This is a genomic window from Pseudanabaena sp. UWO311 (assembly GCF_006937785.1).
Lineage (GTDB): Bacteria > Cyanobacteriota > Cyanobacteriia > Pseudanabaenales > Pseudanabaenaceae > Pseudanabaena.
In genome coordinates this window covers 170,406-228,076 of the sequence record NZ_SJEE01000003.1, presented here as the reverse complement: position 1 = coordinate 228,076, position 57,671 = coordinate 170,406, and the positions used below count along the sequence as shown (strand labels likewise).

The 57,671-nt window shown below is 42.2% G+C and carries 50 protein-coding genes and 1 tRNA gene (2 of these 51 cut by a window edge); 15 read left to right on the top strand and 36 right to left on the bottom strand.

Features of this window, described 5'->3' with window-relative positions:
* Both PseudUWO311_RS04420 and PseudUWO311_RS04415 read left to right on the top strand, forming a co-directional pair.
* Window positions 1-556: the 3' end of a diflavin flavoprotein gene (locus PseudUWO311_RS04420; protein ID WP_142654022.1), read on the top strand. It extends 1,166 nt beyond the left edge of the window; only the last 556 of its 1,722 coding nucleotides appear in the window; the start codon falls outside the window, past its left edge; it ends in the stop codon at window positions 554-556.
* A gap of 157 nt (window positions 557-713) precedes the next feature.
* Window positions 714-1,271 (top strand): HPP family protein, encoded by a 558-nt coding sequence (locus tag PseudUWO311_RS04415; protein WP_142653924.1) that lies wholly within the window; start codon window positions 714-716, stop codon window positions 1,269-1,271.
* Window positions 1,272-1,314: 43 nt separating this feature from the next.
* On the opposite strand, the gene uppS is transcribed toward PseudUWO311_RS04415, so the two are convergent.
* The 4 genes from uppS to PseudUWO311_RS04395 all read right to left on the bottom strand — a co-directional run bounded on the left by uppS (window position 1,315) and on the right by PseudUWO311_RS04395 (window position 5,229).
* Window positions 1,315-2,058 (bottom strand): polyprenyl diphosphate synthase, encoded by a 744-nt coding sequence (gene uppS, locus PseudUWO311_RS04410; RefSeq protein ID WP_142653922.1) that lies wholly within the window; start codon window positions 2,056-2,058, stop codon window positions 1,315-1,317.
* Complete coding sequence (cdaA, locus tag PseudUWO311_RS04405; RefSeq protein ID WP_142653920.1) at window positions 2,055-2,942, bottom strand: diadenylate cyclase CdaA; 888 nt, start codon at window positions 2,940-2,942, stop codon at window positions 2,055-2,057. Before cdaA ends, uppS begins: the two co-directional genes overlap by 4 nt.
* A gap of 223 nt (window positions 2,943-3,165) precedes the next feature.
* The gene (gene lysA, locus PseudUWO311_RS04400) at window positions 3,166-4,593 is read right to left on the bottom strand and encodes a diaminopimelate decarboxylase (RefSeq protein WP_142653918.1); all 1,428 of its coding nucleotides are present in this window, start codon (window positions 4,591-4,593) and stop codon (window positions 3,166-3,168) included.
* A 114-nt stretch (window positions 4,594-4,707) separates the two neighbouring features.
* Window positions 4,708-5,229: a cofactor assembly of complex C subunit B gene (locus tag PseudUWO311_RS04395; protein ID WP_142653916.1), complete on the bottom strand. Its 522-nt coding sequence runs from the start codon at window positions 5,227-5,229 to the stop codon at window positions 4,708-4,710.
* Between the two features lie 274 nt (window positions 5,230-5,503).
* Between PseudUWO311_RS04395 and PseudUWO311_RS04390 the strand changes: the two genes are divergently transcribed.
* From PseudUWO311_RS04390 to crtR, 3 genes are all read left to right on the top strand, one after another.
* Entirely contained in the window at window positions 5,504-7,729 is a 2,226-nt protein-coding gene (locus PseudUWO311_RS04390) for a GumC family protein (RefSeq protein WP_142653914.1), read from the top strand.
* Window positions 7,730-8,475: 746 nt separating this feature from the next.
* Entirely contained in the window at window positions 8,476-10,188 is a 1,713-nt protein-coding gene (locus PseudUWO311_RS04385) for a response regulator (protein WP_223807440.1), read from the top strand.
* 369 nt (window positions 10,189-10,557) lie between these two features.
* Window positions 10,558-11,439, top strand: a complete 882-nt coding sequence (gene crtR, locus PseudUWO311_RS04380) for a beta-carotene hydroxylase (RefSeq protein WP_142653912.1) — start codon at window positions 10,558-10,560, stop codon at window positions 11,437-11,439.
* A 90-nt stretch (window positions 11,440-11,529) separates the two neighbouring features.
* Here crtR and PseudUWO311_RS04375 read toward each other — a convergent pair whose 3' ends face one another.
* The 7 genes from PseudUWO311_RS04375 to PseudUWO311_RS04345 form a co-directional block, all read right to left on the bottom strand.
* A complete protein-coding gene (locus tag PseudUWO311_RS04375; RefSeq protein WP_103667680.1) occupies window positions 11,530-11,829 on the bottom strand; it encodes a DUF760 domain-containing protein in 300 nt (99 codons plus the stop codon).
* A gap of 140 nt (window positions 11,830-11,969) precedes the next feature.
* Complete coding sequence (locus PseudUWO311_RS04370) at window positions 11,970-12,341, bottom strand: single-stranded DNA-binding protein (RefSeq protein WP_142653910.1); 372 nt, start codon at window positions 12,339-12,341, stop codon at window positions 11,970-11,972.
* 90 nt (window positions 12,342-12,431) lie between these two features.
* Complete coding sequence (locus PseudUWO311_RS04365; RefSeq protein ID WP_142653908.1) at window positions 12,432-14,087, bottom strand: DUF1565 domain-containing protein; 1,656 nt, start codon at window positions 14,085-14,087, stop codon at window positions 12,432-12,434.
* Window positions 14,088-14,268: 181 nt separating this feature from the next.
* Window positions 14,269-15,117, bottom strand: a complete 849-nt coding sequence (locus PseudUWO311_RS04360) for a carbohydrate ABC transporter permease (protein WP_142653906.1) — start codon at window positions 15,115-15,117, stop codon at window positions 14,269-14,271.
* Between the two features lie 63 nt (window positions 15,118-15,180).
* Window positions 15,181-16,026: a class D beta-lactamase gene (blaOXA, locus tag PseudUWO311_RS04355; protein WP_142653904.1), complete on the bottom strand. Its 846-nt coding sequence runs from the start codon at window positions 16,024-16,026 to the stop codon at window positions 15,181-15,183.
* A 5-nt stretch (window positions 16,027-16,031) separates the two neighbouring features.
* The gene (locus tag PseudUWO311_RS04350; RefSeq protein ID WP_142653902.1) at window positions 16,032-16,943 is read right to left on the bottom strand and encodes a carbohydrate ABC transporter permease; all 912 of its coding nucleotides are present in this window, start codon (window positions 16,941-16,943) and stop codon (window positions 16,032-16,034) included.
* Window positions 16,944-17,075: 132 nt separating this feature from the next.
* Entirely contained in the window at window positions 17,076-17,414 is a 339-nt protein-coding gene (locus tag PseudUWO311_RS04345) for a hypothetical protein (protein ID WP_142653900.1), read from the bottom strand.
* 145 nt (window positions 17,415-17,559) lie between these two features.
* Between PseudUWO311_RS04345 and gcvP the strand changes: the two genes are divergently transcribed.
* Window positions 17,560-20,547, top strand: coding sequence for an aminomethyl-transferring glycine dehydrogenase (gene gcvP / locus PseudUWO311_RS04340; RefSeq protein WP_142653898.1), 2,988 nt, complete (start codon window positions 17,560-17,562; stop codon window positions 20,545-20,547).
* Between the two features lie 223 nt (window positions 20,548-20,770).
* Here gcvP and PseudUWO311_RS04335 read toward each other — a convergent pair whose 3' ends face one another.
* The 10 genes from PseudUWO311_RS04335 to cbiE form a co-directional block, all read right to left on the bottom strand.
* Complete coding sequence (locus PseudUWO311_RS04335; protein WP_142653897.1) at window positions 20,771-21,136, bottom strand: CpeR family transcriptional regulator; 366 nt, start codon at window positions 21,134-21,136, stop codon at window positions 20,771-20,773.
* The gene (locus tag PseudUWO311_RS04330; protein ID WP_142653895.1) at window positions 21,105-21,719 is read right to left on the bottom strand and encodes a chromophore lyase CpcT/CpeT; all 615 of its coding nucleotides are present in this window, start codon (window positions 21,717-21,719) and stop codon (window positions 21,105-21,107) included. Before PseudUWO311_RS04330 ends, PseudUWO311_RS04335 begins: the two co-directional genes overlap by 32 nt.
* A gap of 152 nt (window positions 21,720-21,871) precedes the next feature.
* A complete protein-coding gene (locus PseudUWO311_RS04325) occupies window positions 21,872-22,405 on the bottom strand; it encodes a phycobiliprotein lyase (protein WP_142653893.1) in 534 nt (177 codons plus the stop codon).
* Window positions 22,405-23,274 carry a phycobilisome linker polypeptide gene (locus PseudUWO311_RS04320; protein ID WP_142653891.1) on the bottom strand — a complete coding sequence of 290 codons (870 nt, stop codon included), beginning with the start codon at window positions 23,272-23,274 and terminating at the stop codon, window positions 22,405-22,407. The genes PseudUWO311_RS04325 and PseudUWO311_RS04320 overlap by 1 nt, the downstream gene beginning before the upstream one ends.
* A gap of 238 nt (window positions 23,275-23,512) precedes the next feature.
* Window positions 23,513-24,271 (bottom strand): phycobilisome rod-core linker polypeptide, encoded by a 759-nt coding sequence (locus PseudUWO311_RS04315; RefSeq protein ID WP_142653890.1) that lies wholly within the window; start codon window positions 24,269-24,271, stop codon window positions 23,513-23,515.
* A gap of 134 nt (window positions 24,272-24,405) precedes the next feature.
* A complete protein-coding gene (locus tag PseudUWO311_RS04310) occupies window positions 24,406-25,155 on the bottom strand; it encodes a phycobilisome rod-core linker polypeptide (RefSeq protein WP_142653888.1) in 750 nt (249 codons plus the stop codon).
* A gap of 138 nt (window positions 25,156-25,293) precedes the next feature.
* Entirely contained in the window at window positions 25,294-26,154 is an 861-nt protein-coding gene (locus PseudUWO311_RS04305; RefSeq protein WP_142653886.1) for a phycobilisome linker polypeptide, read from the bottom strand.
* Window positions 26,155-26,601: 447 nt separating this feature from the next.
* The gene (locus PseudUWO311_RS04300; protein WP_142653884.1) at window positions 26,602-27,273 is read right to left on the bottom strand and encodes a HEAT repeat domain-containing protein; all 672 of its coding nucleotides are present in this window, start codon (window positions 27,271-27,273) and stop codon (window positions 26,602-26,604) included.
* Window positions 27,266-27,727 (bottom strand): DUF2656 domain-containing protein, encoded by a 462-nt coding sequence (locus tag PseudUWO311_RS04295; protein ID WP_142654018.1) that lies wholly within the window; start codon window positions 27,725-27,727, stop codon window positions 27,266-27,268. Before PseudUWO311_RS04295 ends, PseudUWO311_RS04300 begins: the two co-directional genes overlap by 8 nt.
* A 232-nt stretch (window positions 27,728-27,959) precedes the next feature.
* Window positions 27,960-29,171 (bottom strand): precorrin-6y C5,15-methyltransferase (decarboxylating) subunit CbiE, encoded by a 1,212-nt coding sequence (gene cbiE, locus PseudUWO311_RS04290; RefSeq protein ID WP_142653882.1) that lies wholly within the window; start codon window positions 29,169-29,171, stop codon window positions 27,960-27,962.
* A gap of 234 nt (window positions 29,172-29,405) precedes the next feature.
* Here cbiE and PseudUWO311_RS04285 point away from each other — a divergent pair, with 234 nt between their 5' ends.
* On the top strand, window positions 29,406-34,307 hold the full coding sequence (locus PseudUWO311_RS04285; RefSeq protein WP_190303392.1) for a PAS domain S-box protein: 4,902 nt from the start codon (window positions 29,406-29,408) through the stop codon (window positions 34,305-34,307).
* Window positions 34,308-34,533: 226 nt separating this feature from the next.
* Here PseudUWO311_RS04285 and PseudUWO311_RS04280 read toward each other — a convergent pair whose 3' ends face one another.
* The 6 genes from PseudUWO311_RS04280 to PseudUWO311_RS04255 form a co-directional block, all read right to left on the bottom strand.
* Window positions 34,534-35,295 (bottom strand): molybdopterin-dependent oxidoreductase, encoded by a 762-nt coding sequence (locus PseudUWO311_RS04280; protein WP_142653877.1) that lies wholly within the window; start codon window positions 35,293-35,295, stop codon window positions 34,534-34,536.
* A 56-nt stretch (window positions 35,296-35,351) separates the two neighbouring features.
* Window positions 35,352-35,936 carry a cytochrome b/b6 domain-containing protein gene (locus tag PseudUWO311_RS04275; protein ID WP_142653875.1) on the bottom strand — a complete coding sequence of 195 codons (585 nt, stop codon included), beginning with the start codon at window positions 35,934-35,936 and terminating at the stop codon, window positions 35,352-35,354.
* 79 nt (window positions 35,937-36,015) lie between these two features.
* The gene (locus PseudUWO311_RS04270) at window positions 36,016-36,723 is read right to left on the bottom strand and encodes a cytochrome c biogenesis CcdA family protein (protein WP_142653873.1); all 708 of its coding nucleotides are present in this window, start codon (window positions 36,721-36,723) and stop codon (window positions 36,016-36,018) included.
* 11 nt (window positions 36,724-36,734) lie between these two features.
* Window positions 36,735-37,361, bottom strand: a complete 627-nt coding sequence (locus tag PseudUWO311_RS04265) for a thioredoxin family protein (RefSeq protein WP_142653871.1) — start codon at window positions 37,359-37,361, stop codon at window positions 36,735-36,737.
* A gap of 126 nt (window positions 37,362-37,487) precedes the next feature.
* Complete coding sequence (locus tag PseudUWO311_RS04260; RefSeq protein WP_142653869.1) at window positions 37,488-38,027, bottom strand: DM13 domain-containing protein; 540 nt, start codon at window positions 38,025-38,027, stop codon at window positions 37,488-37,490.
* Window positions 38,028-38,186: 159 nt separating this feature from the next.
* Window positions 38,187-38,639: a pentapeptide MXKDX repeat protein gene (locus tag PseudUWO311_RS04255; protein WP_142653866.1), complete on the bottom strand. Its 453-nt coding sequence runs from the start codon at window positions 38,637-38,639 to the stop codon at window positions 38,187-38,189.
* Window positions 38,640-38,847: 208 nt separating this feature from the next.
* Here PseudUWO311_RS04255 and PseudUWO311_RS04250 point away from each other — a divergent pair, with 208 nt between their 5' ends.
* Window positions 38,848-39,867, top strand: coding sequence for a J domain-containing protein (locus tag PseudUWO311_RS04250; protein WP_142653864.1), 1,020 nt, complete (start codon window positions 38,848-38,850; stop codon window positions 39,865-39,867).
* A gap of 42 nt (window positions 39,868-39,909) precedes the next feature.
* Here the strand turns inward: PseudUWO311_RS04250 and PseudUWO311_RS04245 are convergent, their stop codons facing one another.
* Complete coding sequence (locus PseudUWO311_RS04245; protein WP_190303391.1) at window positions 39,910-40,932, bottom strand: hypothetical protein; 1,023 nt, start codon at window positions 40,930-40,932, stop codon at window positions 39,910-39,912.
* A gap of 214 nt (window positions 40,933-41,146) precedes the next feature.
* Between PseudUWO311_RS04245 and PseudUWO311_RS04240 the strand changes: the two genes are divergently transcribed.
* From PseudUWO311_RS04240 to PseudUWO311_RS04225, 4 genes are all read left to right on the top strand, one after another.
* Window positions 41,147-41,785, top strand: coding sequence for a CDP-alcohol phosphatidyltransferase family protein (locus PseudUWO311_RS04240; protein WP_142653861.1), 639 nt, complete (start codon window positions 41,147-41,149; stop codon window positions 41,783-41,785).
* Window positions 41,776-42,729, top strand: coding sequence for a phosphatidate cytidylyltransferase (locus PseudUWO311_RS04235; RefSeq protein WP_142653859.1), 954 nt, complete (start codon window positions 41,776-41,778; stop codon window positions 42,727-42,729). The genes PseudUWO311_RS04240 and PseudUWO311_RS04235 overlap by 10 nt, the downstream gene beginning before the upstream one ends.
* Entirely contained in the window at window positions 42,726-43,367 is a 642-nt protein-coding gene (locus tag PseudUWO311_RS04230; protein WP_142653857.1) for a lysophospholipid acyltransferase family protein, read from the top strand. The genes PseudUWO311_RS04235 and PseudUWO311_RS04230 overlap by 4 nt, the downstream gene beginning before the upstream one ends.
* Before the next feature lie 181 nt (window positions 43,368-43,548).
* Complete coding sequence (locus PseudUWO311_RS04225; RefSeq protein WP_142653855.1) at window positions 43,549-44,421, top strand: class I SAM-dependent methyltransferase family protein; 873 nt, start codon at window positions 43,549-43,551, stop codon at window positions 44,419-44,421.
* Between the two features lie 235 nt (window positions 44,422-44,656).
* Here the strand turns inward: PseudUWO311_RS04225 and PseudUWO311_RS04220 are convergent, their stop codons facing one another.
* The 6 genes from PseudUWO311_RS04220 to glyA form a co-directional block, all read right to left on the bottom strand.
* Window positions 44,657-45,817: a leucine-rich repeat domain-containing protein gene (locus PseudUWO311_RS04220; protein WP_142653853.1), complete on the bottom strand. Its 1,161-nt coding sequence runs from the start codon at window positions 45,815-45,817 to the stop codon at window positions 44,657-44,659.
* Window positions 45,818-45,938: 121 nt separating this feature from the next.
* A complete protein-coding gene (locus PseudUWO311_RS04215) occupies window positions 45,939-46,898 on the bottom strand; it encodes a leucine-rich repeat domain-containing protein (RefSeq protein WP_142653851.1) in 960 nt (319 codons plus the stop codon).
* A 206-nt stretch (window positions 46,899-47,104) separates the two neighbouring features.
* A complete protein-coding gene (locus PseudUWO311_RS04210) occupies window positions 47,105-48,832 on the bottom strand; it encodes a leucine-rich repeat domain-containing protein (RefSeq protein WP_223807439.1) in 1,728 nt (575 codons plus the stop codon).
* Window positions 48,786-49,679: a leucine-rich repeat domain-containing protein gene (locus PseudUWO311_RS04205; protein WP_142653849.1), complete on the bottom strand. Its 894-nt coding sequence runs from the start codon at window positions 49,677-49,679 to the stop codon at window positions 48,786-48,788. The genes PseudUWO311_RS04210 and PseudUWO311_RS04205 overlap by 47 nt, the downstream gene beginning before the upstream one ends.
* A 157-nt stretch (window positions 49,680-49,836) precedes the next feature.
* Window positions 49,837-51,060: a leucine-rich repeat domain-containing protein gene (locus PseudUWO311_RS04200; RefSeq protein WP_142653847.1), complete on the bottom strand. Its 1,224-nt coding sequence runs from the start codon at window positions 51,058-51,060 to the stop codon at window positions 49,837-49,839.
* 147 nt (window positions 51,061-51,207) lie between these two features.
* A complete protein-coding gene (glyA, locus tag PseudUWO311_RS04195) occupies window positions 51,208-52,506 on the bottom strand; it encodes a serine hydroxymethyltransferase (protein ID WP_223807438.1) in 1,299 nt (432 codons plus the stop codon).
* Between the two features lie 385 nt (window positions 52,507-52,891).
* On the opposite strand from glyA, the gene PseudUWO311_RS04190 reads away from it, so the two are divergent.
* Window positions 52,892-53,989 (top strand): WD40 repeat domain-containing protein, encoded by a 1,098-nt coding sequence (locus PseudUWO311_RS04190; RefSeq protein WP_142653845.1) that lies wholly within the window; start codon window positions 52,892-52,894, stop codon window positions 53,987-53,989.
* Window positions 53,990-54,130: 141 nt separating this feature from the next.
* On the opposite strand, the gene PseudUWO311_RS04185 is transcribed toward PseudUWO311_RS04190, so the two are convergent.
* Window positions 54,131-55,453 (bottom strand): alpha-amylase family protein, encoded by a 1,323-nt coding sequence (locus tag PseudUWO311_RS04185; protein WP_142653843.1) that lies wholly within the window; start codon window positions 55,451-55,453, stop codon window positions 54,131-54,133.
* A 274-nt stretch (window positions 55,454-55,727) separates the two neighbouring features.
* On the opposite strand from PseudUWO311_RS04185, the gene PseudUWO311_RS04180 reads away from it, so the two are divergent.
* Window positions 55,728-55,814 (top strand) — tRNA-Ser (locus tag PseudUWO311_RS04180).
* A gap of 48 nt (window positions 55,815-55,862) precedes the next feature.
* Here PseudUWO311_RS04180 and PseudUWO311_RS04175 read toward each other — a convergent pair.
* A complete protein-coding gene (locus tag PseudUWO311_RS04175; RefSeq protein ID WP_142653841.1) occupies window positions 55,863-56,699 on the bottom strand; it encodes a DODA-type extradiol aromatic ring-opening family dioxygenase in 837 nt (278 codons plus the stop codon).
* 397 nt (window positions 56,700-57,096) lie between these two features.
* Between PseudUWO311_RS04175 and PseudUWO311_RS04170 the strand changes: the two genes are divergently transcribed.
* Window positions 57,097-57,671, top strand: the 5' portion of a protein-coding gene (locus PseudUWO311_RS04170) for a VIT domain-containing protein (protein ID WP_142653839.1). 1,957 nt of this gene lie beyond the right edge of the window; only the first 575 of its 2,532 coding nucleotides appear in the window; it begins with the start codon at window positions 57,097-57,099; its stop codon lies off the right edge, out of view.

Genomic DNA, 57,671 nt, shown 5'->3' with positions numbered 1-57,671 from the left:
CTACCAAACCTGTGATGAAGCAGGTACTGACTTGGGACAATTGCTCACTCGCAAACAAAATATCAAACAGCTAAAGGCAATCGATGCCGATCTAGACAAAGCTTTAGGACGCTTAGCTGGCGGTTTGTACATCATCTCCGCCGCAAAGGGTGGCGCTCGCAGTGCAATGCTAGCATCTTGGGTTGCCCAAGCTAGTTTCAAACCTCTTGGCTTTACCGTTGCCGTTGCAAAGGATCGGGCGATCGAGTCGTTTATGCAAGTAGGCGATCGCTTTGTCCTAAACGTCCTTGAGGATGGTAATTATTCAAAACTGATGCAGCATTTCTTAAAAAGATTTACTCCTGGTGCCGATCGTTTTGAGGGTGTCAAAACCCAGTTATCGTCATTTGGCGCACCGATCCTCACCGATGCTCTAGCATTTATGGAATGTGAGGTAACAAGTCGGATGGAATGCAGCGATCACTGGATCATCTATGCGATCGCGGAGGAAGGCAGAGTTTCTAAACCTGAATCTCTCACCGCCGCACACCATCGCAAAATTGGTAATCATTACTAAAAAACAGGGTGCGAAGCGCCCTATTTTTTAGTAATTTAAGAAGCAGTCAAGGTTGAAATATCTGTAAATTTGGCTACATTTTAAAAGCCAAACTCTCATCATTGGGGGTAGAATGTCATAGATTCTTGACATTCTACCCCCAATTTTTTATTTGTTCATGTTGAATTTCCGAAAAGCGCGATCAAAATGGCAAACTTACTGGTTTAAACTCTTTGGCAGATGGCGATCGTGTCCCCTCACCTGTCCAATTGAAAGACCGCATCGCAAACATGTTTTTTGGAGTTGGTTAGGTAGCTGTTTAGCGATCGCTGCCACCGCTTATCTATCGACAATCGCTAATACACCTTTGATCATGGCTCCCTTTGGAGCGACTAGCGTTTTAATCTTTGGTATACCTGAAAGCCCTTTTGCCCAGCCACGCAATGTCATCGGGGGGAATCTCTTAGCAGCACTCATTGCTTTGACAATTTTAAGTATTTTTGGTTCTTCGCCTTTGTCTATGGGAATAGCTGTTGCCACGGTGATCGGTATGATGCAGCTTACGAGCACATTACACCCTCCATCAGGAGCAGTCGCTCTAGTAGTCATGATGACTAAACCTAACTGGCAATTTCTAGTGACACCGACATTAGAAGGCTCAATAATTTTAGTAATGTGTGCAGTGATTTTTAATAATCTTTCTGAAGATCGTACTTATCCGAAACATTGGTTGTAAGAATAAAATCTCACTACGTGAGATTTTATTCTTTAGATATTTTTTAGACTTTCCCAAAGCGGCGATCGCGTTCTTGATAATCAATCAGCGCTCGGTGAAACTCACTACGATTAAAATCTGGCCAAAGTGTATTTGTAAAATACATTTCCGTATACGCCATTTGCCAGAGCAGAAAATTACTCAAGCGCATTTCGCCACTAGTGCGAATCAATAGATCAGGGTTATGATTTCCTGCCGTATAGAGATGTTGCTCAAAGAGATTTTCATCAATATTTTCAGGGTTAACATCACCAGCCAAAGTTGCTTCCGCAATTTGACGACATACCTTCACAATTTCGCGCCGACTACCATAATTGATCGCCACCGTAAAGTGAATCGCCTGATTATTTGCCGTCGCAGTTTGCGATCGCTCAATCTCATTTCGCAAAGATTTTGACAAAGAATCTAGATCGCCTACAAAGGAAATGCGTACTCCTTCTCGACACATTTCCTCCAATTCACGGCGCAACATCCGCTCAAATAAAACCATCAAGAAATCAACTTCTTGCGCGGGGCGGCTCCAATTTTCCGTAGAAAAAGCATAGACCGTTAATGCCGCAATTCCCCAATCTTTGCAGCAGCGCAATAAATCCTTCAGAGCATCTACACCCTGTCGATGTCCCGCAATTCTTGGCATACCCTTTTGCTTTGCCCAACGTCCGTTACCGTCCATAATTACGGCTACATGTTTGGGCAAGCGTTGGTGATCGAGGTCTAGTGGCAAAGTTTGTAATAGCTTAGCAGTCATTTCTTTTCTGACGATTTTCGACTTACCATATTTTTGAGAATTGAGTTTGACCAGAGCCAATTAAAGCGTGGTACTGTTCTTCCTAGTGTCGTTGGACGATAATTACCTAGTTTAGTTTCTAATATTTCTCGCAAACGACTACTAGAAATTGGACGATCTAATATGCCATTTTCAGCGATCGCAATCGATCCTGTTTCTTCCGAAACCACGATACAAAAACAATTTCTGACGCGATCGGTAATACCCATCGCGGCACGGTGTCTAGTTCCGATTTCTCGCGAGGCGGCTCGTTCTGAAATGGGTAAAATTACACCAGCAGCCAGAATCCGATCTTCTCGAATCAGGATTGCTCCATCATGCAAAAGCGTCGAAGTCTGAAATATTGTATGCAATAGCTCTTTTGATAATAAGGCGTTAAGTTTCACCCCTGGCACTGAAAAATCACGATCATCGATGGGTTCACCCGTCTCAATAATCATTAATGCGCCAGTACGGTTTTGTGATAGTTCTATCACAGCATCATTAATTTCTTCAATTACTGAGTCAGCCTCAACAGGGGCTCGCCGATTCGTTGAAGGTTGAATTAACGAAAGTAAGTCTCCACGTCCCAGCCGTTCTAGAAATCGACGTAGCTCTGGCTGCAAAATCACTGCCATCGCCACGGCTGCGCCAATCAATAATTTATCTAAGACAAAATTGAGCAATCGCATACCAAGGCGATCGCTCAATACGCTAGCTATTAGTAAAAAGATGATCCCCCGCACCATCAATAACGTGCGGCGATCATTGCTGAGAGACAGCATGAAGTAGATCAATCCCAATACCGCAAGGATATCGATCGCCCTCATAATGAATGCAATTGAGTTGATATTAAACCACTGCATTCATAATCCTCTCATTCACAACTGTAATACAACTTCCGTAATACCAAAACATAAAACGGTGTAACCGTTTTATGTTTTAAAACCCTTACTGGGTTTGATTTTTAATTTCCACAAGTGTTGTCACACTTTTGGAAATTGGTATAATACCAAAACATAAAACGGCGTAGCCATTTTATGTTTTAAAACTCTTACTGGTTTTGGTTTTTAATTCACAAAAGTGTCGTCACACTTTTGTGGATTGGTATAATCTCTCTGGCAGACAATCTTGACGCAATAGATCCTCACGAGTTTCTCGTTTAATAATTAAACTAGAGTCGCCAGTCCCCACAACCACAGCCGCAGGCTTTGGCAAACGATTGTAATTTGAGGCCATGCTGTAATTGTATGCGCCCGTTCCAAATACAACCAAAATATCGCCAACATTAGTTTCGGGCAGTTGAATATCCTTTATTAAAATATCACCTGATTCGCAATGCTTACCCGCGATCGTCACAGTTTGGGACAAGGATGCACTCATGTGATTTGCCACCACAGCCCGATATTTCGACTGATAGGTGATTGGACGAGGATTGTCTGACATTCCGCCATCTACGGTTATGTAGGTGCGAATATCAGGCACGGTCTTGCTACCACCAATTGTATAAGCAGTTACACAAGTCGCGCCCACTAGCGATCGCCCTGGTTCACAAAGCAGTTTGGGTAAGGGTAAACCTGATGCAATAAATGCATCAGTTACACCAGCACTTACTGTTTGTACCCAATCTTCAATGCTAGGTGGATCGTCTGATTCCACGTAGCGAATTCCCAGACCACCGCCAATATTTAGCTCTGAAAACTTCAAACCATATTTTTCAATCGCAAGTTTAAACCATTGCACCATCACACCACCAATATCTTGATGTGGTTGCAGTTCAAAAATTTGAGAACCAATATGGGCATGGATACCAATGCAGTTAAGGCTGGACTTTGCTACAAATGCAAATACGGCTTCGATTTCATTGGGATCAAAGCCAAACTTACTATCAATATGTCCAGTCTGAATATATTCATGGGTATGACATTCGATCCCAGGAGTCAGACGCAACATAATGCGTGGTGCTAGACTCATTGCAATGGATTGCTCTTTGGCAAGAAGATCCAAAGTTTGGAGCTCATTCCAGTTATCAACCACAATCGTGCAGCCAAACTCTAGGGAGTAGCTCAGTTCATCAGCAGATTTATTATTGCCATGAAAATAAATCAAACTTGGCGAAACACCAGCCCGAAGTGCGGTCAATATTTCACCTGCCGATACAACATCAATCCCTAGCCCTTCAGAGCCAACGATCGCACAAACAGCCAGACAGCTCCAAGCTTTTGAAGCATATAAAACTTGTGACTGTCCTTGATAATGCTTAGAAAAGGCATCCCGATATTGCTGACAAGCAGTTCTGAGGCTGACCTCATCCAAAATATAAAGCGGTGAACCATATTGGCTAACTAAGTCCACCACATCACAACCACCTATTTCGAGATGATCATTAGAATTAACGATCGCAGTTAAAGGCAAAAGCTGTTGATTTGGGGACAAACTATCTAAACTTGAAGTAGTATTTTTCAGTGAATTCGTCACAACAGTCTCTGATTTTTGACTGGTTAAAACAGTAGTCATGAAGTACCAATGATTTTTTGTAAGACTTTCTAATATCTATTATAAAAAATAGCGGCAATTTTATTTGTCGCTATTTTTATTAGCAGGAGTTAAGGGGGGAATTACCCACTACTTTTAGTGATCTATTTTTTCTAGTTTTAGCGATCGCTGCAATTCTTCGATCTCGTCTTTGTGGGCACGAACCTTAAGTCTTGTTTCAGGCAGAAGTTGCAAACTAACTTTACGCTCGCGCGGAGTACCTTGCCAATAAAAAACTCCAGCGATCGGCGACAAGATCGTCAACCATAACCAAAGATTTTCTAAATCAGGGATTAAAATGCCTAAAACTACACCCAGACAAATTAAACCAACAGCCGCTAGTATTGTCAGAAATATTGCCAAAAAAAGACTTGGTTTGACTTGCCCCGATAGATTGGCAACATCCCGTTCTGGATCAATCTCAACTACTTTGTATGCTCTTTGTTGAAAATGATCGCGAACTTGTTTCAAGAGGTGATCATCCGTAAGGTTTCCTACAGCGAACAATGCATCAGTTGTGCGATCGCGGATTGAACCACGCAAAAAAGAAACTAACCCATAAAACAACAGGATTGTTAAGAATAGGGTGGAATATACTGTCGGAATAGTTTCAGGCATTCGATCTGAGATGTTATTGGCTTTAGATATAGTCTAAGTAACTGGGCATAATTAAATATAAAACCCCAAAATCTGTACCGCCCGCGTAGCAGGCGGTACAGATTTTGGGTCTGTTATTTAATTATGCCTAGTTACTTAATAATCACTTATTATAGGTAGCAACTTTAGAAATGCATAAGCACAAAAATTTTTAATTTGATATATTATCCTGATTTTGATATAAAGATTAACGATTAAGGGCGTAACGATTAAAGCTACTTAGGTAAAAACAACGATGACTGAATATCCTAAAGCTACCTATGTAGGCAAGTATGTCGATGATTCATTTAAGCTTGCCAAATTCTTCAGAGTGCTCCGCAAGCGATGGATCGTCATCGTAGCTGTCTCGGTCACAGTATTTGCTGGCAATACTTACTATACATTTACCAGAACTCCCCAATATCGCTCAAGTGCCTCACTCCTAGTAAACTCAACGATCGCAGTATCAGATATCCAGCTCCCAGGCTTGCCCTCCAGCTCTACAGTTAATCTCGGAACAGAAATCGCTATTCTGAAGAGCCGACCTTTGATTGAAATTGCTGTTTCCAAAATGCATCAATCTCCCTCAGCAGCATACAAAGATATTGATGCACTAACGATCATGAGCGGATTGGACATCCGACCCGAAAAAGACACGATGGTTTTGCGTCTCACTTATACAGATAGCAATCCCAAACGAGCACAGGGAGTTTTAAATGCGTTAGCTCAAACCTATGTCGAATATAGCTTAAAGGATCGCCGCACTAAATCTAGTACTGCAATTAAATTTATTCAAGACAAGCTGCCACAAGTCAAGCAACAACTGGATAAGTCGGCTCTAGCAGTTACCCAATTTCGTAAGACCTACAACATCGTCGATCCTGATACTTATGCTGCCTCTGTTTATAAAATGCGCGAGGCTTTAGAAAATCAAGCTCAAGACTTACAAATCAAAATTGCCCAAGTCCAACAGCAATATGAAGCTCTTAGTCGTCAAGTTGGTAAATCCCCAGAAGCTGCGATCGGCAGCGCAATTTTGCAGCAAGATGCTCCGTACCAATCATTGGTTAAGCAATTCCAAGAAGTTGAAACTAACTACTTCTTAGAGCGAACTCGATTTCGAGGCGATCACCCTAGTGTTGTCGCCCTTAAAGATCGACGTGATGAGCTCTATCGACTTCTAGAAACTCGCGCTCAGTCAGTAGTCGGGGTGAAAGGCAATACAGCAAATATTACTAATGAGCCCAATAGCGCGATTCAACAAAACCTAGCATCTCAGTTATTTGATGCTCAAACTACTCTTGCTGTGAGTCAAGCTCAGCTAGAAAGCATCCGCAATGCCCAAACAGAAGTATCTACAGCTTTTTCTAAGATCCCCCAAATTCAACAAAAGTATGTAGAAATCCAAAGACAACTAGCTCTTGATAGCTCTACCTATAATAAGCTTAGTGAAAAGCTAGAGGAATTAAGGATTTCTGAGGCTCAAGAGATTTCATCATGGAAGGTTTTAGAGCCACCTCTTATTCCCATCAGACCATCTTCTCCAGATATCGAGAGAAGTTTGATTACTGGAGCAATTTCTGGCTTAGTACTAGGTATTTTATTAGCTCTCCTACTCAATCGACTAGATCAGCGTATTCGTGAGGTGGGAGAAGTAAGAGAAATAATTGATATTCCTTTACTTGCCTCAATTCCGATGACAGAAACAGCCTCTTTGTCTGCAATCAGTAGTCAAGGGATATTACCAACTAGTAGCTACTATGCTTTTAAAGAAGCGTTAGGTTCTCTAGCATTAAATTTGCGATATCTTGGTACGGACAACATGATGAAAGTAATTGCTTTCACCTCGTCTGTACCGTCTGAAGGCAAGAGTACAATGACTTATAATCTTGCCATCATTTTATCGGCTCTAGGATACAGAATTCTGTTAGTAGATGCAGATATGCGAAAGCCAACGGTTCATAAGTTGGCTGGACTGAGCAATAAAGTTGGGTTGTCTACGGCTCTAGCTACTCCTAGTCCATGGCAAGATCTGATTCAGGCAGGGGATGATCATGATCGTTTGCATATTTTAACTTCGGGTTCTCTCCCTCCCAATCCAATGCTATTGCTAGAGTCTAATAAGATGGCGGCTCTCCTACAGGAATGGCGACAAGAGTATGATTATGTATTGGTTGATACTCCGCCTGTAATTGGCATAACTGATGCTCAGTGCTTGACTTCTAAGGTTGATACATTTATTTTGGTAGCTGCGATTAATCGCTCGACAAGAAGTGGAATTTCCCGTGCTTTAGAGATTTTATCGACAGCTAGGGCTAATGTTTCTGGGCTGTTGATTAATATGATTGGCTCATCTGATAGCGAGTATCACTATGGATACTACGATCGCTATTATTTAAACCCATCAGATACTGTAGAATCAGATTCTGATTCAGAAGAGGAATCTGATTCAGAAGGTGAAATAGTCGAAAGAGTCGTGTAAATTCCCATGACTTAGGAATGAAAATTAATTAACTTGTGCAATTAAAACCAAAATTTGTTGGGGGCGGGCTTTGCCCGCCCCCAACAAATTTTGGTTTTAATTAATTTTCATTCCTTACTAGTTTTCATTACTATTTTTTAAGCTCCTACACTTATGTAGTCAGCCAATTTTATAAAAACCTTTAGCTGCCGCAAAGAGTATGTACAGCAGTATTCGACCAAACTGACCACAAGAAATCCCGCAATTGGCTTTATATTCTTCTTCGGGGCGGGTTTGAAAGCAAATTGCGGTAAGTGCAGAAGTTGCAATTCTAATCATGAAACAAATTTAGGGATTTCTGAGCCCACGAGACTAATTTTTATAGATGTCGCCGATTGTTTTGTAAACGCAAGAATTGATTGGCGAAACTTTGCGCCGCTAAGCAATTCTTGCGTTTTGTGTACGAGTACACTTGGCTACAGTTATGGAAACACTCCCTAACAAGCAGATTGCTACAAATATTACAATCCATAAATAATACCAATTCACAAAAGTGAGGCAACACTTCTGTGAATTAAACCCCAAACCCTGTAAGGGTTTTAAAAGCACAAAATGGCGTAGCCATTTTGTGCTTTGGTATAATCAGTAACTATAACTATAAAATTATGAAAATCGGCTCCACAGGGGTAATAGCCTATGAATAATTTAAAATTGCCATACGCTAAAGAAAAGTGCTAGATTTTGAAAACAGCAGTCAGTTTTAAATTATGCAAAAAGATACAAATTTAGTTTTAGTAGTTGATGACGAAATTGAAATTCAAAGACTCTTTAAGCAGAGATTTAGAAAAAGAATTCTATCTAAAGAGCTGGATTTCATATTTGCTTCAAATGGAATAGAAGCTTTGGAAATCCTGAAAGAAATAAATTGTATCTCAATGATCCTTACTGATATTAGGATGCCTAAAATGGATGGGTTATCCTTAATTTCAAAATTAGCTGAAATTAATCAAAACATAAAAGCAGTAGTAGTCTCAGCCTATGGAGACATCCAAAATATTCGGATGGCAATGAACTGTGGAGCTTTTGATTTTGTAACAAAACCTATCGATTTTGATGATTTAGAAATAACAATTGATAGAACATTTGCTTTTGTTTCTCATTTACGGGAACAACAAAAACAACTTGAGGAAACTCTTGCACAGGTGAGAGTACTTGAACTGAAGGAAATAGCTTTAGCCCATGGTAAAGAACTTGCCGAAGCAGCAAATCGTGCTAAGAGTGCGTTCTTAGCTAATATGAGTCATGAAATCCGTACACCGATGAATGGAGTAATTGGAATGACGGATTTATTGTCAACCACCGATTTGACAGAAGAACAGAGAGATTATGTACAGATCATTCGTGATAGCGGCGATTTACTTCTAACAATTATTAATGACATTCTTGATTTTTCTAAGATTGAATCTGGAATGCTAAAAATAGAAAGTCGATCGCTCGTGCTGGAAGATATCGTCAGGTCTGTCTTTGAACTTTTAGGTAAACAAGCAAGCGATAAAAATCTCAGCATTCAATATTCAATGCATCCAGATATTCCTCATGATTTATTAGGTGATGCCGCAAGGATACGTCAAGTTTTAATCAATCTCTTAGGTAATGCGATTAAATTTACTCTACAAGGCAATGTGGCGATCTCGATCGAGCCTCGGTTAAACGTAAATAGTGATGAATGCGAATTAGTCTTTGCAGTTGAAGATACCGGTATTGGTATTGAAATTAATCAGTTAAATTTATTGTTTCAACCATTTACTCAAGCTGATTCTTCTATCAGTCGTCAGTATGGTGGAACAGGATTAGGGCTTGCCATTAGTAAGCGTTTAGTTGAGTTAATGGGAGGTACAATCTGGGTCGAGAGTCTTGGAAGAATTGGTGGTATTCCTCCTAACAATTGGACATTTGATCCAGAAACGATCCATACCAGCGGTTCTGTATTCTACTTTACTCTTGTGTTGAGAACTTTACCTACAGAAATTGCTAATTCTCAAATACCTAGCATTACTCAACCAATTTTATCTCCTGTAGCTCAAGAAACTACTACATCATCTAGTATAGAAGTTCTTATTGTTGAAGATAATTTCGTTAATCAAAGAGTGCTCCAACTATGTCTAGAAACACTTGGCTATAGTCCGACGATCGCCAACAATGGCTTAGAGGCTTTAGAGGCTATCAAAAATCAAAAATATGATGTGATTTTTATGGATATGCAAATGCCGAAAATGGATGGGATTATGGCTACTAAGCAGATTCGTCAGGATTGTAGTCAACAGCCTTGGATTGTAGCTTTAACTGCTAATGCTTTACCTGAAGATCGTCAGTTATGCTTAGATGTAGGAATGAATGACTTTATTACTAAGCCTATTCAGATTGAGGATATTGTAAATATTTTTGATAGATATAACAGTGATAAATGTTTTGAAAAATAGCGCAAGTAACCCAACAACTGAAGTTTTGGGCTAAACGCTAAATTCATCTAAACAATTGACGAAAAACACTTTTGCCAAACCAGTTCAACAGGTTAGAGCTTTTAGCCCGCACTTGATTGCAAGGCTTGACTTCAGGACTAATGTGTAAGTTTGTGCAATAGCGATCGCCAACATAAATAACTAATGGGCAAGATCAGCTCAAAATCAAAGTTGCAATCTCGCCCTATTATCGGTAGCATAGGGGATAATAAAAAATGTAATAAAACGCAACAATCAAATATATTTTTCCAATATATTTGAGTTTGTCAATTGACAAACCAAAAACGCATACTAGATTAAAGATAGGAAATTTGAGTAAGGAGTGACACAATGCAGCAGGGCAAAGCCCTAACTGTTCCAATCGGTGTGATGGGCGCAGCACAGGGATTTAATCCGACGATACTACTGCTACTGGGTTCGATCATTTTAGGAACTGCATCGACAACAGGGTATTGGGTATGGGGCTGGGCGCACTGGCTCGTATTTGTTTGTAATTTTTCGGCGCTCTATGTACTAGGGACAGTAATTCATGATGCTTGCCATAATGTTGCACATCCCAATCGTATTGTTAATGCAGCGATCGGACATATTGCAGCAATCTTGCAAGGATTTGTGTTTCCCGTATTTACTCGTGTCCACATGCAGCACCACGCCCATGTGAATGATGAAGAAGATGACCCAGACCACTTCGTTTCCACAGGTGGCCCATTGTGGTTGATAGCAGCTCGCTTTTTCTATCACGAAGTTTTCTTTTTCCAGCGTCGGCTATGGAGAAATTACGAGCTTTTAGAATGGGCAATTAGCAGGTTGATTGTAGTCGCCACATTGTTTATTGGTTATCATTATGGGTTCCTAGGATACATGATGAACTTCTGGTTTGTACCAGCAGCCGTTATGGGTCTTTTATTAGGCTTATTCTTTGACTATTTGCCTCATCGTCCTTTTGTTGAGCGATCGCGCTGGAAGAATGCCAGAGTTTACCCAGGACGATTTTTAAATATCTTGCTATTAGGTCAGAACTATCACTTAGTTCATCATCTTTGGCCAAATGTGCCTTGGTATTATTACGAGAAAGCATATTATCAAATGAAGCCTCTGCTCGATGCTAATGGCTCACCTCAGACCTTAGGGCTTTTAAAGATGCCAGATCTAGCTGGTTTTATATACGACGTTTTCTTAGGTATTCGGTTTCACGGTCATAAACATAAATAAAAAAGGGAGCGCTAAGCGCTCCCTTTTTTATTTATAGCTACTTTCACTTGTCTTAGGACAAATCAAAGTCCAAGAATTGGTTGGCGACAGCTATAGTGTTTCTAAGGAATGGTCTAGCTGCATTCTCGTTTCCATTTGCCGAATGAAATAACCTGTCATCATCGCTGAGCCTATTAGTCCAGCTAAGTTTTCGCGATCAGTGGTGATGCTGACGTTGAAATGCTGTGGTGGCAATATACCCAGCAAGTTTTGAATATTTTGGTTGATAATTTGTTGCGCTTCAGGGGTGACGGACTGCGCAACCGTGGCTAAGGTTTCAGGTGATTGATTTTTGAGATAATCAAGTAAAAGATTGCTGCTGCTGGAGTTGAGTTCGCCTAGGTTAAACATATGTAGGTTCCTCGAATCTTGGATTCGCTAAGAATATCTACATACATTCTTACTGATGCGATCGCTAAGTTTTGAGTAGGGAAACCGTATTTCAACCGAATAGAAAAGTACAAGAGCCTTGGTTATCAAAGCTATTGTACTTAAAAATCGTCGTCATAGCTGCCGCTACTACTGCTAGCTGCTTCATTATCTTTACGAGAGCCAAGTAGATCTAGTCGCTCCACACGAATTACTGGTTTTTGGCGCTCATCACCAGTAGTGCGATCGTTCCAACGATCAAATTTAAGCGATCCTGATATGCCAATTAAGCTTCCTTTTCTGACAAAGTTCTTCGCAACTTCGGCGGTTTTATCCCACATTTCTAAGTCAAACCAATCGGGTGGATCGTCACGATTGCTGGTATTTCGATTAACTGCGATCGTGAAGTTGCAGACCACTTTGCCAGACTCAAAATATTTAACTTCAGGATCACGTCCTGCGCGTCCGACTAGGTGAACTTTGTTTAAGGTCATAGGACAAGTTTCAAAAAAGATTTAGACATCTGCATTTTATAGCAAAACCAAAAAATAGAGGTGAGAAGAAGTGTCGCCTCTATTTTTTGGCTATGGATTAATCGACTCAATTCTTGCGGATAAACCTTGTTGTGCGAGACGAGAAACTTGGACTTCAGCGATATTGCGATCGCTATAGGCTCCAATCTGGACTACTAAATAGCCATTAAGTCGAGATGCAAAGGAGTTTGGCACTATTTGACGTATTTGAGCAACAGCATTTGCTGAAGACACAGGCACAACCACACGATAGCGTGGTGGATTTTGGGGCTTAAAACTAGTATTGGCAAGAGGAGCGATTTGGATCGGTTGATTAACTGGCTCTCCGCTGGGTGGACGCGATCGCACAGGCGGCAAACTAGTACTAATTTCAGAATTAGCGGGGATCGGGGAACTAAAGCTCTTGGGCGTAATTCTGACGATCACAGAAGTAACAGGCTCGTACCAGAAAGGATTATTTGCTTGATTTGCTTGATTGGTTGGAATAAAACTATTGCTTTGACTTGAAGAGTTCGTTCTAACCAATGCTGGTGGAGTATCAAGATTAGGCGCAAGATTCATGGGCTGACTGCTGGCTATCTGTTGTTCTAGTTGTTGGTTGATGTTGGCAAAGCGATCACTTTTTGGTGTAATGCTTGGCGAAGCCTTACTTACAGCCACAGCATTTGTAGTTGTCGCATTTGCTGAAGGATTATTAACAAATAGATTGGATGGCAGACGCACACCCGACAACTGTAAATTTCCCTTCACTCTTTTACTGTCCAATTGATTGCCATTCACAGCAACAGCATTACGGCTGACATTCTGCAAATCAAATGTGCCATTTCCCTGAAAAGTATTGTTGCCCTCATCATTAGGTTTGCCCAAATCTGGGCTCGCCATATCAGAAATAGTTAAGCCGTAATTGCGATTATTGACAATCGCATTGCCACGCAAAACTGGTTTAGCATTAGCTTGAATTAAGATTCCATTTTGATTTTGCGTAAAAGTATTTTCCGTGATTTGCGGTGCGGCAGCTTGGCGAATACTCATGCCAAAAGTAGTTTGCTGAAAGAGATTGCCACGAATATCTGGACTAGCCTCACCTTCGATCGCTAAGCCACTTGTGCCATTCCGAAAAAATTGATTTGTCGAGATGATCGCTGTTGATTTGCCTGTGATTAAGCCGCCATCTTGCTTATTATCCAGAAAAGTATTATTAGCGATCGCAGGACTAGCATTCTCAATCCATAGTCCATAGCCTCTGGGATTAGGATTGGTCACGGTCACGCCTCGCAGTTCGGCGCGATCGCCAACTGCGATCGCCACATTTTGCGGAAATCCTGATCCTGTCCGTAAGGTTCCGCCACCCAAAATGACGATATCTTTACCTTTATTAGCTTCATTGCCTCGTAAAGTCACATCTGATCGCAATTTTAAGGGAAACTGCTCACCCGTAGCGCTGCTGTAGGTTCCATAGGCTAGCTGAATAATCTGTCCAGTCTCAGCGCGGCTAATGGCATAGGTGATTGTCTTAAAAGGTGCAGTATTGCTACCTTGATCAGCGCGATCGCTACCTGTTAGCGGATTTACATAGATGATATTTTGTGATTGGGCGATGGCTGGCGTTGCGATCGCTATGCTTGGTGAAAAGATTGCGATCGGAAGCAAATAAATAAGGTTTTGAAAAATAAAGCCTTGAAATGTCTTACAGATGCTCATTTTCATGGACTAATTGCTTCCCTTAAATTTGCTGAAGTTGCTGAATAGGATAGTGGGCAGAGTGACTGGAAATATTAAATCTAGATTAAATTTAAAACCTAAGTCTTAAGAATCATAAACTACCCTAAGTTCAAAACTATGGCAAGAGCAACAAGTCAAAGGATAAAGAAGACGCTTTGCGTCTTCTTTATCCTTTGACTCCAATACTAGCTTCGGTAGGAATGATGTAACGTTGCAGAAATACAAACACAATAAATACTGGAAGCATTGAAATCGCTGAACCTGCGGCAATTAAACGCCAATCTTCAGAAAAGGCACTAGCAAGACTGGCAATCCCACGCGGTAGGGTATAAAGCTCAGCCTTATCAACGATCGCTAATGGCCATAAAAAATCGCCCCACATTGCCACAAAAGTAAATACGGCAAGAGTTGTAAGGGCAGGACGTGCCGCAGGCAACATAATGTGCCACCAAATCCCTAAGCTAGAGCAGCCATCCATTCGCGCCGCTTCTTCCATCTCCTTCGGGACGCTTTGAAAGGCTTGACGAAGAAGAAATATGCCAAAAGCAGAAATTACATAGGGGAAAATCAAGCCCGCATATGTGTTCTTGAGATTTAGCTGAACTGCCAAGATATACAAGGGAATCATCGTGATTTGAAACGGAATCATCGTTGTACCCACAATCGCCCAAAAAATCGGATCGCGTCCTTTAAACTCTAGTCTGGCGAGGGGAAAGGCAGCAAGAGAGCAAAATAGCAAGTTTAAAATGACGGTGATACTGGAGACAAAAAAGCTATTCCAGAGATAAAGATCGAAACGGGAATTTTTCCAGACCTTGATGAAGTTATCAAAGGTGGGTTGGGCAGGTAATAGCTGTGGTACGGATTGAAAAATATTTTCACTAGGCGATTTAAAAGCAGTACTGATCAGCCAGAGTAAAGGAAACACTGTTAAAGTTGCGATCGCAATTAAAAGTATAAATTGCGGAATATTTTTTAGGAGATTAAATGATGATTTTGGATTTTTCTTATTCATGATTAAGGGCAATGTGATTTCATAGTATTTCTAGAGAAGAGATGCGCTTTGCGCAGTTCTTCTCTAATAAAAGAGTTGTAAATCTTTCAAAGTATCAAACAAAATCTTTTTGCGAATAGGAATCATGTCAAACTTTGGATCTTGATTTGTCATATTCAAAGCATAAAAATAGACATTGTCACCTTTTTCAACATAGCCAACGTACCAACCAATATTTTGTAATCCATCAACATTAGTACCCCAGCCTGTCTTCCCTCTGAGTGTGTAAGTATCTTGACGCTCAATGATCATGATGTCTTTAACCGTTTTGATCACCGCAGAAGAGAAGGGCAAATCTTCTTTATAAAGTTTGACTAAAAACTTAATCTGCTCCTCAGGTGAAATTCTTAGCTTGCCATTCAACCAAAAAGTATCAATTTTATCTTCTATATCTTGATTGCCATAACTAGCGGCTTGAATATACTTGGTCATTCTTTCCTTGCCAATGCGCCGCGCTAAGTCTTGATAAAACCAGACTACCGATCGCGTAAATGCAGTTCGCATGTTTTGATCTTGATTCCAGATTGGAAATGTGCGATTTACTCCATCCCAAGCAATTACGGTATTTTCATCGGCGATCGCTTTAGTTTCGAGGGCAACTAATGAGTTAAAAATCTTAAATGTCGAAGCAGGAATAAAGAGTTTTTTGCAGTGGTTTGAGTTGTAGTGAATATAGCGATCGCGTTTTAAATCATACAGAACAAAACAACCCTCAGATTTTGCTTCTTGGAAGTTTTTATCAAGATTTCGAGAGAATTTTGATTGAAATATAAGGTTGGTTGTGGGCGAAGTGTTTTGAGGGTTTTGAGCCAAAACTGATGGGGTGATTGCTAAAGAAAGCCCCAATATAAATGCAAAATTTTTAAGCATAGCTGCTAAGAAATTGTTTGTGCAGGATTAATAAATTTGAAAGTTAGAATTGAGACAACAAAAATAATTAAAAACAAAAATACTCCGATCGCAGAAGCATATCCCATTTCTAAACTTGTAAAACCTTTATCATACAAATAATAAACTACGGTTTTTGTACTATTGGCGGGGCCACCCTGAGACATGATATACACCTCTTCAAAGACCTTCATTGCCCCAATCGAAGAAATCACGGCTACGAGAATAATATAGGGCTGCATTAATGGAATTGTGATATCCCAATGCTTCTGCCAGCCATCAGAACCATCTATCGCCGCCGCTTCATATAAATCTGCGGGAATTGCCTGTAACCCTGCTAGATAAATCACCATATAGTAACCAACACCACGCCAAATTACGACTGCAATAATTGCAAAGATGGCAGTTTTAGGATCAGTTAACCAAGGGATTTTGACGGATTGCCAAGAGATAATTGATAGAAAATAATTTAAGAGCCCATTCTCTGCGTAGACCCATTTCCAAGCAATTCCTGCAACCACAACCGAGACAATGACAGGGAAATAATAAACAGCTCGAAAAAATTTAATACTACGTAATTTCTGATTCACTAATATCGCTAAAGCAAGTGGCAAAATTACGAGACTAGGAACGGCAAAAATGAGATAGGTTAAAGTGTTACTTAATGTCTTCCAAAAAGTTTGATCTTTCCAGAGATTTAGATAATTCTTCCATCCAATAAATTCAGGACTACCAACAAAATCATAATTGGTAAAACTTAAATATATGGCTTGGAATACTGGTAAAAAAGAAGTCAAGCAAAGAAATGCGATCGCAGGCAACAGAAATAAATATGGAGTCCAAGAAAACTTCTTGCCGAAATTTTGCTTTTTTAAATTGAGCTTGGCATTCGGCTGCATAGAAAATCTCAAAAGTTATGAGCAGTAAAGGTTTTATGATTTAATAAAGAACTAATTTTTTGTGGCGCGGCTTCACTGCGCCACAAAAAATTAGTTCTTTATTTTATTCCAAAATGATTGCCTATAGCCTTATCATTCTGCTTTTTGATAGCCACGCGCAGTTAACCATGTATTCAATGCCTCTTCATCAGTTTGAGTATCTTCTTCAACCACTGTAAGCAATTTAGCTTTGCTTTCTTCGTCCGCTTTCTCTTCAATTACCTTAGCTTGAGGAGGTTGAGGATAAAGCTCTACACCAAGTACTTGATAAATTTGCCATTTTTGCTCTATTGGCAAAGCCTTTATCACATTCAGCAGGGCATCAAAGGATACTTGAGTTGCGATCGGGATTAGCTCAGATTCATCAAATTTCTGAAGCTGTTGAAATTGCTTAGTGTGCCCTGCAATGCTTGGTACTTTTTTGCTTTGCATAACTGCCTCTTGGTGAGCCTAATTATTTAGATTATAGCTATACTCTTTTGGGGCATGGATATAACTAATCTTGGTTATGCTTAACACTCTGTAATGAATTTGTAATAGCATAGGGCTTAACTCTACACAATAACCAATAACCCCTATGTTGGAACCTTCTCTAGCCGTGATAACTCAAGACTCGACCATTGCAGAAACCACCGAAACACCATCATTGAAGGTTCCAGATCTTTCTTTAGCGAAAACAAATCAAGACTATATTGGCGAGACTCTTAGCGATGCCGATTTTGCGCCAACCGATAGTTTTATTAGCCGTCACATTGGCGCAAGCTCTTTGGAAATTCAGCAAATGCTTATGGCAATTGGTTGTGATTCTATCGATGAGATGATAGCTAAGACTGTGCCCGATGCGATCAGAATTAAACAACCATTGGATCTAGGGGAAGCAAGAGGAGAATATGAGCTTTTGCAAGAACTGAAAGCGATCGCCTCCAAAAATAAAGTATGGCGATCCTATATTGGGACAGGTTATTACAATTGCATTACGCCGCCAATTATTCAGCGTAATATTTTGGAAAACCCTGGTTGGTACACACAGTACACCCCTTACCAAGCCGAGATTGCCCAAGGACGTTTGGAAGCTCTGCTTAATTTCCAAACCATGATTATTGATTTGACAGGTTTAGAAATTGCTAATGCTTCGCTGTTAGATGAAGGAACTGCTGCCGCCGAAGCCATGACTATGGCAGCAGGATTAGCCAAAAACAAGGGTAATAAATTCTTTGTTTCCGTTGATTGTCATCCGCAGACGATCGCAGTGGTTAAAACTCGTGCGATTCCCTTAGGAATTGAAGTAGTAGTTGCTAAACACGATCAGCTTGAATTTGACAAACAATATTTTGGGGCTTTGTTGCAATACCCCGCTAGCGATGGTGCAATCTATGACTACAGCGAATGTATTACTCAAGTTCATACGCATGGTGGCTTAGCGATCGTGGCAGCGGATTTACTCGCCCTAACCTTGATTAAGGCTCCTGCCGAGTTTGGCGCAGATATTGCGATCGGCAGTGCTCAAAGATTTGGAGTTCCCTTTGGCTATGGTGGACCCCATGCCGCTTACATGGCAACCAAGGAAGCTTATAAACGTCAAATGCCAGGGCGCATGATAGGAGTTTCCAAAGATGTGCATGGTCTTCCTGCTCTACGTTTGGCGTTACAAACTCGCGAGCAGCATATCCGCCGCGACAAGGCAACTAGCAACATTTGTACAGCTCAAGTATTGCTAGCGATCATGGCAAGTATGTACGCTGTTTATCACGGGGCAGAAAGCCTACAGCGAATTGCTAAGCGAGTCAATCTGTTAGCGGCAACTCTTGCCCAATCTCTAGAGCAACTAGGTCATACTGTTTCCCATCAAGCCTTTTTCGATACGATTCGCGTTGAGCTAAAAGGAATCTCTAGTGATGCAATCAGAACTAGAGCCTCTGCTAAACAGATTAATTTGCGTTACTTCGCCGATGGTGCGATCGCGATTAGTTTAGATGAAACTGTCTCTAAGCAAGATTTACTTGATCTAATTGCTATATTTTCTGTGGACAAATTAGAAATTACGAATTACGAATTACGAATTCCTGATTCTCAATTCGTAATTCCCAATTCCCTACTTCGTAATTCACCCTATCTCACCCATCCCGTATTTAATTCCTACCACTCCGAATCAGAACTACTGCGCTATATTTATCGTCTCCAATCGAAAGATTTATCGCTGACTACATCCATGATTCCTCTGGGTTCCTGCACGATGAAGTTGAACGCAACTTCAGAAATGCTGCCAGTTACTTGGGCAGAGTTTGGCAATATTCATCCGTTCGCTCCTTTAGAACAAACTCAAGGCTATCAGATTCTATTTGCACAGTTAGAAAATTGGCTAGCAGAAATCACGGGCTTTGCAGGGGTATCGCTCCAGCCTAACGCAGGCTCACAAGGTGAATATGCAGGGCTGCTTACAATTCGCGAATATCACCAACATCGAGGTCAAACTAATCGTCATATTTGCCTAATACCAACTTCGGCACATGGCACAAATCCTGCTAGTGCAGTCATGGCTGGGATGAAAGTCGTCACCGTGAACTGTGATAATGAAGGGAATATTGATATTGATGATTTAAAGTCTAAAGCCGAAAAGTATCAGCATGAACTTGCCGCGCTGATGGTCACCTATCCTTCTACTCATGGGGTGTTTGAAGAAGCAATTAAGGATATTTGCGATCTTATTCACTATTACGGTGGACAGGTGTATATGGATGGAGCAAACATGAATGCCCAAGTTGGTATCTGTCGCCCAGGAGATATCGGTGCAGATGTTTGCCATCTCAACTTGCACAAGACTTTCTGTATCCCTCATGGTGGTGGTGGCCCTGGAATGGGACCAATTTGTGTTGCTCCCCAACTAGTTCCATTTCTACCAAAACATCCTTTCAATGGAGAGACTGAGCAAACCACAATTTCAGCTGCTCCTTGGGGTAGTGCTAGTATTCTCACAATTTCATGGGTATACATTGCGCTGATGGGAGCCAAGGGATTAAAACTTGCTACTGAAGTCGCGATCTTGAATGCTAACTATATGGCTCAACGGCTTGCACCACACTATCCAATTCTCTACACGGGCAAAAATGGCTTGGTTGCTCATGAATGTATTATTGATCTACATGACTGCAAAGCGATCGCAGGGATTGAGGTCGATGATGTCGCTAAGCGTCTCATGGATTACGGGTTTCACGCACCAACGATGTCTTGGCCAGTTGCAGGAACAATGATGATCGAGCCAACGGAAAGCGAATCGAAAGCGGAACTTGATCGCTTCTGTGATGCGATGATTTCCATCAAGGAAGAAGTCAATGAGATCGCTTCTGGAGATATGGATAAACTCGATAATCCGCTAAAAAATGCTCCTCACACTGCTGAGACGCTTCTTGCAGATTTGTGGAACCATCCCTATACACGCAATCAAGCTGCTTACCCTGCACCTTGGCTCAAGGATCATAAGTTCTGGACAAGTGTTGGACGCATTGACAATGCTTTTGGCGATCGCAATTTTGTCTGTTCTTGTTTACCGATAGAAGCTTACGAATAGGAACTTGTTTAAGAAGCTTTTAGCCCTGCACTCAAGCCCTGCACTCAAGTGCGGGCTAAATTTCTTCAGTCGGTTGAAACCGACTGAAGAAATTTAACCCGTTTCAACTTTGACCTGCAAGAGACTGGAGTGAAGATATGAGTGTTTGAAACCGACTGAAGGAATTTAACCCGTTTCAACGGGTTTTAGCTCTTAGCCCGCACTTGAGTGCAGGGCTAGCGTTTTAGGCTTGATCGTCAAATCTAGTCCGAAAATTGCCATATTTGATCCAATATTGCTTTAGTTGGTGATGAGGAGTATGCAAACTAGCTTTGGAACGATAGAGTAGTACTTGACGGTGATCGCCCATCCAAATCTTACCGACTGGATCGACGGATATTACAGTCCCACCCAGAGCAGCAACAGACTCTCCAAACCGCTCAACGGCACTGTAGTCAACGCTTTCAAATACAAAGAAATTTCCCGAACAAATTAAATGTCGGCTGCGAATCCAGCATTGCATTTTCTTTTGTGCTTCTGGTGGCAGCATTTTGGCTTCATTCGACTCTAATAGGATTTCAGGAAGTTTGTAAGATAGTTGGGACTTCATTGGCAAAGCTCTCCCTTTTTTCAAATCTTAATGGACCAGTAGTAGAACCCCAAACTTGCTTGTGGGTATTAATATCTAAGCCTTTGTCAAGACTTAACCAAGTTGTTTCTGTAACTTCAACATAGCTATCGAGATAGGTTTGACAGCCATTTTTTTCAATGAAACAGCTATTCCCCTCAACTCCGCCGATAAAGCGATCGCCATCTCGTTTAAATACCATTGAGCAGTTATAGCGTCGCTCAATTACATCAGTTGAGATAGTTTTGAGAATATCTAAATTGCGCCCTGAGCCTGCATAAAACATGGCATTTTTGAGGCTGAAGTTTTCGATATAGATATGATCATCGCGCTCGACTAGGCGATGCACACCTTGCCGATATGGAGTCCAAAGGTCATAGTCATAAACCTGCTCGGAATACATACCGATCCCTGAGAAAAACTCAAAGGGCAAAGGACGAAAAAATACATGAATATGCGCATAATCCTTAGGGCTAGCCGACGCTTGCTGATAATTGCTAAAATCTCCTGCCATCCACTGTGCGAGAGTAAACAAGTCATTTGAGATCACTTCAGATTTATCCATCAGATTTAGAAACCATTTAAGAATTACTTTCTGCGGCTAAAATCCCTAAGAGATCCCCTCAATCCCCCTTAAAAAGGGGGAAGAAGAAATTTTAATTCTCCCCCCTTGAAAAAGGGGGGCTGGGGGGGATCTCTTAGGGATTCGTGAACGGGTCAACTCTTAGATATTTGGCGAATTTCTGAAGAGAAGGAAGCAGTAATAACACCAGTTCCTGTATCAGTTTTAATCAATGAGACTCGACAACGCAGATTTGGGTTAACAAACCAGATTTTCTCCTCAGCTGAAGCTCGGTCATAGGAGGTGACCAATACAAATGTGCCATCATCAGTAAAGCTATATTCACCAATGGCAGGCATTTCTTCTGCATATCCAAGTTCGCGAATGAGCTTCCCACAATTAGGGCGATCGCGATCGGGAATCGGGATCAAAACGCAATTACCTTTGATAGCTTCGCTATCTTCCCAGTCAGATTGCCCTTCCCAAGACATCCGAAAAGGTGATACTGCTGTCTTAGGATCGATATCATTAGCTTTGCAAAGCTCGAGCACTTCTGGCGCATCAATTGAGAGTGAAATTATATCAATCTCAGATTGAACAGATTCAAAGTGTCCAAAGGCTAAATGATGAGCACTGCGTTGCGATCGCCAATGTCCAATCGAACTTTCTACAAATTCCTTAATATCCATTAACTTTTTGGCTGCTTTGGCGATCTTGGTGATTTGGCATCGCTTTTAGATTTGTTAAACCCATGACCTGATTTACTCAGATTTCTGGGAGCTTTTGCCTTTACCGATGATGTGATTGGTTCTTGAGCTTCGTTTTTGGCAAGAGTTGGCAAAACTTCTTCAGGTGTTGGCTGGACATTTGCCTCAGAAATAATCGTACTAATTGTCTCAACAAAAATTTCAGGCTCAGGCTCTAAAACTTGCTCTGATGCTGTAACTGTCTCAGCGATCGCGATCGGTTCTTGAACTTGAGAGTTGCTTTTTTGTTTACTAATTCCTTGACTGGCTTTAGTAGATGCTTTTATCTTTTTGGAACTAGGCGTTGATTCAGAGACGGCTTTTTCCTTTTTGGGTATAACTACTTGGGGTGCTGCTGAGACATTTTCTGAATTAGTTTCAGAAACTTCTTTGTGAGAAATCTCAACGACGGGCTGAAGAATGACTTCGGGAAAGGCTCCTGCCGTTATTTCATCAACCTCCGTAGCTTCACTTTTTAAAGTTTCAGCAATAGGTTGTTCAACAGATTCTTTTGGTAAAAGCTCATGATGAATTTCAAGAATGGGTTCATTGATTTGCTCAGTAGAAGCATTTTCAAGATTGACCTTTAATACTTCGCACTGAGGATGAATAGATACATTAACAACCTTGCTACCAAGTCTCTGGATTGTTTTCAGTTTTTTAGAAAGTGAACCATAGGGAACAATAACTTTATGTGTTGCAGAACCTTGGAGTCTCTCTGTAAAATTTCCGCCTGTAAACTCAATCAAGAATTGGCGACTGTTGTAAGCACCAAAATTTGTGCTGGCAGTATTAATATCTAAATCTTTCATATCAAACTCATCCTAGCGATCATAAAAGTGCGATCGCTCATCAAAAAATTTTATCTAAATAATCTATACAAGTATTCCGTAAAGATGTCTCTATGAACAAGTCCTTTAAACCAACAATATTTAAAGAAAGATTACTTAACAATCTTTCTTTAAATACTTTGCCAACTTCTTACCAAACAACCTAGCAAAATTGCTTAGCGCGTTAGTAGAAACTATTCATACGCGCTAAGTGTTGAACTTAAGCTACTTCAGTAACGCTGAGGATTTTACCGCCAGTCTTTTGGATGTTCTGGATCTTCTGAGACAGTTGACTGTAGTTAACCTCAAAGGTTGTTGCGCTGCGAGTTACGCGACTACCAAAGTTAGCTTTGGTGATGGAAATACGGAAGCGCTTGCCACGGCTGCTAGCAGAGCCAGAACCACTTGCAGGAGCAACGATCTTGGTAGACAAGTTGCCAGCGAGATCACTAATCAGTTTAGCGGACTTGCCAGTGTCGTTTGCAGCGTAACCACGCATCAAAGCAAAGGTGCGATTGAAGTTAACGTTCTTGCTGCCAGCTTGTGTGCGATTGCCACGAGCAGAAGGTACAACATTTTCACCAAAGCTGCTGACATACTCATCGCTATCGATGTATGAATTGATTTCAGCTTCATAGCCTTGAGTGTTGTAGGTCAACACATGAGCAGCAATTTCAGCTTGATCTTGAGGTGCGCGACCTAGCAAATGCTTAAAGTTAAGCTCAACAAAACGATAGGGAGAAGAATTCTCGAAAAATAGAGATTGATATAGCTCAGACTGGGCAATCGCTCTAACAAAACCAGCAACAGAGATGTCACCGTTGCGAAGTTGAGACTCGGCAGAAGTTAGGCGTTGGCTTTCCATCACATGAGCATTGCCCAATACTTGGCGATATGCTGCACGGATTACAGACTGTAGATCATCTTCTGATGCGTTAGGACGCAATTCAATAGTTTCTGATTCGATCCAAAGTGACATAGTTTTAATTTTTTAAATTAGGTTTATATAGGTTTTTGTTATTTTGCACATTATTTTTATGTGCAAAATAATGTGATGTAAAGAGTTGTGCTTTGCTTATTAGTAAAGTGCAACTCTTTACAATTAGGTCGCAATTAAGCAACTTCGGTAATACTAACGATCTTGCCAGAAGTGCGATTAATCCGTTGGATTTGGGGAGTCATCTTGCTTGCCGAAACGATGTACTCGGTGGTGCTGACACGACGGCGAGTATCAAATTTTGAACCAGATACCAAGATTTTGAAGCGCTTCTCAGTGCCAGAACCGATGACGGTTGAGGTCGAAGGCTTAATGACACTGGTGCTATTGGTAGCGACTGCATATACAAGCTGTGAGGCTTTGACAGAGCTGTCAATTTGGGCTGCACCGCGATCGAGGGCAAACATACGGTTATAGCCAATTTGCTTGGCATTACTAGCGCTGTTTGTGCCGCGATTGTAAGGTACAACGTTTTCACCAAAGGCTGCTTGATACTCATCGCTATCGACATAGGAGTCGATTTCTGCGTCATAGCCTTCAGCTACGGTACGAACGATATGTACCGAAACTTCGTTCTGATCTTGAGGAGCGCGACCCAAAATATGAATAAAGTTGAGTTCCACAAATCTATATGGAGCACAAGCGGTGAAGTAGCGATCGCGATAAAAATCAGATTTTGCAACTGCGCGTACAAATTCACGCACGGTGATCGAGCGATCGGCGAGCTTAGACTCTGCTGAGGTCAAGCGCTCACTTTCCATAACATGCGGATTGCCCAAAACTTGTTTATAAACTGAACGAATAACAGTTTGGACATCTTCAGCGCTGCTATTTGTCCACAATTCGATAGCTGTTAAAGTTGCCATAAATCTCCTTTTAAATAAATTGATACTAGAACCTAGGATTAGCGATGCTGAGCTTCACTAATCCTGAATTCCGAAAAAAAGTTTTTAATCAAATATTGAATAGTTAACGCGTTACATTAACTATTCAATGAAGAACAATTACACAGCAGTGATGCTGGAAATTACGCCGCCTTGTTGGTGGATGCGTTGGTATTCTTGAGAAAGTTGGTCGAAAGCCACCAAATAAACTTTGTTGCTACGACGGAACTTGGAAATGCTATTGACGCTCTTAGCACGGTAGCCAGTGACTTCAATACGGTAAACCTTGCTGGTAGGAGTACCAAATGAACCACGACGGGTTAAAGGTGCATCAGCAGGATTACGGAAGGTTGCGCCATTACCAAAAGGCGAAATGACTGCGGTAGCAGTGGGGTTGATTACTAACGAATTAAGCTTAGGCGTAATTCCTGACAGATCGCCCTTGAGGCTACTGCTAGATGCGCCGCGCACCAATTCAAAAGTATGCGTAAACTGCACCATGGTCTGACAAGCTTCGGTCTTATAGCCACGGATATAAGGAACGAAGTTTTCACCAAAGGTACTTTGGTACTCATCGCTATCGATATAGGTGTCGATGTCAGCAGCAAACCCTTTGGTATCAAGAGTTGTACTATGTCCACGCATTTCTTCAAGATCTACTGGTGGGCGACCTAGGAGATGGCGGAAGTTAAGTTCGATCGCACGATAGCGAGGGCAGCTTGAGAAGAAACGTGTCATGTATAGATCAGATTTGGCAACTGCTCTAACAAATTCACGCACGCTCAATTCACCGCGCTTGAATTGGGATTCAGGAACGGCGAGTCTTTCGCTCTCCATTACATAGGCATTGCCTAGTACTTGACGATAGACGGCAAGAATGATCGTTTCGGCTTCTCCTGAAGATTGACCGAGTACCGATTCAATAGGAGGAGTTTCATCAAACAGGCTGACACCCAAGCGTGAAGCTGGTCCAAAAGGCATTACACAATATCTCCTGATTTAACGAAAGGATTTAATAAAAGTGTTTATGAATTGCGTAGTTCAGAAGCTAGACTAAGCAAATAATGCTTGCTTTTGCCTCTAAATGACAAAGGTTACTAGCGTAGTAATTTATACGCTTTGCTATAATCGATTTTCGTATATGTCCGTAACCTTAATTATCAAGATTTGTGAATTTTGATTGGTTTTGCACAAGATTTACACAATCAAATTTATTCAAGCAGTAGCCCTACACTCAAGTGCAAGCTATAGCAATGTAAGTTTTGCTCAGGACATAAAAACCAAAAGATGAGTGGCGGCGCGAAGCGCTGCCACTCATCTCTAGATATTGCTATAAAAGCTTAAACCCGTTGAAACGGGTTAATTAACAGTATTCTTTAGTCCACTTCAGTGGACTTGAGCTTTTAGCAAAGAACTTGAGTTCTTGGTTTATTTAGGTAAGCCTGCTTCTAGGGCTGCTGCAACCACATAGTGGTTTTCGTCTTTCTGGAGTTTAGCAAGTAGTGGCTTTGCTCTGAGATTAGAAGAAATGCTGAGGGTGGTCGCAGCTCGCCAGCGATCGCGCCAAAACTCGGCACTAGCTAATTCGGTCAGTAAATCTAAGGCTTCAGATTCATATTTGCTTTTTAGCAGACTGCCCAAGGCTAGGATTGCTGTTTCTTTGACAGTCTGCGTCGGATCGAGCAGCGCTAGATTAATTATATTTAGCAAGATATCTGGGCGATCGCATTCCATCAAAATTGCCAAAATCGTTTGACGAGTGAGCCAGTTTTGATTACGTTCAAATAAATTTTGGAGAAATGGTAGGGAGCGCTCGCCAAATTCAAACAGCGTATTTGCAATCTCAGCAAGTACGTTGTCATCTTGCTCTTGCTCTAACAGTCTGATCAAAATTTGAAATGATTGATCTGTGCGATGGTTTCCTAAACCCATTACGGCAAAGCGCCGACATAAAAAATCAGTACTAATAGTTAGTCCTTGCAAAAATGGCACAACTTGGTCAGATGGAGCTTGTGACAACTCGTCAAGGGCTAACTTGCGATCGTAAATCGAACCACTGCGAAATAACAACTCTAGTTGAGCAAAGCGATCGCTATCCATAAGTGAAATCCTTTAGTTCTACCTTAAAGATCTCATCGACGGGTTTCGATGAGATCGTCGATTCCCAAGAAATACTCTGCAAAAAGGTAGCCCCCACTGATGTCTCAACAACATCTACACCCCAATCCCCAGTTTGCAAAGCGTCTGGCGAGTCACTGGTGGGAGGCGTATTTTTGACACCGCCTAAGACTAAAATTTCTGGTAAAGATTGACGATCTAGCCCTTGCCTGATGCGTTGATCGGCAAGAGCCTGAGCACAAAACTCGCCAATTTGCTTGGGTGAAAATTGGTTGCGATCGTACAAAATTTCGACAGTCCAATGGGGATGGCTAACCAATCGCGTTTGGCAAGATGGGCGATCACCTAAACCAATCCGAAATACTTCAGCAAACTCTTCACGACTAATGGCTGGTGCTATGTTGGTCGAAATATCAAAGTTGTGGGAGAGCAGCATTCGCCCTTTAGCTGAATTACTCAAGATAGTCCTTAGTATTTTTAATGTAGCTATTGCCTATTTTAGGACAGAATCAAAACCAAAAAATAGTTGCGGTGCAGTAGCCCTGCACTCAAGTGCGAGCTAAAAAGCTAAAACCCGTTAAAACGGGTTAATTGAAATATGTTGCAACATATTTAAGCCTTGAAGCGAACTTTGGGTTAGTACCGACGACACTAACCCAAAGTTTGCTTCAAGGCTTAATAATTTTCCATTGGGTTACAGGTCGCATTGGCTTCCAGCCGAGAAAAGAGCCGATCGCTTCAGCGCGGCTAATCGAAATTTGGGTAAGCGTACCGCCATATTTTTGCTGCCACTGAAATAATTTTTGTTCGCCCTCAAGAGTAACTACGTTGGCAACTAAACGCCCCTGCGATCGCAAGCTTGCCCAGCAAGTCTCAAATAAATCGGGAATCGTCGCGCCGCCGCCGATAAAAATTGCCTCAGGTATTGGTAAATCTTTGAGAGACTCAGGTGCTTTGCCTTCGATGATTTTGAGATTTGGTGTTCCGAGGGAAATTGCATTTTCCGCAATGAAATGTGTACGAGATTTTTCGATCGCGATCGCTTGACAGCGCGGATGACTTCGCATCCACTCGATCGCAATGGAACCACAACCAGCGCCAACATCCCAAAGTAGTTCACTCGCATTTGGAGCAAGTGCGGATAATGTGATCGCTCTAACTTCTCGTTTAGTTAATTGTCCATCGTGGTGATAAGCATCATCAGGAAGTCCTACCATTCGCGATAGAATTATTGCTTTAGGTTCGGGAATACATTCCACTGCAATCGCATTAAGATCGGCAAATTCAGGAAGGGTTTGCCATTGATTCGCAACACTAGAAATAACACGTTCTTTTATGCCGTTGAGATGTTCTAATACGATGATTTTGCTATTGCTGAAATTGCGATCGCATAGCATTTCGGCAACAATCTTAGGAGTTGCTTTACCAGAACTAAGAATCAGAAGTTTGGCATTTGGATAGATATAAGTTTGCAATAGTGAAGCAGGGCGACCACATAAGCTCAGAGTTTCCACTTCATTCAATGACCATCCTAATCGCGCACAAATCAAGCTAAAAGTGGAAGGTGAGGGAATAATCGAAACTTCTTCTATGGGAATTCTTTTTAAAAGAGTAGTACCAATTCCAAACCAAAGTGGATCACCGCTGGCTAAGACACATACTGATTTGCCACGATAATTGATGATTTGCTGAATAGTTTCTTCAATTGGAGAAGTCCAAACTAATCGCGATCGCATATCTTCAGGAATCATGGCTAAATGGCGATCGCCACCTACTAAAATTTCGGCAGTATCAATTAGCGATCGGGCGGCTGGGCTTAGTCCTGACAGTCCATCTTCCCCAATACCAATTAATGTAAGCCATTTTTTATTGCAAGTCATATAAGCTGAATCAAATTAACCGTGATTATTGCAGCTTTAGAGTATAGGTTATACCAATTCACAGAAGCGTTGTCACACTTTTTGCGAATTAAGAACCAAGCTCCATCAGTGCTTAACAGAAAATTTTTAAATGTCGTAATTGTGATATAAGTGGAGAATAGGTTTAAACGCCATCTTTTTTGTCTGAATTTAAGGGTTCACTTCACTATGCTAAGCAATTTGGAAGCGGCGATTGTGCAAAACCCTTTAGTTGCGCGGGCAGATGCAACTGTGCTTTCAGCAGTAGAACAGATGAGTAACCTGAGTAGGCAGGGGATAGATGGGGACAATGCACCATCAACCTGTGTAGTGATTGTTGAATCGGATGAGCTAAAAGTTTTAGGTATCTTGACACAGCAAGACGTGATGCGTCTAGTGACCCAACAGCAGCCGATCGCTCAATTAACGCTGAGACAATTCTGGCAGTACCGATCTCCATCAGCAAGCCTCATAATTTCACAATCCGACTTGAAGAATTTGCGTAATATTAACGCCGCGATCGCCTACTTTGAGTCGTCACAGATTACGCATTTAGCGATCGTGGACGAGCAAGAACAACTGGTTGGTTTATTCCAGCATGAAACTCTCATACGCCTGAGAGATTCCATCATTCACGAAGCCACTGCTTCGCTCTTTGCTATTCAACAAAAGATTCATGAACGAATTGCCAAAGCGGAAGCACTGCAAGATGTATTGGTGGATTTGCTGCAAACTATGGAAACCTATCTGCGGGGTAGTAGTTGTTCGATTACACTCTGTCGAGATGGACGACTGGGAGATGTGATCGCCCCTAGTCTGCCTCCAGACTATGCAAGGATAGTCTCTGAAATGGGCTTACCAATTGCGGAAGGCTTAGGTAGCTGTGGGACTGCGGCATTTCGGCGCGAGTTGGTCGTGGTGACGGATATTGAGAATGATCCCATATGGCAGAATGACAAAGCCTTTGTCCTCTGCTATGGCTTACAAGCCTGTTCGTCCATACCGATTTTTGCCAGCGATCGCACTTTATTAGGTACATTTGGCATTTACTTTCGCGAGCAGAAAGCGCCCCAAGCGCAGGAGCTAGACTGGATCGCTCAGGCTGCGAATATTGCAGGTATTGCGATCGAGCGAGATCGAGCCACACAAGCTTTGCAGCAACTAAATCACGAACTGGAAGATCGGGTGCAGGTGCGAACGCAGGAATTGCAAGAACGGGAACAATTTTTGCAGACGGTACTCGATACATTTCCCCTTTCGGTGTTCTGGAAAGATGTCAATTCGGTATATCTGGGATGTAACCAGAATTTTCTGGACGATGCAGGGCTTCAGACGATCGCGCAGATTATTGGCAAGACAGATGATGAACTGACTTGGGGGGAAACGGAAGCTGATTTTTACCGAGCCAATGATCGGGCAGTGATCGAGAGTCAAACTGCCAAACTGGGGATTGAGGAAATTCAACACCATGCTGATGGGCGGACTATTTGGGCGGAAACTAACAAACTACCCCTCCGCAATTTACAAGGTGAGGTGATTGGTGTGTTGGGGACTTATCAAGATATCAGCGATCGCAAAGCCGCAGAATTAGCAGTACAAGCCAGTGAAGCCAAATTTCGACGGATTACCGAAAGTGTGCCAGGGATGATTTATCGCTATGTTTTGCATCCTGATGGTCGTGATGAGTTGGTTTATGTCAGCCCCCAAGTGCAGCAAATTTTTGAATTGACTCCTGAAGCAGTACTTCAGGATATGAGTTGTCTCTGGGCGAGATTTCACCCAGAAGATGCTCCTATGATTCAAAGTGCCATTCAGGATTCGGCTGCTTCCCTCCAACCCTTTTTCGTTGAAGGACGTTTGCTCCTGCCGAATGAACGGGTGAAATGGATACAAGTTAGTTCCCAGCCCGATCGCCAAGAGAATGGCGATATTATTTGGGATGGGGTGTTGATTGATATTAGCGATCGCAAAATTGCTGAGAAAGCACTGATGCTTAAACAAAAGCATCTCAAAGCGCTGATGAACAATATTCCCCATCTTGCTTGGATTAAGGATGAGCAAGGTCGGTTTATTGCAGTAAATGAACCCTTTGCCCAAGCCTTTGGCGTTTCATCTGAGGAATTAGTCGGTAAATCAGCTCATGATATTTTCCCAGCAGACTTGGCTCAAGCTTATCATGACGATGATGCGGAGGTATTGCAATCTGGTAAACGCAAGGTAGTGGTGGAGCGAGGCGCACTGGCTGATGGAACTTTGGGGTGGTTTGAAACGACCAAAACACCCTTTAGGGACGATCGGCTAAACATTGCTGGAACGGTTGGGATTGCGGCGGATATTACCGATATTAAAACGATGGAACTATCGTTAAAAGCCAGTGAGCGACGCTATGCCAGTCTTGCATCGGCGGCTCCAGTCGCTATTTTCCGCTTTGATGAGCAGCCACTCAACTGTGTCTATGTCAACGAGCGCTGGAGTGAGCTGAGTGGGCGACCCATGGAATCAGCCTTGGGACATGGTTGGCTGGAATCAGTACATCCCTACGACAGAGAGCAATGCCTTGCCGAATGGACTGAATACTATGCCCAATCTAATTCTGAGGGTCTAGTCATTCATGGCAGCGAAGGTCGGTATCTCCGTCCAGACGGCATTACAACGTGGATTTATGTCCAAGTGGCGAAGGAATTGGATAATGATGGCAACGTAGTGGGATACGTCGGCACGCTGACCGATATTACCGATCGCAAAAATATCGAACTCGCCCTCCAAGCCAGTGAAGCCAAATTCCGCCGCATGACAGAAAGTTTGCCAGGGATGATTTTTCGCTATGTTTTGCATCCTGATGGTCGTGATGAATTCATCTATGTCAGTCCCCAAGTACAGCAGATTTATGAACTCACCCCTGAAGAGGTGCGTCAGGATATTAGCTGTCTCTGGGCAAGGATTCATGTGGACGATGTTCCCATGATACAAAGGTCTGTTCAGGATGCGGCTGCTTCCCTCCAACCCTATTTTGTTGAAGCACGTTTGCTCTTCCCAAATGAAAGGGTGAAATGGATGCAGATTAGTTCCCAGCCCGATCGCCAAGAAAACGGTGATATTATTTGGGATGGCGTGGTGATTGATATCAGCGATCGCAAAGTTGCTGAAAAGAAATTGCAAGAGCTATCTGAACGATTAGAACTTGCGATTCAATCCGCTCGAATTGGCATCTGGGAATTTGATTTCTCCAATAATCGGCTGTTCTGGGACGAGCGGATGCTGGCTATTCATGGCGTATCGCCCGAAGCATTTCATGGTACTTACGAGGACTGGAGCAGTCGTGTGCATCCCGATGATTTGCTTAAAGCCCAGCCCGGCGTTTCAGAGGAGCAACCTATTTACAACACAGAATTCCGCATCATTCGCCCCGATGGTACAGTCCGATGGGTTATGTCGTACTCCTGCAAACAGCGCAATCTTCAGGGAGAATTAGTGCGTGCGGTAGGCGCGAATATTGATATTAGCGATCGCAAAAATACTGAACTTGCACTTCAAGATCTATCAGATCGTTTGGAAGTTGCTCTTAAAGGAGCCAATATTGGTATTTGGGAATGGCAAATAAATGAAGGGCGCTTGATCTGGGATGAGCGGATGTTAAGACTTTATGGAATTTCATCAGAGGAGTTTTCTGGTAAATATGAAGATTGGCTCCAGCGCGTTCATCCTGATGATCGAGATGTGGTAAAGCAGGCGGAACAACAGGCTGCTTTTCAAGGGGATAGAGAATGTCGCGTCGAATTTCGGATTATTCGACCCGATGGCACAATCCGCTTTATCGATTCTTATGCCTTCAACCAATACAATACCCAAGGTGAGATCCAAAAGAAGGTTGGTTTAAACATTGATATTACCGATCGCAAACAAGCGGAACTACAACTGCAACGCATTAATGAAGAACTGATCAAAACAACTCGCCTGAAAGATGAGTTTCTTGCCAATATGAGCCACGAATTACGCACGCCTCTCAACGCCATTTTAGGCATGACGGAAATCCTTCAGGAGGAGATTTTTGGTGACTTAAACGATCGGCAAATGCAATCCCTACAAACCATTGAAAAAAGTAGCAATCATTTACTGGAATTGATTAACGATATTCTAGATGTGGCAAAAATCGAAGCAGGACAAATTAAACTGTCTTGTCAACCCTGTAACATAGAAGCCCTTTGTCAATCAAGTTTGGTCTTTATCAAGCAACAAGCCTTCAGCAAAAATATTCAATTGGAGTCAGTGATTCCCGCCAACCTCCCTCCCATCAACCTTGACGAACGGCGAATTCGGCAAGTTCTAATTAATCTGCTCAATAATGCCGTCAAATTCACGCCAAACGGCGGCAAAATCACCCTAAAGGTAAGCTATATAAAGGTTCTGGATAATGCCGAGAACGCGCAGGGCAGAGCATGTGACACCCTAGAAATTAGCATCGTTGATACTGGCATTGGAATTGCGCCAGATCAGATCAAACGGTTATTCCAACCGTTTGTGCAGGTTGAGAGTGCCCTCAATCGTAACTACGACGGTTCGGGATTGGGTTTAGCCCTCGTCAAGCGCTTGGTCGAGCTGCATGGCGGCGAAGTCAGATTAACCAGTGAATTAGAGGTGGGAAGTTGCTTTACGATCGCAATTCCGATCTCGCCATTCTGTGAATTATCCGCTGAGCCAGAATCTCAGCTGCCGTCTGACTCCGATGCGACACAACCTGCGATCTCCGATGCGCCAGTAATTTTACTCGCCGAGGATAATGAGGAGAATATTAACCTGTTTGCTGATTATTTAAGTCTGAAGGGCTATCGCTTAGTCATTGCCCGCAATGGTCGCATAGCGATCGACTTGGCTCAGCAAACTCACCCTGATGTAATTTTAATGGATATTCAAATGCCAGAAATGGATGGATTGGAAGCGATCCAGCGAATTCGCCAAATGCCTGAGTCAGCCGATACGCCGATCATTGCATTGACCGCACTGGCGATGGCAGGCGATCGCGATCGGTGCATCGAAATTGGGGCGAATGACTATCTCAGTAAACCAGTGTCACTAAAACAGCTAGTCAAGAAAATCAACGGATACTTGACTAAGCCTTAAGAAACAATTTAAGAATTGTCCAAATCCCCCCCAGCCCCCCTTAAAAAGGGGGGAGAATTAAATTCTTCCCCCTTTTTAAGGGGGATTGAGGGGGATCTCTTAGGGCTTTTGAATGCAAGAGGTAATTCTTAAATAGTTTCTAATTCTAATACTATAAAACCCAGATTGCCGCGCCGCCCGCATTGCGGGCGATACGGCAAGGTAGCCAGCTCAATGCACCCATGAATTACAAACCTGCAAACCATTCATAACCCTCATCTACCCAATAACCTCGACGTTGTTGGACTAGTTCATTAGTGAAGCTCACGCGAATCACCCATTTTGACTGCTTGTAGCCCAGCTTAATTGGAGAAGCCAAACGTAAAGGCGCACCATTCTCAATTGGAATATCTTGACCATTTTTTTGATAAGCAAGTAAAGTTTGCGGATGTAAAGCCGAAGCTATATCCCAACTCTCATAATAATTATCGGCAGATTCAAAATAGACATAACGCGCCCCAGCTTTGGGTTGAACTAACTTCGCAATATCATATAAGCGCACACCTCCCCACTGCACGATCGCAGCCCAACCTTCCACACATACATGTCTAATCACCATTGAGACTAATGGTAATGATTGAATATCTTTCATACTCAATTGCATAGGACGTTCCACAGCACCGTCAACTATTAATTTGAATATATTGGGATTGATGACAGGTGTAGTATCGAAAGAGTTAATCAATAATGCATTAGGTTCAATCGCACTAATTGGATATTCTGGGCTAGGCGTTTTTGCTTGAAAAATCAACTCTTCAATACTTTGGTTGAGTGGCTCAAATAAAGCTCTCACATTTCCAGATTGTTGGTTGAGCGGCTTAAAAATCGGACTTACTCTACTGGAATCACTAGAGCAGCTTCCCAAAAACAATCCCATTCCCGACAAGCTAGCATATTGCATGAGCTGACGACGCGAAAACCGATGGTGCAGATGTTTATCAAATTGCATTTTTTATAACCTTTATAGAATTGTTGGACAGCGCTTCGCGCTGTCCACATTTTTAACTAAATAAACATAGACCGAATCATCTTTAATCCGCCTACTCGAAAGGATAGAAAGATATGCGCGATCGCAAAAATTAGCACAATCGGAATCGTTAGAAAATGGGCAACACGGAGATTTTGCCAACTGCCGAATAAGCCTGAAATCCATGCAAATTGCACGGGCTTGTACATGCATAAACCAGAAAGAATTGCTAACAGCAAAATTGGCACGATCGCTGTATAAGCAATGCGATGCCAAGCATAGGTTTTGCGCTTAGGATTTTTAGCTTGGAGTGCTTGAATATCTTTGTCAGAGGCAAATCGATGCTTCCAACGGCGGGTAATAAAAATGTAGATGCCATAGATAAGTAGGCTCATGGAAAACAGCCACATTGAGGCGAAATGCCAATTTCTGCCTGCGCCTAGCCAACCGCCTAAAAGTAATTCTTTGGGAAATCGCCAACCTGCACGCCCACCAAAAACTGGATTGGCATTATAAATTTGCAGACCACTAGCTGTCATCAAAATCAGCGCGATCAAATTAAAGGAATGGAACGACTTGGCGATGATCGCTTGTTTTGGCGTAGGGGAAGGTTTCTTACTCATAATTTGTTACAGATTTGATAAAGAACCAAATTGTTTGTGGCTTAGCTTCGCTGTGCCACAAACAGTTTATTTTAAAGTTTTATAAAGGTAACGTCGGGAAATATGGCGCTAACCAAAGCTGGATCTTGACATCCCAACCCAATAGAATCGCGATCGCGGTTAGAGAGATCATTGCGCCGCCAATTCTCTGCAAAAGTTGGCTTCGCGATCGCAATTTCAAGAATGATTTACTGAAGTAACGACTCGCATAGGCAAGTAACAATATCGGCAATCCAGTCCCAAATCCATAGACAACTAGCAAAATAAAAGCAGTGAAGATCTCATTGTCGGCGGCAGCAAGAATTAAAATGCTGCCGAGTACTGGCCCAGCACAAGGTGTCCATAACAAGCCTAATTGTGCGCCCAACCAAAATTCTCCTGATAAGTTAGCCTTGTTCGGCTCTTTGACCTTAAACGCAGGGAATTTACTGGATATTTTGCTGATTAAGAGATAACTCCATTTCGGGAAAATCGATAGTAATCCTAACGCTAGCAAAAAGAAAATCGCGAAGTTCCGAATAATATTGCTTAAATCTGTGAGCCAGTTACTCGCAATTCCTAACAAACTACCTGCGATCGCAAATCCGCTAATTAATCCAGCTACTAAAGCCAACGGACCAAATCGATGAGTTTGCAACGACCTCCCAACAACAATCGGCAAAATTGGCAAAATGCATGGTGAAAAAGCAGTTAACAAACCACCTAATATTGCTAAACCAATTGATAGTGGCGAAAGTGAGAGCGACATGCGCTTAAGTCCTAGCCTAGTAATTGCTTGATGGTTTGCTCGGTGCGATCGTAAGCTCCTTCGCCAATGTGGTCATAGACGAGATTGCCTTGGCGATCGGCTAAATAAAGATGCGGCCAATATTCATTCCCATAGGCTTTCCAAGTTTTAAACTCGTTGTCAATCGGAACTGGATAAAGAATACCGTGTTTTTGCATAGCATCTTTGATATTGTTTGCATCGCGTTCAAAGGCAAACTCTGGGGTATGCACGCCAATAATTTTTAATCCTTTGGAAGCATAGCGATCGTGCCATTTGGTGACATAGGGTAATGTGCGCTGACAATTGATGCAGCTAAAAGTCCAGAACTGAATCAAGACGACATTTCCCTTTAGTTCCTGAATAGTCAATGGATTAGAATTTAACCATTGAGAAATGCCTTGGAACTCTGGTAATTTTTGACTACTAGCTTTAGATTTTTCATCCACTGCATTAACTTCAGAACTATTTGGTTTAGTAGTATCAGCTGTCGGAGTTGAACTCACTGATGTTTTAGAAGCGATCGGAGTTTGAGCAGCACATGCAGCACTCCCTATGCCTAAAGCGCCTAAGCTCAAGTAAGTTAAAAAACGACGACGACGCAGCAATCTTACATTCACAATATGGTCTCCAAATCAAACTATTGATGATTGCTAAACTTTATATACATTGCCAACATTAAAATTGATTGAGGAATCGCTTAGATTTCCCTTAAGAATAAGATTAGTTCTTGAATGTTGTTAGACTCAAGACAGGGGAGCAAAACCAAAAGTAGCGTTAAACTTACGACACCAAATGGCTATAGACTTGAAGCTATCTGGTTGGACATTGTTGGGAATCTCGTAGCGCTGCTTACCATTGAAGCTTTTGAGCGGAGCAATTAATGCATAATCATTCTCTGCGATCGCATAGTCTGGTGGTTTGGATATATTCAGAATATTAGGCGATCGATGCAAAATCACAAATAGATCTGGCCCATTTTCAGAAGTCTTAAAACCTTCATCAAGTTCAATAAAATAAGTTCCATTTTCTTGTACAATGCTAGCTTTACCGTTAGTAGCATGTTCTGCACTGATAAAACTTCCCGAGCGCGATTTAGTGCTGGCTTTAGTATTTGTTTCTACTGGAGTAGAAGAAATCGCTGTAGAAGTTGCTGGGGTTGAAACGGCGGGTGTTGAAGAAACCGCTTCTGCTTGAGAGGTTTTTTGGCTGTTTGTTGGAACAGAGGCACATCCCAATATTAAAATTACTGCCGCAGTAGCCAAACTTAAATTTTTTGCAATCATAAATTTTAGGTGTGCTGGTAATTTATCCTAAAGACGATTAAATGAGCAGTTTTGATTTTGCCTATGGCAAAACCAAGGTTCTAGAACCTTACTCTGATTGTTTTTTGTTTTGCATCTATTTTGCAAATGAGTACACACTCATTTGCAAAATACGAGAGCCTATTGTTTTGGCGCATCAGCTGGCGGCTTACCATCTTTCATGGCATCGCCTTTCATTGCGTCATTTTTCATCGCATCAGCTGGCTTTGCCTCATTCTTCATCGCGTCGCCAGTTTTATCTTTCATGGCATCAGCTGGCTTTGCCTCATTCTTCATCGCGTCGCCAGTTTTATCTTTCATGGCATCATTCTTCATCGCATCAGCCGGCTTACCATCTTTCATGGCATCGCCCTTCATAGCGTCATTTTTCATCGCATCAGCTGGCTTTGCTTCATTCTTCATCGCGTCACCAGTTTTATCTTTCATAGCATCGCCTTTCATGGCATCAACTGGCTTGGCGGCTGGAGTGGATTGAGTCGCGGGAGTTGCTTGAGGAGTGGGGGTAGCAGAACACGAAACAATTCCAGCAGTCAAAGCCAAACCAGCAATAAGTCCAAGAAATCTGTAGTTCATCGTTGTAAGCTCTCTTTCCAAAAAATTGATGTTTAGTAATCCTTTCGAGGTTTACTTATTTGATATACGAATGAGTTAGCAAATTGGATGAAGTAATTTTAGGTGGGAAATAACTTTGCGCTGTAATTATGCTGAGGTACTTATAACTGATGGTAGGATTTTACTGAATGGTAGTTTTGACACTTAGCTCCTCCTCCTTATAACCTCTATGGCGCGACAATCTAAATCTACTCGTCCTGCTGCATCTTCCCAAGGGACTCTTGGGCTATCTGACTTGCGGAATCGGCTTAATTTTTTGGAGCAAGAAAATGAGAAATTACTCAAGCAAATTGAGTCAAACCGTTCTAAATTAAATAAGCTTAACGATAGCATTAAAGACGTGGGGATTCAGATCGCTCAGCGCGTCGCTCCTTTTCGTCAAAAAATATTGGAACTCGATCGCCAAATCCATGAAGTATTTAAGGAAATCTTCGCTGGTCGAAAGTTGGGGAAGAAATCTCGAAAAGATATTGAGTCAGTTTACTATCATCTCCAAGCAGATGGGCTGATCAGTCCGCAAAAGTTACCCTCTAGCGCTGAAGTAGAAGATGATGATTCTGATGAAGGGTCGGAATGGAGAGGCTATGAGAGGCGATCGCATCAAGAAGTTATGGAAGATATTGCAAGACCCGATCGAGATGATCTAAAAAAGATTCGCCAGCTTTTTTTGCGCCTAGCCGATCGCTTTCACCCTGACAAAGTTACCGATGAAGTGGAAAAAGCTTTTCGGACTGAGGTGATGAAGGAAATCAATCTAGCATATCAAAATGGTGATTTGGCAAGGCTGTTGGAAATCGAGAAGCAGCAAGAACTAGAAGCATTTATTGATCGCGATAGTTCCGATGATCTGACCCGACATTGCGCGAAGGTGGAGTCAGAAAATTCTTTTCTCAAAGAACAGCTTGCTACGCTCAAGCAGCAACTTAAACTCACAAAGAAAACTCAACAGGGTGAAATGACTGCTGTTTTTAAAAAGATCACTAAATATGGCGGCGATCCTATTGGTGAAGCTCTATTTGAGGTTGAGGCTCATGTCGAAGTCGTTGAACAACTTCATAAATTTGTGCTTGATTTTCGCGATCGCCGCATCACGATTCAAGAGTTTTTGAGGGGACCTACAGATTTGATGCAGCAGCAAATAACGGAAGAGGAGTTGATGTTAGAGTTTTTATCGCAATTTCAGCGGTAAAGCCCAAAAGATAATTGTTGCGCTTCGCGCCGCAATTATCTTTTATAACTTTTGCATATCAAGTTTGAGAAAGCGATCCACCGCTTGATACATCCAATAGAGAGGCATCTTCGGATCAGAACTAGTTTTCTGAAATCCTAAGGCTCCTGCTAACGCTGCGTAATTGGGATGAATGATTAAAGTATACATATCCCAGAGATTTGGGAAATCTTGTTGCATTCTCTGGAGAGTTTGTTGAGAATCCAGTAAAAGGCTAGGCTGGGATGCCTGTCGATATTCACTATCAATCACCCAACTCCTCACAAAAATAGACTGACAAGTTTCATCTCCTGCCAAAGCCATCTGAAAAGGATCAATATCAGAAACTTGACTCAAATGCAGTCCGCGACTAGGAGGTTCAAAAAACTTTATTTCTGATTCCCGTTTAGTCGGATAGAAAGCATAAAACCCGACAGGGTTTTGATTGTCACTACGACGTAATACCCGTAAGCCTGCCGCATATTGACTAGCCCAATCGCGGAGGATATTGGCAATGCGATAGGTGACTGCATCGTTATTGCGATTGAGCCAGTTGTAGTTGCTAGCTAACAAATTTGCGATCGGAATCGCATCACTGCGCGGGTCAAAAGCATCGATCGCAAAGCTTATATTGGAGTCTTGAGTATCACTTTTCAGCAGATCTGGCAGTGGTTGAATTTTGATTTGGGTGCAGTTGCCATCAAACTGCTTTTGAATTAGCCCCAGATCAACCAGCTTATTGAGCATCATCCCCGCTGAGCGATCGCCTCCACGATCTTTGTCGCTATAAAATACTTCTGATGCTTCAAGGCAACTACATTCAACCCATCCTTGTGGAAAAGATAACTCAGCCAGTGGTGGTTTCGGGAGAACTTTTCGCGCTTGGCAATCTTTTAAAAATAAGTAGAGCGCTAGTCGTACAAAACAATCGGCTCTGCGCCGAGTCATCCCGATTCTTTTAAGTAGCAGCACTACATAATGTTGTTGGATTGTTTCTGAAAGCCATTGCTCAAGGGCTTCAGGACGAATTGCTGGCGAACCTAACATAAGTTACCAATTAGCTGGAGATCCAAGTTTTTTTGCCGAAGGCAAAAAAACTATTGGAATTTATTAATCTAATATAACAAGCTTTTTCAAAAAACTTCGCCCTACTTCGATCTACTTCTATAAACTTCGAGGAGATCGCAGTCTGCTCGATCAAGTCATTCTCATTACAGTGGTAAAGGTTGCATGATTAGCTCATGAGTTTTCGGAGAAGCTAATGATTTCAATCTACCAATGCAAATCAGCCTTTCAAAATCTGCTCCGCCCATTCGTAGCCCAATTGGCAGCATGGCAAATTTCTCCTAACCAAGTTACGGGAGCGGCGATTTTGTTGTCTGGATTAACTGGACTAGCACTTGTGCAAAGTACACAATTTGCATATTCATTTTTGCCTACAACACAACAGGTTCTATGCTCTCTACCGATCACTTTATTGGTACGCATGGGACTAAATGCGATCGATGGAATGCTAGCTCGCGAACATGATCAGAAATCAGCCTTGGGCTGCATTCTCAATGAGATGGGAGATGTCATATCTGATGTTTTTCTCTATCTACCATTTGCGCTAATAGCTGGTATTTCCGCTCCCTTGATTGTTGGAATTGTAATATTGGCGATCACTTCGGAAATGGTCGGGGTCTTAGGCTATGAGATTGACCATATACGACATTACGAAGGTCCAATGGGCAAAAGCGATCGCGCCTTTGTATTTGGCTTAATTGGTTTGCTCCTCGGCTTAGGAGTTGCTCCTTCTCAATGGCTCACCATCCTTTTAATTGGAGTGATTTTTCTACAAATTTGGACAATTATTAATCGCATTCAAGGGATGTTACAGGAGGTTGAATCATGGAAATAAATTTAGCTGCACCAGTGCTATATACCCTCGCGGGAATTTTTGGACTACTTGCGATCGCCACCCTTATCGTCCTCGGTTTAGCCTTAAGCCATTGGGAAACAGACTATAGCGAACTAAATGCCCGTATCAAATCTTGGTGGGTGATGGTGACTATTTTCAGTCTCGCCATATTGCTGAAACATCCCGCATCTATCATCTTCTTTATGTTTCTCAGTTTTATCGCTCTGCGAGAATATCTCTCTGTAATTCCCACTCGCTTTAGCGATCGCCGCGTTTTACTCTGGGCATACCTTGCCATATTTCTCCAATACTTCTGGATTTACATTGGTTGGTACGGAATGTTTTTAATCTTCATTCCCATCTATATGTTCTTGCTCCTTCCAATGCGCATGTTGCTCAACGGCGAAACTGAAGGTTTTTTAAATGCGATCGGGACAATCCATTGGGGGCTGATGTTGAATGTATATACGATTAGCCATCTCTCATATTTAATCATGCTGCCCCTAAGCGGCAATCCGATCGCAGGTGGTACAGGCTTATTAGTTTATCTATTGCTGCTGACGGAAATCAACGATATTTCTCAATATATCTTTGGCAAGCTATTTGGTCGCCATAAAATCATTCCCAAAGTCAGCCCCAATAAAACTGTAGAAGGATTGCTAGGAGGGATTTTGACAACTACTGGGTTAGCGATCGCCTTAGCGCCTTGGTTGACTCCCTTTGATATACTCCATGCTGGTTTTCTAGGGCTATTGCTCAGCCTGACAGGATTTATCGGAGATGTGAATATCTCTGCTCTGAAACGAGATTTGGGCATTAAAGATAGCGGCAATCTGCTGCCTGGACATGGCGGTATTTTGGATCGCATTGATAGCCTCACTTATACCGCTCCTCTATTTTTCCACTTCACAGTTTATTTCTACTTCCAAGGACAATTGCTATGAAACAAATTATTAGCGTTATCTTCTTTCTAACCACAAAAATCATCGTCTTAGTCCTGCTAGGATTGCGCATCCAACATCGCGAGAGATTGCCCACAACTGGCCCCGCCATTCTAGTTGCTAATCACAATAGCCATCTGGACACCCTTGTTCTCTTGTCACTTTTCCCCTTGTCAAAGGTGCAGCATCTTCGCCCCGTCGCCAATGAGGAGTATTTTCTCCAACAAAATCCTTGCTTAGCATGGTTTGCACGTCACATTCTACATATTATTCCCGTTTCAACTGAATCGGGTAACTGTCGAGATAATTGCAACAACCATCGCAATTTCTTTAAAAACTGTGCCGATGCGATCGCCGAAAATCAGATTCTTATTCTCTATCCTGAAGGCACTAGAGGCACTCCTGAAAGCATCGGTGAGTTTAGAAGTGGCATCGCCCATCTAGCCAAGCAACATCCTCATGTACCAATCGTTCCCATTTTCCTGCATGGTCTAGGCAAAGCGCTCCCCAAAGGCGACTTCCTCATCGTCCCATTGGTATGCTCAATCTTCATTGGTGAAGCCATGTACTGGAATGGACAAAAACAAATCTTTCTCCAGCAACTAACAGAGCGCGTACAGGCGCTGTCTGTAGAAAAATGAGCCAAGAACTCAAGTTCTTGGCTAAAAGCTCAAGTCCACTGAAGTGGACTAAAGAACTTACGTAGAAAGCAAATTTCTGAGACAGCCTAAGTCATGGGCTGGCACGGGGGCACAGCCCCTACAGAATCCAGATTCTATCTACTTTTTCCTTTTTCCTTTTTCCTTACCCACAGAGGTCGTCATGCTACAAAAATCATTCCCTACCTACGAACAACTTTTGCTTCCTCTACCAATCTGGAATCCTAAGGCTTGGTACTACGGATTGATGAATCTCTCTCTCAAAACCATTGGCAAACTATCACAAGGCATTCAGATCGGATTTCAGTATGGTTTTGATTCAGGTGTGATGCTGGAGTATGTTTATAAAAATCAGCCCAGTGGTACTACACCTCTAGGAACTCTCATTGACTGGTTTTATCTCAATTCTCAGGGATGGCGCGGCATTAGATCGCGATCGCAGTTGATGAAAACCACACTCCGCAAAGTATTACAGTCCTATCAACAGCAGAATATTCCCTGTCATTTGTTGGATGTTGCTTGCGGTGGCGGTCGCTACGATCTAGAGGTGTTGCAAGAATTTGAACAAGAATTGGGAAATAATGCGATCGCGGCAACCCTGCGTGATTACAAATTAGAGAATGTTACTAAGGCTCGCCAGTTAGCGACTCAATTCGGAGTTACTGCCCAGATCGAACAGGCTGATGCGTTCAATGACGAAGATCTAGATCGGGTAATGCCAAGACCAAACTTGGTTATTGTTTCAGGACTACATGAGATTTTGCCCAATGATGCGCTGATTAAAAATCACTTTCAGCAACTCTATCGAATTCTCGATACAACAGGGACGCTGATCTTCACGATTCAGCCACAGCATCCTCAGCTAGAAATGATTGCTCGCACTTTGCCAGCGCATACGGGGCTTCCTTGGGTAATGCGAGTGCGCTCTTGGGAGCTAATTCGCCAATGGGCAGATGCTGCTGGATTTGAGAACTTTCAGGTACAAATGGAATCCAATGGCATTTTTGGAGTTGTCACGGCTGAAAAGCACAGATAAGTTTCTATTCTAATTCTAAAACTAAAGCAACAAAATTATTTCGGCAGACCAAGCTCGCCGTAATAATTTTGTTGCTTTAAAACTTTAGATATGCGCGATCGCGTATTTTAAACGTACTCATCATCACCAATAAATTTTTGATCGCGCTACAGAATGTTGAGTATGTGGGTAGTGCTAAACAGGTAAAGATGGGCGGCGTTAAGCGCCGCCCATCTTTACCATATAACTTTTAGGACTACCAGTATGTGCAAACAGATTCAGGTTTGACTGGGCAGGAGTTGTCATTAATTTTGTTGTTACTGAGACCGAGGTACGTCAACTTAGTCAACCCCGCAAGTGGCTTAACATCAATGATTTGATTACCGTCAAGTGAGAGTACCTTTAGATGAGTCAAATCCGCAAGTGGCTTAACATCAATGATTTGATTACCGCCGAGTGAGAGTCGCTCCAACATAGTCAGACCCGCAAGTGGCTTAACATCAATGATTTGATTACCGCCGAGTGAGAGTTCCGTTAGATTCGTCAAACCTGTAAGTGGCTTAATATCGCTAATTTGATTACCGTCGAGATAAAGGTTAGCCAACTTAGTCATCTCTCCAATTGGCTTAACATTACTAACTTGATTCTTACCGAGATAAAGGATCATTAAATTAGTTAAACCAGCAAGTGGCTTAATATCAGTGATTTGATTCCTGCTGAGTGAGAGAAAAGTTAAGTTCGCCAAACCTTCAAGCGGCTTAATATCACCGATCTTATTCTCGCCAAGAAAGAGTGCAGTTAGATTAGTCAATCTCTCAAGGGGCTTAATGTCGCTAATTTGATTGCTACTAAGATTGAGGTGAGTAAAATTAGTCAAGCCCACAAAAGGCTTGATATCAATGATTTTATTGCTGTTGAGCGAGAGCCAAGTCAACTTAGTCAAATTCGCAAGTGGCTTAATGTCAGCGATTTTATTGCTTAAGAGATAGAGTTCTGTTAGGTTAGTCAAACCTACAAGTGGCTTAATGTCGCTAATTTGATTGTTGCCTAGATAGAGATAAGTCAATTTAGTCAAACCCGCAAGTGGCTTAATATCACTGATCTTATTGTCACCGAGATAGAGTTCTGTTAACTCAGTCAAACCTGCAAGTGGCTTAATATCACTGATTTGAGTCCCGTTGAGCGAAAGTGTAGATAGGCTATTGAGCTTCATATCAGCTAGCTTACAGTCTTGCGTGCCAGATTTCTTGAGCATTACATCAACCGTTTTTTTAGGTTCTACTAGAAGAGAATCCTTCTGCAAACACCATTTTTCAAAGCTTTGATTATTGGTTGGAGCCGCATCAACCTGTGCAACTTGGAACGATAGAATTAGTATTGTGGCTGAGACAATATCAACGTGCAAAGATGATTTCATATTGATTTTGGTTGCTTTATAGCATAAATCATAAAAATATCGTATCACTCTTATAAAACTTTGGTTGTATGCGATCGCATGTTTATTTGCGATTATCAGCACTAATAAATAGGCGGAATGGTTAGTACTTACAAATAGATTCTGGTTTGACTGGGCAAGCCTTTTCGCTGACTTGATTGCCCGTAAAATAAAGGTCAGTCAAATTAGTCAACCCCGCAAGTGTCTTAAAATCACTGATTTGATTATCGTCGAGACAGAGAATACTCAATCTAGTCAAATGTGCAAGAGGCTTAATATCACTGATTTGATTCCTGTCGAGACAGAGAACACTCAACTTGGTCAAATGCGCAAGAGGCTTAATATCTCTGATTTGATTCTCGCCAAGCCGAAGACTAGACAACTGAGTCAAACCCGCAAGTGGCTTAATATCTCTGATTTGATTGTTTTCAACACTGAGATCAGATAACTTAGTCAAACGAGCAAGAGGCTTAATATCTCTGATTTGATTCCCCCCAATACGTAGACTAGACAACCTAGTCAATCCCGCAAGTGGCTTAATGTCAATAATTTGATTCTCTCCGAGAGAGAGCCTAGTCAAATTAGTTAAACTGGCCAGTGGCTCTACATAAATGATTTTATTGCTGTAGAGTCCAAGAGAAGTCAAATTGTTCAAGCCCGCAAGTGACTTAACATCACTGATTTGATTCCAAGTAAGGTCGATTTCTGTCAAATTAGTTAAACTGGCCAGTGGCTCTACATGAATGATTTTATTCCTGTAGAGCCCAAGAGAAGTCAAATTAGTCAAACTCGCAAGAGGTTTAACATCACTAATTTGCTCCAAGCCAAGGGATAGATTAGATAGACTATTGAGCCTCACATCAGCTAACTTACAGTTTTGTGTACCAGATTTCTTTAGCAACACCTCAACTGTTCTTTTCGTCTCTACTGGAAGAGAATCTTTCTGCAAACACCATTGTTCAAAGCTTTGATTGTCTGTTGGAGCAGCGTCAACCTGTGTAACTTGGAACGATAGAATTCCTATAGCGGCTGAGGCAATACTAAAGCGCAAAGATGGTTTCATATTAGTTTTGGTTGATTCTATAGTGTGATTCACAAAAATATCGTGTCACTATTGTGAAATTTTGGTTGTGCGCGATCGCAGATTCATTCGTGATCACCATCACCAATAAATCTGCGATCGCGCTATGAAGTGATTGAGAATTAGATGCGATCGCTTCCATCCTTAAAACTCATACTTAGTAAAGCTATTTCCAAGGATTTCTAATATTACTTGCAGACTGATTCTGGTTTAATTGGACAAGATTTATCACTAATTTGATTCTCACCGAGATAGATTTCAATCAACTTAGTCAAACCCTCAAGAGGCTTAATATCACTGATTTGATTCCCGCTGAGACCAAGAGAAGTCAACTTAGTTAAACTCGCAAGAGACCTAATATCACTGATTTGATTCTTGTCAAGAGTGAGGTCAGTAAGATTTGTCAAGCCTGCCAGTGGCTTAATATCACTGATTTGGTTTCCGCCGAGACCAAGAGAAGTCAACTTAGTTAAACCCACGAGAATCTTAATATCACTGATTTGATTCCCGCTGAGACCAAGAGAAGTCAACTTAGTTAAACCCACAAGTGGCTTAATATCGCTGATTTTATTCCCGTAGATGTCAAGAGAAGTCAACTTAGTTAAACCCACAAGTGGCTTAATATCGATGATTTGATTGCTGTTGAGATAGAGCTCAATCAACCTAGTTAAACCCGCAAGAGGCTTAATATCGCTGACTTGATTCCCGCCAAGATAGAGCTCAATCAACCTAGTTAAACCCGCAAGAGGCTTAATATCGCTGACTTGATTCCCGCCGAGCCAGAGGCTAGTCAAATTAGTCAAACCCGAAAGAGGCTTAATATCACCGATTTGATTCCCGTTGAGTTCGAGTCTAGTCAAATTAGTCAAACCCGAAAGAGGCTTAACATCACTGATTTGATTCCCGTTGAGTTCGAGTCCAGCCAGCTTAGTCAAACCCATCAGAGGCTTAACATCACTGATTTGATTCCTGTTGAGATACAAGTCAATTAAGTTAGTCAAACCCATCAGAGGCTTAACATCACTGATTTGATTCTCTTCGAGAAAGAGTCCAGCCAGCTTAGTCAAACCCATCAGAGGCTTAACATTACTAATTTGATTGTTGACGAGACTGAGGCTAGACAAATTAGTCAAACTCGCAAGCGGCTTAATATCACTGATTTGATTCCTGCCTAGATAGAGCGAATCCAAATTAGTCAAACTCGCAAGTGGCTTAACATCACTGATTTTATTGTTGAAAAGAAGAAGCCCATGCAAATTAGACAATCCCGCAACAGGCTTGACATCACTGATTTGATTGCTGTTGAGCCAGAGCATCTTCAAATTAGTCAAGCCAGCAAGGGGGTGAATATCACTGATTTGATTATTGTCGAGAAAGAGTTTCTCCAAATTAGTCAAGCCAGCAAGGGGTTTGATATCACTGATTTGATTGTCTTTAAGACTGAGCCAATCTAACTTAGTCAAACTCGCAAGAGGCTTAACATCACTGATTTGACTGCTATCGAGATTAAGTATTGGTAGACTGTGTAGACTGTTAAACTTCATATCAGCTAACTTACAGTCTTGTGTACCAGATTTTTTTAACATCACCTCAACTGTTCTTTTAGTCTCGACTGGAAGAGAATCCTTCTGCAAACACCATTGCTCAAAGCTTTGATTGTCGGTTGGAGTAGCATCAACTCGTGCAACTTGAAACGATAGAATTACTATTGTGGCTGCGACAATACTAAAGCGCAAAGATGGTTTCATATTGGTTTTGGTCGCTTTATAGCATAAATCACAAAAATACCATATCACTCCTATGAAATTTTCATTGTGCGCGATCGCAGATTCATTCGTGATCATCATCACCAATAAATAGGCAGAATGTTTAGTACTGACAAATAGATTCTGGTTTAATTGGGCAAGATTTGTCACTAAGTTGATTTCCACCTAGATGAAGTTCAGTCAACTTAGTTAAGCCCACAAGTGGCTTAACATCACTGATTTTATTGTTGGTGAGATAGAGCCAATGCAACTTAGTCAAACTCGCAAGTGGCTTAACGTCAATGATTTGATTCTCGCTGAGATCGATGCCAGACAACTTAGTCAAGCCTGTAAGTGGCTTGATATCAATGATTTGATTGCTGCTGAGAGTGAGGATAGGCAACTTAGTCAAACCCGCAAGTGGCTTAATATCGCTGATTTGATTCTTGTCGAGAGTGAGCCAATTCAACTTAGTCAAGCTTGTAAGTGGTTTAATATCACTGATTTTATTGCTGTTGAGAGATAGCCAAGTCAACTTAGTCAAACCCGCAAGTGGCTTAATATCTCTGATTTGATTTTCGTCAAGAGTGAGGTCAGTCAACTTAGTCAAGCCAGCAAGTGGTTTAATATCAATAATCTTATTGTCGTCTAGAGAGAGCCAAGTCAACTTAGTCAAACCTGCAAGTGGTTTAATATCAATGATTTGATTCACGTCGAGAGTGAGTTTCGTCAACTTAGTCAAACCTACAAGAGGCTTCACATCACTGATTTGATTCCCATTGAGATTAAGGGTAGATAGACTATTGAGTTTCCCATCAGCTAACTTACAGTCTTGTATGCCAGATTCTTTTAGCAACACCTCAACCGTTTTTTTAGTCTCAACTGGAAGAGAATCTTTCTGCAAACACCATTGTTCAAAGCTTTGATTTTGAGTGGGAAGGGCAACTGCTTGTAAAACAGGAAATGATAGGAGAAGTGTGGCGATGGAGAGAACACTGACGGTTAAAGAGCTTTTCATATCGGTTCCTGTTTTTTAGGATTTTACTGCTTTCTTAGAAGTACGTCTGCGATCGCAAATAGATCGTCATGTGATTGCGATCGCAAATAGATCATCAACAAACTGCGATCGCGCTATGAAGTGATTGAGAATCAGATGCGATCGCTCTACGGAATATTTAGTACTTACAAACAGATTCTGGTTTGACTGGACAAGATTTGTCACTAAGTTGATTTCCGCCTAGATGGAGTTCAGTCAACTTAGTCAAACCCGCAAGTGGCTTAAGATCATTGATTTGATTTCCGCCTAGATGGAGGTAAGTCAAATTAGTCAAATTTGTAAGCGGCTTGACATTAATAATTTTATTGTCGTCAAGCATGAGTAAAATCAAATTGTTTAAGCTTGATAGAGGCTTAATATCACTGATTTGATTTTTGTAGAGAGAGAGACTCGACAAATTAGTCAAACCCGCAAGTGGTTCAACATCACTGATTTGATTCCCATTTAGAAATAGACCAGTCAGATTAGTTAAGCCCGCAAGAGTCGTAACATCACCGATTTGATTGTCGCTGAGAATGAGTCTAGTCATATTAGTCAAACTCGCAAGTGGTTTAACCCCGCTGATTTGATTGTTGCTGAGAATGAGTATAGTCATATTAGTCAAACTCGCAAGGGGTTTAACATCACTGATTTTATTGTCGCTGAGCCAGAGACCAGTCAACTTAGTCAAACTCGCAAGGGGTTTAACATCACTGATTTTATTGTTGTTGAGGACGAGAACAGTCAACTTAGTCAAACTCGCAAGTGGTTTAATATCACTGATTTGATTGTTGAAGAGACTGAGTTCTGTCAAATTGGTCAAACTCGCAAGTGGCTTAATGTCAGCGATTTGATTGAAGTAAAGAGTGAGTTTTGTCAACTTAGTCAAGCTCGCAAGTGGCTTAATGTCACTGATTTGATTCCAGTCAAGCTTGAGTTCTGTCAACTTAGTCAAGCTCGCAAGTGGCTTAATGTCACTGATTTGATTCCCGTCAAGCTTGAGTTCTATTAACTTAGTCAAGCTCGCAAGTGGCTTAATGTCACTGATTTGATTCCCGTCAAGCTTGAGTTCTGTTAACTTAGTCAAGCTCGCAAGTGGCTTGATATCAGTGATGTTATATCCGCTCAGATAAAGTTTAGACAAACTATTGAGTTTCATATCAGCTAATTTGCAGTCTTGTGAGCCAGCTTTATTGAGCAACGCCTCAATTGTTTTTTTAGTCTCGACTGGAAGAGAATCCTTTTGCAAACACCATTGCTCAAAACTTTGATGGTGGGTTGGAGCAGCGTTAACCTGTGCAACTTGAAGCGATAGAATTACTATAGCGGCTGAGGCAATACTAAAGTGCAAAGATGGTTTCATATTGATTTTGGTTGATCCTATAGTACAATTCATAAAAATATCGTATCACTCTTTGGTTGTGATCGCTCGCAGACTCATTCGCGATCGCCATCATAAAAAAAGGAAGGTACATGTCATGTACCTTCCTTTTTTTGTGATGGATTTTATTTAGACGGCTAGAGCAGGTTCCTTGATGCTGATCTCTGGATACTCAAGTTCAGGATAGAGAGGGAAACGATCGCATAGAGCTTGAACTCTTGCGAGACAATCAGATTGGACAGCATCACTCTCAGGACTTAAAAGGCGATCGGCGATAATATTGCCGATTTCGCGGAAGTCAGATTCTTTTAAGCCACGAGAAGTCATCGCAGGAGAACCAAGGCGTAAACCACTGGTTACAAAAGGTGATTCAGGATCGAATGGAACGGTGTTTTTGTTAGCAGTGATATTGATGCCGCTTACTAACAAGTCTGCGACCTTACCAGTCATACTAATACAACGCAGATCGACCAACAACAAGTGGTTATCAGTTCCATTAGAAACCAGTTTGAATCCACGTTCTTGCAATTGAGCTGCAAGAGCTTGAGCGTTCGCAATCACCTGTCCACAGTAAGTTTTGAACTCAGGACATAATGCTTCACCGAAGGCAACAGCCTTAGCTGCAATTACATGCTCAAGGGGGCCACCCTGTGAACCAGGGAAGACTGATTTATCGAATTTCTTACCAAGTGCAGCATCGCGAGTCATGATCAGACCGCCACGAGGCCCACGTAGAGTTTTGTGAGTGGTTGTAGTAACGACATCACAATAGGGAATTGGATTGGGGTGATGTCCTGACGCGACTAAACCTGCGATATGGGCGATGTCTGCCATTAGATACGCGCCAACTTCATCTGCGATCGCACGGAATTTGACAAAATCGATAATTCTGGGATATGCCGAATAGCCGCAAATGATTAATTTGGGCTTATGTTGCAAAGCCAAATCGCGAATCAAATCAAAATCTAGCTGTTCGGTTTCTTGATTTAAACCGTAATGGACTTTGTTAAACCACATTCCCGAAACATTTACAGGTGAACCATGAGTCAAATGTCCACCATGGGACAAGTCCATCCCCATGAAAGTGTCACCTGGTTTGAGCAGGGTCAGGAATACGGCAAAGTTTGCCTGTGCGCCAGAGTGAGGCTGGACATTTGCATGGGCTGCGCCAAATAATTCTTTGATGCGATCGATAGCGATCGACTCGATCTCGTCTACAAACTCACAACCACCGTAATAGCGTTTGGATGGCAGCCCTTCGGCATATTTGTTGGTCAATACTGATCCCTGCGCCGCCATAACTGCGAGGGACGTAAAATTTTCACTGGCTATCAGTTCGATATTATTGCGCTGTCTCTCGATTTCTTTACCGATAAAGCCTGCGACAAGAGGATCGGATGCGGCGAGGATGGGAAACAAGTTTGTCATTTTGCTAAGCTTCTGTGCTTGATTGTCTGAAATTAAGTTGGATAGGACTTACGCAGTATCCCTGCACTCAAGTGCGTGCTAAAAGCTCAAACCCGTTGAAACGAGTTAATTAACAGTATTCTGTAGTCCACTTTAGTGGACTTGAGCTTTTAGCCAAGAACTTGAGTTCTTGGTTGATTTACATAAGTCCTATGGGTCGAAAACGAGGCTGGATTAGCCTAAACGAAAATACCTATAAAAATATGCTAACACGCAGTGATTATAGCTATAGACTAAAAAAAGAGTGGCGGCGCGAAGTGCTGCCACTCTCTTTTTGGTTTTACGGCGCTTTGCGCTAAGTTAAAATCCATGGGAGCTAACAAATGGAGACAGCCAAATAATTACTATGCCCAAGCCTAAGACCACACTTATTCTAAATCCCAAACCTCAATCACAAATTACACTCAGTGAATATGTCACCGCGATCGCATGGTCACCCAATAGCAAATATCTCGCTGTTGCCACTGCATCGGGTGAGACAGTAATGTTTGATGATGCAAAGGCTGGTAACGATCTGACTCAAAAGTTGATTGAATTACAAGCACCAACAGAAATTTCAGTGGATTGTCTGGGATTTTCGGCAGATGGGCGATGGCTGGCGGCTGGGGGGCAAGATGGTAAAGTACGAGTGTGGAAATTAGATGGCGATCAACCTGCGATCGCGGCAACCCTCGATCTTGGTACAAAATGGATTGAGCATCTGATTTGGCATCCCACTCGTCCCGAATTTGCATTTAGTTTCGGTAAGTATGTCCAAATCTGGAGCGCAGAGACTCTTGATATTGTGACGACCCTACATTTTGAGCAATCAACAGTACTAGCGATCGCATGGCATCCAAGCGGCGAATTACTCACGATGGGAGGTGATGGCGGTATTAAGGCATGGACAGCTAAGGATTGGTACGAAGATCCGATTCGGTTTGAAATGCCAACTGCTACTTCCAAACTGGTTTGGGATCGGGTGGGTGAATATTTAGTAGCAAGTACCCTCGATAATCTAGTTGTGGTGATGCAATGGCTTGGCACAGACTTTGATGCCTCACCTTGGCGGATGCAAGGTTTCCCTGGGAAAATTCGTTCTTTTGATTGGTCAGCTAGCAAAACTTCGCCGCTATTGGCTTCCTCTAGTGGTTCCGATGTGGTTGTGTGGGAAAAACATGCTGATCTGAATGTCGGTTGGGAAGGTGAAGTGATTAAAGGTCATAACAGTATCGTCGGCTTTGTTGCCTTCAAACCTAAATCTGAAGTACTTGCCTCTGCTGATGAAAATGGCAGGATTGCAATTTGGAAAGATGCCAAGGATTGGGTACAAGCATTAGAAACTCCAATGGGCGAGATTACAGCAATGCAATGGCAACCGCTGGGCAAAAAATTAGCGGCTGCAAATGCCGACGGAGAACTAATGTTATGGAGTGAATCTTCACAGGGAAAAGGTTTTCGCTAAGAATGAGAGTGGCGACGCAAAGCGCCGCCACTCTTTATAGCAATAAATATTTTAAAAGTGCTGCGAAGCAGCACTTTTAAAATATTTATTGCTTTGGGCTTGAGCGAGAAATGTTCTATGTTCTGCTGTGGTTGTTGACAGCTATTCTGCTAACCACATTTGGGCTGTTCTGGGTGGGACAAATAGGGACAGCGTATTTCCAGAAAGGTTCATCTCATAGTGATGGATAAGATCTCGATATTTAGCAGGGTTTTTCAGTCCCCAAGTGCTGAAACTTGCCCATTGGTTTGAGCCACTTTTGTTTATAGCTACAATTCCATTTGCGCCTCGGCGGAATACTAGCAATAAGTCACTTTCATAAAGGATAACCATCGGCTGACCATGAACAGCATTATGAAAATGGATCATCGCCACCATATCGGGGCGCTTGTATACATCTAACCAGCGATCGCGGTCTTGCGAATGGCGTGATTCATTATGGTCAGAATAAATGAGAGGAACTCCTCCATCGCGTCCCAAGATGTAAGCATGAGCCAAATGTTCATCTTGTGGATCAAATAACCAAAAGCGGAACCCATCATTGTGAGGAATATCGTGGTTGATTACAAAGGTTACTGATCGATTCCAAGGCAAAGCATTATTTTGGCTTTCAGGACGAGCTAAAGCTCGCAAAGAACCACCCATGCCGAATGCTTCGCGCATAGTTTGGAATAGAGGAAAATCATAGCCTGAAATCCAAGTTTCTCTTAAAAATGGATCAAGGAATATCCGCTCATCGCGATCGCTACCTGTTAAGACTTCACCGAACCAAAACCGATCCCGAAACTTAGGATTATCAGCAAAGTTATCAATCATTCGCTCGGTGATATGTTTAATGGCATCTATCCGAAAACCATCGAAGCCCATCTCTATCATTGCCTCTACCATAGCGGTCTGCTGCTGCAACACCCAGTCAGAATTTTTGAGATCAGGTAGCCCTGATAAATTCTGATAGATCACGGCATCCCGATTTGACCACTCATCGCTATCAATCTCACCAGCATTGTTAAAGTCGAAAACAGAAAATAATCCTTTACTGAGGTCACCATATAATCGGTTCTCCTCAAACAAGGCAGGCTGTTTTTGGTAACGCTCAAGCTCGGCTGCACCTGGAAAATCGAAATGATCTTTACGAGCTTCGTTTGCCATGTGGTTAACCACAAGATCCGCATACACCTGTAATTTGGGAGTGCCTTCATGGCAAGCCTTAATCAACTTCTCCAGATCCTTTTTGCCTCCCAAATGTGATAGCAATACTCGATAATCTTTAGGCTGATATCTCTGCCACCACTGATCGCCATTAGGGTCTGAGTAAAGTGGAGGTGGGATTAGCACCGCTCCATATCCCGCTTCTCGAATAGAATCCAAATTGTCAATAATATCTGTGTATCGCCAATTAAAGGCATGGAGAGTAACATTTCGCATGGTTATCCTTTTCCTATGATGGTCGAAAAATCTGCTTGGACATGAAGGACGAGAACATTGTACTGATTTTTTTAGAGAATTCACGGCTAAAAGCAGGTGATCTCATTTCAGTTAATTAAAGCAAGTTGCGGAGATAATCGCCTATGACGGTGATGAACCAAAATCGGTTTCATAATGAGAATTTCTGAATTTCAGCACTTTATGCTATCAAAGCATACATAGTGTGATATTATTACAATCGCTTTGCTTACCAAAGACATTACAAAACATATTTGGAGAGGTGGCAGAGTGGTTGAATGCGTCTGACTCGAAATCAGATTTGGGGTCACACCTAACGGGAGTTCGAATCTCCCCCTCTCCGTACAAACCCAAAAAGAAGGTGCTGCTTTCGCAGCACCTTCTTTTTGGGCTAAAAAACTGTTTTCTCGCCAAAGCGAAAACTGGAAACAGTGATTCCCCCGAAAAATTTCTCTTCATGATAAATGCGATCGCCTAACTCCATCTCAGCAGCACCAACAGCAACGAAGAGCGGAACCAAGTGATCTTCTCGCGGATGAGCTATGCGTGCTGATGGCGCTTGGCTCCAGTTAACTAGATGATAGTTTCGTTCGTCAGACTTCGAGCCACAGACAACATTTGTCAGCCATTCGTCAAACAGATGAGAAGAAGCTTTTGCCTGTTGTCCTATCATGAGGCTCAAGTTGTGATAGGTCAGCCCACTACCAATAATCAGCACACCCTCATTTCTAAGCGGTGCGATCGCACGGCCGACAGCAATATGCGCGGCTGGATCGTAATCTGCTCTTATAGACAACTGAAGTATGGGGACATTTGCTTCAGGGTAAGCGACAAACATTGGGACAAAAACACCGTGATCAAATCCACGGAATTGGTCGGAGTCCGCCTGAAATCCAGCTTTTTGTAGCAGTTCTTGGATACGACTAGCCACCGACGGGGAGCCTAGGGCAGAATATTGGATTCGATAAGTATGTTCTGGAAACCCAGAATAGTCATAGAGCATTGGCGGCGCAGCACTCGACATGACTGTGAAGTTCCGTTCTTCCCAATGTGCAGAAATGACGAGAACTGCTTTAGGTGTGATCTCAATTTCTTTAGGGATGGCTTGCAAAGAGGCTTCAAGTTGTTCAAGCCCGCTCATCTCTTGCCGCATCCAAGGCCAGGGGCCACCACCATGGGAAATAAAGTAGGTGGGGAGAATGATTTTACGATCAGTTTTTGTAATCATTAGGGACTTCCAATTTTATTGTGGCGCTGTCCTACATAGTAAGCATAATTAAATGGCTCAATAGGCGTTTCGGGGAGGTGCTCTAGCGTAAATGACTGAAATACTTGAAGACAATGGTTTTAGCCTCGGAGGTCTTTGATGTCTGAAATACCCATCATTAAAAGCATTGAGCCGTTTATCAAGGTTGAACTCCCCGAAACACCTATAGAGCCATGCTGAGATACTTCATTGTGAGGGTGCGCCTTTTCAATTTATTCTGCCTTTTTGTCGTTACCAAAAATGCAACTGACCAAATAACTTTTAGAAATGGTGGGAGACTCAATTTTAGTAAATATTAATAGCTTGCCTACTCACTAAATTACGATAGGCGCTGAGGAGTGAAGTTACCATGAAATTGATGAAACCTATTTACATCTCTATCCCTGTCGCGATCGCTCTTGCAGGAATGATCGCTCATCGCACCTTAGCCCAGTCTAGCCCGATCGCTAAAACTCCACAAAACCCTAGCACTATGGTTAGAACAGGAATTCTCGAACCAGTTAGCGATCGCACTCCTCGCGCCGAAACAAACAAAGATCGTCCTGTTGGTGGGTTGTATGTCCAAACCACCGATCGCAAGCAACAAGCTTTTACTTTAACCAATACTGATGTCAAAGGGAAAATATCTGGCAACATTTCAAGGGTAGAAGTCACCCAAACTTTTCAGAATCCCTATGACAAACCCTTAGAAGCCATATATGTATTCCCATTGCCAGACCAAGCGGCTGTCGATGACATGGAAATTAAGATCGGCGATCGCGTCATTAAAGGGGATATCAAAAAACGTGAAGAAGCCAAGGAAATCTATGATCGTGCCCGCAAGGAAGGACGCACAGCGGGTTTGCTAGAGCAAGAACGGGATAATATCTTCACGCAATCTCTAGCAAATATTAAACCAGGTGAACAAATCAAGGTGACGATTCGCTACACCGA

What these genes read in the sequence shown, in the direction of transcription:
- PseudUWO311_RS04415 (WP_142653924.1), top strand. Translation starts at nt 714, where the DNA reads ATGTTGAATTTCCGAAAAGCGCGATCAAAATGGCAAACTTACTGGTTT.
- uppS (WP_142653922.1), bottom strand. Translation starts at nt 2,058, where the DNA reads ATGACTGCTAAGCTATTACAAACTTTGCCACTAGACCTCGATCACCAA.
- cdaA (WP_142653920.1), bottom strand. Translation starts at nt 2,942, where the DNA reads ATGCAGTGGTTTAATATCAACTCAATTGCATTCATTATGAGGGCGATC.
- lysA (WP_142653918.1), bottom strand. Translation starts at nt 4,593, where the DNA reads ATGACTACTGTTTTAACCAGTCAAAAATCAGAGACTGTTGTGACGAAT.
- PseudUWO311_RS04395 (WP_142653916.1), bottom strand. Translation starts at nt 5,229, where the DNA reads ATGCCTGAAACTATTCCGACAGTATATTCCACCCTATTCTTAACAATC.
- PseudUWO311_RS04390 (WP_142653914.1), top strand. Translation starts at nt 5,504, where the DNA reads ATGACTGAATATCCTAAAGCTACCTATGTAGGCAAGTATGTCGATGAT.
- PseudUWO311_RS04385 (WP_223807440.1), top strand. Translation starts at nt 8,476, where the DNA reads ATGCAAAAAGATACAAATTTAGTTTTAGTAGTTGATGACGAAATTGAA.
- crtR (WP_142653912.1), top strand. Translation starts at nt 10,558, where the DNA reads ATGCAGCAGGGCAAAGCCCTAACTGTTCCAATCGGTGTGATGGGCGCA.
- PseudUWO311_RS04375 (WP_103667680.1), bottom strand. Translation starts at nt 11,829, where the DNA reads ATGTTTAACCTAGGCGAACTCAACTCCAGCAGCAGCAATCTTTTACTT.
- PseudUWO311_RS04370 (WP_142653910.1), bottom strand. Translation starts at nt 12,341, where the DNA reads ATGACCTTAAACAAAGTTCACCTAGTCGGACGCGCAGGACGTGATCCT.
- PseudUWO311_RS04365 (WP_142653908.1), bottom strand. Translation starts at nt 14,087, where the DNA reads ATGAAAATGAGCATCTGTAAGACATTTCAAGGCTTTATTTTTCAAAAC.
- PseudUWO311_RS04360 (WP_142653906.1), bottom strand. Translation starts at nt 15,117, where the DNA reads ATGAATAAGAAAAATCCAAAATCATCATTTAATCTCCTAAAAAATATT.
- blaOXA (WP_142653904.1), bottom strand. Translation starts at nt 16,026, where the DNA reads ATGCTTAAAAATTTTGCATTTATATTGGGGCTTTCTTTAGCAATCACC.
- PseudUWO311_RS04350 (WP_142653902.1), bottom strand. Translation starts at nt 16,943, where the DNA reads ATGCAGCCGAATGCCAAGCTCAATTTAAAAAAGCAAAATTTCGGCAAG.
- PseudUWO311_RS04345 (WP_142653900.1), bottom strand. Translation starts at nt 17,414, where the DNA reads ATGCAAAGCAAAAAAGTACCAAGCATTGCAGGGCACACTAAGCAATTT.
- gcvP (WP_142653898.1), top strand. Translation starts at nt 17,560, where the DNA reads ATGTTGGAACCTTCTCTAGCCGTGATAACTCAAGACTCGACCATTGCA.
- PseudUWO311_RS04335 (WP_142653897.1), bottom strand. Translation starts at nt 21,136, where the DNA reads ATGAAGTCCCAACTATCTTACAAACTTCCTGAAATCCTATTAGAGTCG.
- PseudUWO311_RS04330 (WP_142653895.1), bottom strand. Translation starts at nt 21,719, where the DNA reads ATGGATAAATCTGAAGTGATCTCAAATGACTTGTTTACTCTCGCACAG.
- PseudUWO311_RS04325 (WP_142653893.1), bottom strand. Translation starts at nt 22,405, where the DNA reads ATGGATATTAAGGAATTTGTAGAAAGTTCGATTGGACATTGGCGATCG.
- PseudUWO311_RS04320 (WP_142653891.1), bottom strand. Translation starts at nt 23,274, where the DNA reads ATGAAAGATTTAGATATTAATACTGCCAGCACAAATTTTGGTGCTTAC.
- PseudUWO311_RS04315 (WP_142653890.1), bottom strand. Translation starts at nt 24,271, where the DNA reads ATGTCACTTTGGATCGAATCAGAAACTATTGAATTGCGTCCTAACGCA.
- PseudUWO311_RS04310 (WP_142653888.1), bottom strand. Translation starts at nt 25,155, where the DNA reads ATGGCAACTTTAACAGCTATCGAATTGTGGACAAATAGCAGCGCTGAA.
- PseudUWO311_RS04305 (WP_142653886.1), bottom strand. Translation starts at nt 26,154, where the DNA reads ATGCCTTTTGGACCAGCTTCACGCTTGGGTGTCAGCCTGTTTGATGAA.
- PseudUWO311_RS04300 (WP_142653884.1), bottom strand. Translation starts at nt 27,273, where the DNA reads ATGGATAGCGATCGCTTTGCTCAACTAGAGTTGTTATTTCGCAGTGGT.
- PseudUWO311_RS04295 (WP_142654018.1), bottom strand. Translation starts at nt 27,727, where the DNA reads ATGCTGCTCTCCCACAACTTTGATATTTCGACCAACATAGCACCAGCC.
- cbiE (WP_142653882.1), bottom strand. Translation starts at nt 29,171, where the DNA reads ATGACTTGCAATAAAAAATGGCTTACATTAATTGGTATTGGGGAAGAT.
- PseudUWO311_RS04280 (WP_142653877.1), bottom strand. Translation starts at nt 35,295, where the DNA reads ATGCAATTTGATAAACATCTGCACCATCGGTTTTCGCGTCGTCAGCTC.
- PseudUWO311_RS04275 (WP_142653875.1), bottom strand. Translation starts at nt 35,936, where the DNA reads ATGAGTAAGAAACCTTCCCCTACGCCAAAACAAGCGATCATCGCCAAG.
- PseudUWO311_RS04270 (WP_142653873.1), bottom strand. Translation starts at nt 36,723, where the DNA reads ATGTCGCTCTCACTTTCGCCACTATCAATTGGTTTAGCAATATTAGGT.
- PseudUWO311_RS04260 (WP_142653869.1), bottom strand. Translation starts at nt 38,027, where the DNA reads ATGATTGCAAAAAATTTAAGTTTGGCTACTGCGGCAGTAATTTTAATA.
- PseudUWO311_RS04255 (WP_142653866.1), bottom strand. Translation starts at nt 38,639, where the DNA reads ATGAACTACAGATTTCTTGGACTTATTGCTGGTTTGGCTTTGACTGCT.
- PseudUWO311_RS04250 (WP_142653864.1), top strand. Translation starts at nt 38,848, where the DNA reads ATGGCGCGACAATCTAAATCTACTCGTCCTGCTGCATCTTCCCAAGGG.
- PseudUWO311_RS04245 (WP_190303391.1), bottom strand. Translation starts at nt 40,932, where the DNA reads ATGTTAGGTTCGCCAGCAATTCGTCCTGAAGCCCTTGAGCAATGGCTT.
- PseudUWO311_RS04240 (WP_142653861.1), top strand. Translation starts at nt 41,147, where the DNA reads ATGATTTCAATCTACCAATGCAAATCAGCCTTTCAAAATCTGCTCCGC.
- PseudUWO311_RS04235 (WP_142653859.1), top strand. Translation starts at nt 41,776, where the DNA reads ATGGAAATAAATTTAGCTGCACCAGTGCTATATACCCTCGCGGGAATT.
- PseudUWO311_RS04230 (WP_142653857.1), top strand. Translation starts at nt 42,726, where the DNA reads ATGAAACAAATTATTAGCGTTATCTTCTTTCTAACCACAAAAATCATC.
- PseudUWO311_RS04225 (WP_142653855.1), top strand. Translation starts at nt 43,549, where the DNA reads ATGCTACAAAAATCATTCCCTACCTACGAACAACTTTTGCTTCCTCTA.
- PseudUWO311_RS04220 (WP_142653853.1), bottom strand. Translation starts at nt 45,817, where the DNA reads ATGAAATCATCTTTGCACGTTGATATTGTCTCAGCCACAATACTAATT.
- PseudUWO311_RS04215 (WP_142653851.1), bottom strand. Translation starts at nt 46,898, where the DNA reads ATGAAACCATCTTTGCGCTTTAGTATTGCCTCAGCCGCTATAGGAATT.
- PseudUWO311_RS04205 (WP_142653849.1), bottom strand. Translation starts at nt 49,679, where the DNA reads ATGAAAAGCTCTTTAACCGTCAGTGTTCTCTCCATCGCCACACTTCTC.
- PseudUWO311_RS04200 (WP_142653847.1), bottom strand. Translation starts at nt 51,060, where the DNA reads ATGAAACCATCTTTGCACTTTAGTATTGCCTCAGCCGCTATAGTAATT.
- glyA (WP_223807438.1), bottom strand. Translation starts at nt 52,506, where the DNA reads ATGACAAACTTGTTTCCCATCCTCGCCGCATCCGATCCTCTTGTCGCA.
- PseudUWO311_RS04190 (WP_142653845.1), top strand. Translation starts at nt 52,892, where the DNA reads ATGCCCAAGCCTAAGACCACACTTATTCTAAATCCCAAACCTCAATCA.
- PseudUWO311_RS04185 (WP_142653843.1), bottom strand. Translation starts at nt 55,453, where the DNA reads ATGCGAAATGTTACTCTCCATGCCTTTAATTGGCGATACACAGATATT.
- PseudUWO311_RS04175 (WP_142653841.1), bottom strand. Translation starts at nt 56,699, where the DNA reads ATGATTACAAAAACTGATCGTAAAATCATTCTCCCCACCTACTTTATT.